Origin of the sequence: Rodentibacter pneumotropicus DSM 21403 (assembly GCF_000379905.1) — a bacterium.
Classification (GTDB): domain Bacteria; phylum Pseudomonadota; class Gammaproteobacteria; order Enterobacterales; family Pasteurellaceae; genus Rodentibacter; species Rodentibacter pneumotropicus.
On sequence record NZ_KB904058.1, the window covers coordinates 1 to 57,671 of the forward strand.

Genomic DNA, 57,671 nt, shown 5'->3' on the forward strand with positions numbered 1-57,671 from the left:
TCAATCGCTCAATAAACTGCTTCGCTATAATAAAACACTACTTAAAGTAATATGACCTAAAGTAATATGAATTTCTAGTTTCAGCACCTATTAAGACTTCAAAATTAAAATATTTTTAATAAGTCAATCAACAAGTGCCCACACAGATTGTCTGATTCGTTGTTAAAGAGCAAAAAANAACGACGCACTGCNAATCTTAAAGGTTCACAACAGTGCGTCGTTGTGTGCCGTGCATTATAGGGATTTTTTTACACCACGCAAGTGATTTTTATAAAAAAATTTAAAAAAATGACCTTTTGATTAAAAGAAAAACGGTTTGAATAAAATTTGGCTCGATTCTGCTACTTAATTGAACATTTCAGAATGCGAGGTAGCTCCACAATAGAATCCAAGAGATAATCAGCCATTGATTCTCCTTCTTCCGTTATCGCTTTTCCTGTACGAACCAATACATTTGTTTTCACTTTCGCACCGATTCCGGCTTTCAGATCATCCACTTTATCGCCAATCATCACTGATTTTTCTGGGTCAATCTTCAATTCTTCTATTGCTTGCAGCAACATACCTGGTTTCGGCTTGCGACAATCGCAGTCATCTTTATATTCTCCGTTACCATCCGGAAGGTGTGGACAATAGTAAATCCCATCCAAATCTACACCTTGCTCTGCCAATGACCAATCCATCCATTCTGTTAATTGTAGAAATTGCGCTTCAGAAAAATAACCGCGTGCAATACCTGATTGGTTTGTCACTAACACCAACAAATACCCCATGGATTTTAATTCACGCAACGCATCAATCGCGCCATCAATAAATTTAAAATTATCGATCTCGTGCACATAGCCATAATCTACATTCAACGTACCATCACGATCTAAAAAAATTGCTTTATTCATTTTCACTCTATAATTGCCCCAATTTTCAAAAATTATCCCTTTAATTCTATCAATTATCAAATATAAGCTATAACCAATCCATCTAAAAAAGATCCTATGATATATTGACACGGCAATCTAGACGTCTAGAATACCGAAATAAATTTGAAAATAGTAAGAGACAAGGGCTTATATGATTAAGCTAAATAATATTACGAAGATTTTTGAGTTAGCGGGAAAAAAGCTGACCGCACTTGATAATGTTTCGCTCAATGTTGAAAAAGGGCAAATTTGCGGTGTTATCGGTGCATCCGGCGCAGGGAAAAGTACGCTTATTCGCTGCGTAAATTTATTAGAGAAACCAAGTAGTGGTTCAGTTGTGATAGATGGCATGGAACTTACCCAACTTTCTGATCGAGAATTAGTTCATGCCCGTCGCCACATTGGTATGATTTTCCAACACTTTAATCTTCTCAGCTCACGCACTGTATTTGAAAATGTTGCCCTCCCATTAGAATTGGAAGGCGCATCAAAAGCAAAAATCCAAGAAAAAATAACCGCACTTTTAACATTGGTCGGTTTAAATGAGAAACGTGACGCCTATCCAAGCAATCTTTCCGGCGGACAAAAACAACGTGTGGCCATTGCCCGTGCTTTAGCAAGCGATCCAAAAGTATTATTATGCGACGAAGCCACGAGCGCATTAGATCCGGCAACCACACAATCTATTCTAAAATTACTAAAAGAAATCAACCGCACTTTGGGCATTACCATTTTACTCATCACCCATGAGATGGAAGTGGTGAAACAGATTTGTGATCAAGTGGCGGTAATCGATAAAGGACAGTTAGTGGAGCAAGGTACTGTCGGAGAAATTTTTTCAAATCCAAAAACCGAGCTGGCACAAGATTTTATTCGCTCTACATTCCATATTAATTTACCGGATGAATATTTGGAGAACCTGACCGATACCCCTAAACACAGTAAGGCATATCCAATTATTAAGTTTGAGTTTACCGGCCGTTCTGTGGATGCGCCATTGCTGTCACAGGCATCAAAAAAATTTGGTGTGGAACTCAGTATTTTAACGTCACAAATTGATTATGCGGGTGGTGTGAAATTTGGCTATACCATCGCAGAAGTGGAAGGTGATGAAGATGCCATTACACAAACCAAAATTTATTTAATGGAAAATAATGTACGCGTGGAGGTACTCGGTTATGTTCAATGATTTCTGGACAACATTTAGCCAACAGCTCACGCCACAAATGTGGGGCGTTGTTGCAACGGCAACTTATGAAACCGTCTATATCAGTTTTGTCTCTACTTTATTGGCTGTTGTTGTAGGTTTACCTGTAGGCGTATGGACATTCTTAACCGGTAAAAATGAAATTTTACAAAATAAACATACGCATTTTATTTTGAATACCATCATTAATATTGGTCGCTCGATTCCTTTCATTATTTTACTTTTGATTTTGTTACCTGTAACACGCTTTATTGTCGGCACTGTACTTGGCACAACCGCAGCCATTATTCCATTAAGTATCTGTGCAATGCCTTTCGTGGCACGCTTAACTGCCAATGCTCTAATGGAAATTCCAAATGGGCTAACCGAAGCGGCACAGGCAATGGGAGCGACGAAATGGCAAATCGTCCGTAAATTTTACTTACCAGAAGCCATGCCAACCCTGATCAATGGGATCACGCTTACTCTCGTGACGTTGGTGGGTTATTCTGCCATGGCGGGAACGCAAGGCGGTGGCGGACTTGGAAGCCTTGCGATCAACTATGGTGTATATCGCAATATGCCTTACATCACTTGGGTTGCTACCATTATCATTGTTCTTTTCGTAATGATTAGCCAAAAACTCGGTGATACACTGGCGAAGAAAGTGGATCATCGTTAGAGCACAACTTACTGCTAACTAAAAGAGGAAACCTTATGAAACTAAAAAATTTATTTGCTATTACAGCCATCGCATCCGCCCTTGTTCTAACAGGATGTAAAGATGATAAAAAAACCGAAACCGCAGCAACTACACCACTTAAAATCAAAGTCGGGGTGATGTCAGGTCCAGAACATCAAGTGGCAGAAATTGCAGCAAAAGTAGCAAAAGAGAAATATGGGTTAGATGTACAATTTATAGAATTTAATGACTATGCGTTGCCAAATACTGCGGTTTCTACCGGTGATTTAGATGTAAACGCAATGCAGCACAAACCTTATTTAGATCAAGACACAAAGGCCAAAAACCTAAATAATTTGGTAATTGTGGGCAATACTTTTGTTTATCCATTAGCCGGATATTCTAAAAAAATTAAGAATCTGAATGAGCTGCAAGAAGGTGCGAAAGTAGTCGTGCCAAACGATCCAAGCAATCGTGGACGTGCATTGATTCTGCTTGAGAAACAAGGCTTAATCAAACTTAAAGATGCCAATAATCTATTATCTACAGTATTAGATATTGTTGAAAATCCAAAAAATCTAAATGTCACCGAAGTGGATACCTCTATTGCTGCTCGCGCACTCGATGATGTTGATTTAGCAGTAGTAAATAACACCTACGCCGGTCAGGTTGGCTTGAATGCGCAAGATAATGGTGTGTTTGTAGAAGATAAAGATTCGCCTTACGTAAACATTATTGTCGCGCGTACCGATAACAAAGACAGTAAAGCCGTGCAAGATTTCGTAAAATCTTATCAAACCGAAGAAGTGTATGAAGAAGCTAAAAAACACTTCAAAGATGGAGTTGTAAAAGGTTGGTAATTTTTAGTATATTTTAAAGAAAACCGCACTTTCTATAAAAGGTGCGGTTTAATCTACCTATCATACCAATATATAAATTAATCAGATTTTTCTCTATTGTCCATCCATTTAAAGAATCTTCGGCCAATCTCACGGGTATTATATAACCTACCACAATTTTTAGGGATATTCATTTCCGGATGTTCATTAATATATAACTCTAAAATACGTTTCGCCTCGACTTTATTATTTTCATCATCAAATACTTGAATTTGTCCACTATCTCTTCTAATAACAGTATAATCCCTGTTATTTACGTTAATTTTTGCTTCTTCTAATAAATTACCGATATCTCCACTTTGAAGTTTACGTGTTATTGAAGAAGAAAATGTATCAAGGCAATATTTTCTAAATGCTTTTAAAGTATGGCGAATATATTCATTGATTGGGTTTATTTCTCCTAAAGCTTCTTCTTTCAAAATCTGCTCTAAAATTGAGGTAATACTTTTTTCTTTATCATTCCAATATAACCAGCTCTTTTGAGGTTCTTTAATATTCAAATTTTTATACTCGTTATCTAATTTAGATGACTGACATTTTGGTGTAAGGAAAATAAAACTAAGTTTGTCCTCTCCAAGCTCACTATTATGTGTAACTGCAGCGTAATAATCTTTTAATTGATTTTCATTTGCTGCTCCTTTCTGGATTTTATTTTCTATAATAACTCGGTGAATACTTTCTTTATTTTCGTTTAAACTTCTGTCGAAGAGATCAATTTGAATGTCAACATATTTTGGTTTTCTGTTTTCTAATACATATTCTTCTTCAAGAGAGACACGATAATCAATGGAAGGATTATCCAAAAAATCATTAAATCTTTCAGCGCTAACTTCTTTCAAAAAACGTTTAACAAAGATACTACCTAATCCATGGTCTTCATTACTATCTAATAAATAACCTAACATTGCCGACATACTCGGTTCATATAATCGAGAATCGCCATTATTTAATACTTTAAAAATATTCATCTCTAAATTTCCTCAAAAATTAAAAATGCTTTAATCACAAAACTAGAGTAAAGTTTAAAAGTTTATATAAAAAACCGCACTTTGCATAACAAAGTGCGGTTAAATTTATCTAAGTTTTTTAATGCAATTATAGCGATGCTTGATCTACTGCAACGCCAGCACCCATTGTGGTAGAAACACTAACTTTCTTAATGAAAATACCTTTTGCAGTGGTTGGTTTTGCTTTTGTTAAAGCTGCCAACAATGCTTGGAGGTTTTCTTTTAATTGTTCTTCAGAGAAGCTTACCTTACCAATTGTGGTGTGAATGATACCGTTTTTATCGTTACGATAACGGATCTGACCGGATTTCGCATTTTTTACAGCTTCAGCAACGTTTGGTGTTACAGTACCTACTTTAGGGTTTGGCATTAAACCACGTGGGCCTAATACTTGACCTAATTGACCTACAACACGCATTGCATCAGGAGAAGCGATAACTACATCAAAGTTCATCTCGCCTTTCTTGATTTGCTCCGCTAAATCTTCCATACCCACTAAGTCAGCGCCCGCCGCTTTTGCAGCATCTGCATTTGCGCCTTGAGTGAATACAGCTACGCGAACTTCACGACCTGTACCGTGTGGTAATACGGTTGCACCACGAACGTTTTGGTCAGATTTACGAGGATCAATACCTAGGTTTACTGCAACATCAACACTTTCAACGAATTTAGCGGTTGCGAATTGTTTTAATAACGCAATTGCTTCGTTGATTTCATATGCTCTAGTAGAATCTACGCCAGCTTTGATTGCTTTCATTTTTTTAGTCAATTTAGCCATCGTATTATTCCTCCACCACTAAGCCCATAGAACGAGCAGTACCAGCGATTGATTTCATTTTGGTCTCAATAGTCGCACCAGTCATATCTGCCGCTTTTGTTTCAGCAATTTGACGGATTTGATCTAAGGTTACTTTACCCACTTTATCTTTGTTCGGCTTACCGGAACCAGATTTGATACCCGCTGCTTTTTTCAATAATACGGCAGCCGGTGGAGTTTTAGTAATAAACGTAAATGAACGGTCAGCATATACAGTGATTACAACTGGAATTGGTAAACCTTTTTCTAAGCTCTCGGTACGAGCATTGAACGCTTTACAGAATTCCATAATGTTTACACCTTGTTGACCTAATGCCGGACCAACCGGTGGTGATGGGTTTGCCATACCTGCTGCAACTTGCAACTTAACGTAGGCTTGGACTTTTTTTGCCATTTTAATTTTCCTCTAATTGGGTCATAGCGCTATAAATAGCTCCCCGATGATTTCGACACCAATCATAAAAGATACGATGCCATACAAAAATATAAGCCGATAAACGGCTTATAAACAGGTTGCGAATTATATAAAAAGGACGATTGCTTTTCAAGCAATTCAAATGAAAACACAAGGAAAATGACCCAAAAAATAACCGCACTTTATTTTTAAAGTGCGGTTATAATTCGTAAATATCTGGATTAGAGTGTCTTTTCCACTTGACCGAATTCTAATTCGACCGGAGTTGCCCGACCAAAGATAGAAACCGATACTTTTAAGCGACCTTTTTCGTAATCGACTTCTTCTACCGTACCATTGAAATCAGCAAACGGTCCTTCCGTAACACGCACTTCTTCACCCGGGTGATATTCGTTACGGTGGCGCGGTTTCTCTGCGCTTTGCTCCAAACGATTTAAAATTGTATCTGCTTCACGTTTAGAAATCGGAGCCGGCTTATCCGGTGTTCCACCAATAAAGCCCATTACTCTCGGTACACTTTTCACTAAATGCCAAGTGTCATCGTTCATTTCCATCTCTACAAGCACATAACCAGGAAAAAATTTACGTTCACTTTTACGACGCTTACCTGCTACGTTTTCAACGACTTCTTCCGTAGGCACTAAAACTTCGCCAAATTGATCTTCCATTTGGTGCTGTTTAATATATTCACGCAAAGTCAATGCCACTCGGCTTTCAAAACCGGAAAACGCTTGTAGCACATACCAACGTTTTTTTGATACTGTTGTTTCTTCCGTCATTTTAGAATCTCAAATCGGTTAAAAAGTTAATAATTGATACGATAATAGAATCTGTCGCCCAGAAAAATAATGAAGCAATAACAGTCACACCCATTACAATCAACGTGGTTTGACGTGCTTCTGAACGAGTTGGCCACACAACTTTACGAGCTTCATTTCTTGATTCTTTAAAGAAATTACGAGCCTTTGTACCTTGATTAGTCATTGCTGCGAAAACAAAAGCTAATACAAGAGTAATCGCCACGCCAATTACACGAACAGGTGTCGAATAATCTTTTTGGAAATAAGCATTGCCAATGGCAGCAACAGAGAAGAAAACTACAACCAATATCCAAAGTAACGTATTTAAGCCTTTTGATTTACCTTCTGCCGGCTCTTCTGTTTTTTTCTTTTTATCAACAATTTCAGTTGCCATAATTGAATCCGTTTAAAAAGGGGAAATAAGAATAAATTTAAGAACGTGCGATTGTAGCATTTTACTCGCCCATTTCCTATTGAAAAATGACTAAGCTAGAAAACAACCAAAAAATCAACCGCACTTTTTATATCAACAAACACTAAGAGCGATAACTCAGCTTAGGTGATTCATTGCCAATAATCGTTGATTCATCCACGATCACTTTTTCCAGATTTTCAATGGATGGCAAATCATACATGGTATCAAGTAGCACAGCCTCAACAATTGAACGCAAACCACGCGCCCCGGTTTTACGCTCAAGGGCTTTCTTAGCCATCGCCTTCAATGCTTCTGAGGTAAATTCTAATTCCACGTTTTCTAAACCAAACAATGCTTGATACTGTTTTGTTAGCGCATTTTTAGGTTGCGTTAAAATTTGAACCAGTGCGTCTTCATCTAACTCACTTAGCGGAGCAATCATCGGTAAACGACCGATAAATTCCGGAATCAAGCCAAATTTCATCAAATCATCCGGTTCCACCTGACGGAATAATTCGGACAGAGATTGATCTTCAGTCTCTTTTTCCACTTTTGCATCAAAACCAATACTTGTCGCAGTTTGAGTACGTTTACCAATAATTTTATCCAAGCCGGCAAATGCACCACCACAAATAAATAATATTTTTGAAGTATCTACTTTTAGCGTTTCTTGCTGAGGATGTTTACGCCCACCTTGTGGAGGCACTGAAGCAACGGTTCCTTCAATCAATTTCAATAACGCCTGTTGCACGCCTTCGCCTGACACATCTCGCGTAATTGACGCACCTTCTGATTTACGGCTAATTTTGTCAATCTCATCAATATAAATGATACCTTGCTCCGCTTTTTCAGTATCATAGCCACAATTTTGCAAAAGTTTTTGCAGTACGTTTTCTACATCTTCACCTACATACCCAGCCTCGGTCAGAGTCGTTGCATCCGCCATCGCAAAAGGTACATTTAGGCGACGGGCCAAAGTTTGCGCAAGCAATGTTTTACCGCTTCCGGTCGGACCAATTAGCAAAATATTACTTTTACCTAATTCAACTTCATTATTTTCATGATTGGTTCGTAAGCTTTTATAGTGATTATATACTGCCACCGAAAGTACTTTTTTCGCATAATCCTGCCCGATCACATAATCATCTAAATGTGCGCGAATTTCATGCGGTGTCGGCAATTTGGTTTCATTTTCAACCGCACTTTCAGGCGCTTTTTCACCATTATCTTGGTGGTTTTCTTCCAACATTGAATGACAAAGTTCGATACATTCGTTACAAATATAGCCCTCTGTTCCGGCAATCAATTTATCGACTTCACTTTTTTCTTTACCACAAAAAGAGCAATGAAGCGCTTTATTCTCAGTTGTCATCTTAAATCCTTAACGCTTAATCAGTACGTTATCCACTAACCCATAGTTTTTTGCCTCTTCAGCAGACATAAAGTTATCACGATCAGTATCTTGCTCAATACGTTCAATGCTTTGCCCTGTGTGGAAAGCTAAACGTTCATTTAAGGTGTGTTTAATTTTCAAAATTTCTTGTGCGTGAATTTGAATATCCGATGCTTGACCACGGAATCCGCCCAACGGTTGGTGAATCATCACTCGCGCATTTGGCAATGCCGCACGTTTACCAGCAGTCCCTCCTGCAAGTAAAAACGCGCCCATAGAGCATGCCTGTCCAATACAGAGGGTTCGTATATCCGGTTTGACAAATTGCATTGTGTCGTAAATTGCCATACCGGCAGTCACCGAGCCTCCCGGCGAATTAATATAAATATTAATGTCTTTCGTCGGATCTTCTGATTCTAAGAAAAGTAACTGTGCAACAATCAAATTTGCCATGCGATCTTCTACTTCACCGCTTAGGAAAATCACACGTTCTTTTAGCAATCGGGAATAAATATCGTAAGAACGTTCACCTCTTGAGGTTTGTTCTACGACCATAGGAATTACGCTCATTTTTGCCCCTAATCATATAAAAAATCGGGCAATATATTACTCGATTTTCAGTTAAAACAAAAATGCGGTCGAAATTCACTATAAATAACGACCGCACTCTTTAATCAAAAATAATTATGCTTGTGGATTCATAATTTCATCAAATGAAGATGCTTTTTCGGTCACTTGTGCTTTTGCAAGAACCGCATCAACCGCTTGTTCTTCTAACACAACATTGCGAATATTATTCATTAACTCTTCATTTTTGCTGTAATATTCAACCACTTCAGCCGGTTGTTCGTAGGCAGAAGCGATATCTGAGATCATGGTTTTAACACGTTCCTCATCTGCTTTCAATTCGTTTGATTTGATCACTTCAGAGAATAATAAACCGACTTGAACACGACGCTTCGCATCCGCTTCAAACAATTCACCTGGTAATTGTGCTGCCTGTTGCGTATTACCTCCAAAACGTTGCGCCGCTTGGTTGCGTAACACATTAATTTCTTCTTCAACAGCAGAAGACGGCACATCAATAGGGTTTTGTTCAATTAAACCGTTAATAACTTGTTGTTTCACACGAGAAACTAGTGCATTTTTCAATTCACGTTCCATATTTTTACGGATTTCTGTACGTAAATCTGCAACTGTTTTGGTATTAGGACCGAATTTAGCCACAAATTCATCGGTTAATTCTGGCAACACCATATTTTCAACTTTTTTCAAAGTAATGGCAAATTTAGCCGGTTTACCTTTTAAGTTTTCCGCATGATATTCTTCTGGGAAAGTCACATCAATATCAAATTGCTCACCGGCTTTATGACCCACGATACCGTCTTCAAAACCAGGAATCATACGACCTTGTCCCATGAATAAAACGAAATCGGAGGCTTTCCCACCCTCAAACTCTTCACCATCAATAGAACCGACAAAATCAATTGTTACGCGATCATCCGCTTTTGCCGCATCTTGGCTTCCCGCCCAAGTTGCTTGTTGTTTACGTAACACATCGACCATTTTATCAATATCTGCGTCAGTAATTTCAACGGTCGGTTTTTCAACTTTGATATTTTCTAAACCTTGTAATTTTACTTCCGGATACACTTCAAAAGTTGCGGTGAAAACTAAATCTTTACCTTGCTCAAAAGTTTCAATAGCGAAAGTCGGGCGACCTGCAATATTGATTTTCTCTGCAATCACTGCATCAAAGAAATGACGTGGCAATAAATCATTTAATACATCTTGACGAATTGATGCACCAAAACGTTGCTCAACAATATGTGTAGGCACTTTACCTTTACGGAATCCATCCACTCGAACATTTTTTGCTGCACGTTTAAATTCTTCACGCGTCGCTTTTTCAAGCGTTTCCGCAGGAACGGTGATAGCCACACGGCGCTCTAAACCTTGGGTTGTTTCAATATTTAATGACATTTGTAACCTCAATTCATTTTTGCACTCGGTCAAACTCACACCGAACACGTTATTAAAAATAATAGTGATAAAAAACTGGCAGATTATATCGAAATAAAAGCTGCCAGTCGATAGAAAGTCGATAAATCAAACAAAATCACACTTATTTTGGCGATTTTATCAACAAAACTTTAGACATAAAAAAAGTGCGGTTGAAAATGACCGCACTTTTAAGTTGTTATAAACTTTTCGGTAAACGAATTTTCTGCCCCGGGAAAATTTTATCCGCGTCTTTAATCACTTCCTTATTGGCTTCAACAATCGCGGTGTATTTTGCGCCGTTTCCGTAAGCTTTTTCTGCAATTTTCCAAAGGGTATCGCCTTTTTGAATGACATAGAAAGTATCATCAGATGCTAAGCTTTCACCGTTACTGATGGTTGCATCACTTGTAACAGAAGTAATGCCTTGAATATTTCCCGCCATTAATACTGCTTTTTCTAGAGCAGCCGCAGTAGAAGCGACACCTTGAATATTTGCTACCCCATTTTCAACGGTGACAGAAAGATTTTCTACCCCCGGATTATCTTCTGCGATGTGTTGTGTCACCGCTTTTGAGGCATCCTCTTCTTTAGAAAAAAGTTTTTTGCCAATATCGCCAACAAAATCAAATAAGCCCATTTTCTATTCCTTTTTTGGTTATGAAACTGACGCATACCATACTGAAAAGTGATAGGAATGTCTAGAAAATATCATGTAAATTCCAGTAAATCTTTTTATAAAAAGCTTTAAAGATGACCGCACTTTGATAGAATGCGGGCATTTTTAATAACAAAACAGGGGCGATTATGCGCTGGCAAGGAAGAAGAGAAAGTTCAAACATTGAAGACAGACGGGGTTCCGGTGGAAATTTTGGTGGAGGAAAAGGCACAGGAATTTTAGGCTTCATTATTTTATTAGTAGGTGCTTATTATGGGGTTGATTTATCCGGATTAGTCGGCACACCTAATTTTTCAGGTCAATCCTCTCAACGATTGGAAACCCAGGAATAACAACAACTCGCCGGTTTATCAAAAGTCGTGTTAGCGGATACAGAAACCGTGTGGAGAAATTATTTCAAACAAATGGGTTATCAATATCAAGAACCCGTCATGGTGCTATACAACGGTGCAACCTCCACTGCTTGCGGCACGGGACAATCGGCAATGGGACCTTTTTACTGCCCGAATGATCGTAAAGTTTACCTCGATCTATCCTTCTATAATGATATGAAAAACAAATTAGGCGCAGCTGGTGATTCTGCCTTCGCTTATGTTATTGCTCACGAGGTGGGACACCATGTACAAAATTTACTCGGCGTTTTAGGGCAAGTCCATCGTGCACAACAAAGCACCGATCGCAAAACCGCCAATCAACTTTCGGTAAAATTAGAGCTACAAGCGGATTGTTTTGCCGGTGTTTGGGCAAATCAAGCAGTGAAAAGCGGTTTGTTTGAACGAGGAGATGAAGAAAAGGCCTTTAATGCGGCGGAAGCCGTGGGGGATGATCGCTTACAAAAACGCGGGCAAGGCTATGTGGTACCCGATAGTTTCACCCATGGCACTTCCGCCCAACGTTTGACGTGGTTCAGAAAAGGATTGCAAACAGGCAATCCAAGCCAATGCGAAACTTTCAACTAAAAAATAAAGGTCTGGCAAATGCCAGACCTTTCCATTTCATAATAAATTAAAGAATAAACCGGCTTAAATCTTCGTTTTCCACCACTTCGCCCAGTGCCTCTGCTACATAGGCATCATCAATATTGACGGTTTGACCACTCATATCGCTTGCATTAAAGGATATTTTATCCATCAAACGTTCCATCACCGTATGTAAACGACGGGCACCGATATTTTCCGTTTTCTCATTGACTCGGAATGCGGCTTCGGCAATTTTTTTCACCGCATCTCGGGTAAATTCAATATTCACCCCTTCAGTCGCCATTAAGGCTTTATATTGCTCGGTTAAAGAAGCATTAGGCTCTGTTAAAATCCGCTCAAAATCAGCCGCACTTAGGGCAGAAAGTTCCACACGAATCGGCAAACGACCCTGTAATTCAGGGATTAAATCTGAAGGACGTGCCACTTGGAACGCACCGGATGCGATAAATAAAATATGATCCGTTTTCACCATACCGTGCTTGGTACTCACCGTTGAGCCTTCCACCAACGGTAGCAAATCACGTTGTACCCCTTCACGGGAAACATCCGCACCACTATACTCGCCTTTTTTGCAAATTTTATCAATCTCATCAATAAATACGATACCGTTTTGCTCTACCGCCTCAATGGCTTTTTGTTTCAATTCTTCCGGATTAATCAATTTTGCGGCTTCATCGTCAATCAAGGTTTTCAACGCATCTTTAATTTTCATTTTGCGCTTTTTGGTTTTTTCACTACCGAGATTTTGAAACATAGATTGTAATTGGTTTGTCATTTCTTCCATACCCGGAGGTGCCATAATTTCCACCCCCATAGAAACACCGGCTGAAACATCAATCTCAATTTCTTTGTCATCTAACTGACCTTCACGTAATTTTTTACGGAATGCCTGACGCGTACTGCTATTGCTATCTTGGTTTTCTACTTCTCCCCACTGATTTTTTGCCGGTGGTAACAACGAATCCAGAATACGTTCTTCTGCCGCATCTTCCGCCTTTGCTCTATTTTTCGCAATTTCTTGCTGGCGAACCAATTTCATTGCACTATCCGTCAAATCACGAATAATGGAATCCACTTCTTTTCCCACATACCCCACTTCGGTAAATTTGGTGGCTTCCACTTTAATGAAAGGCGCATTGGCTAATTTTGCCAAACGTCGGGCAATTTCGGTTTTCCCCACACCGGTAGGCCCAATCATCAGAATATTTTTTGGTGTCACTTCATGGCGTAGCGGCTCTTGAAGTTGCATACGGCGCCAACGGTTACGAAGGGCAATAGCAACCGCTCTTTTGGCATCCGCCTGCCCAATAATATGTTGATCTAATTCAGAAACAATTTCGCGTGGAGTCATTTCAGACATAGTATTTTTCCTTAATTCGGTAATTCTTCAATAGTGAAATTAGTGTTAGTGAACACACAAATATCACCAGCAATTTTTAATGATTTTTCCACAATTTCTCGGGCGGGAAGATCCGTATTTTCCACCAACGCACGGGCAGCAGAGAGGGCATAATTACCACCGGAACCAATAGCTAAAATTTGATCTTCCTCCGGTTGCACCACATCACCAATCCCCGTGATGATCAGACTTTCTTTTTCATCTGCCACAATCAACATCGCTTCTAATTTACGCAACGCACGGTCCGTTCGCCAATCTTTCGCTAATTCCACCGCACTTTTCAACAAATGCCCTTGGTGCATTTCCAATTTACGTTCAAACAATTCAAATAGCGTGAAAGCATCCGCCGTACCGCCGGCGAAACCGGCCAACACTTTTCCATTGTATAAACGGCGCACTTTTCGCGCATTACCTTTCATCACCGTATTACCCAGAGAAACCTGTCCGTCTCCCCCTACCACCACTCGCCCATTACGGCGTACACTGACGATTGTTGTCATTATTCTGTCCTTTTTTTAAAAAAACTTGCCCGCTATATTGCGGCAAGATTAAGAAAATTCAAGGGTAAATGGACAATGAACAAAAAATATGATGAAAAATGACCGCACTTTAACTTAAAAGTGAATTTTCCCCCAAATGTCCACCTGTGGTAAAATTTACAAAAATTTTGAGGCTTATTTATGACAAATTGGATTACCCCTTCCTTTCTCACACTCCTTGGCATATCGCTGTTCATTCTGATTATTCTCTGTTTTTTACTTGCCCGCCGTACGCGCGATGTACAAGAATCACAGCAAGATTTGAATAAAACCAATCATGATTTTAACCAACTTGCCGAACGTTTTGATTTACTCAATCAACAGAAAAATCTTTTGGAGCAACGAACCGTTAAAGCCCAAACGGAAAGTGAGGGGCTGCAAATTCGCTTAAGCGAGCGTGATGAAAAAATTTTCTACCTCACAAAAGAATTGGATGAAGAGCAAGCTCGCAATGAGCAAATCAGTACACAAATCACCGCATTGAAAGAACGTTTTGGCATAGCCTCTGCACAAGCGGAAAGTTTACAAAATCAACTGCAACAAAGCCAAAGCCAGCTCTTGCGCAAAGAACAAGAGCAACAAAATTTAACGGAAAAATTGACCGCACTTTCACAAGAACTGACCGGTTTGAAAACCACCTTGGCAGAGAAAGAAAAACATTTTGCCGAACAACAACAAAATATTGAACAATCTAAACAACAACTTGGGATTGAGTTTCAAAATCTCGCCAACCGTATTTTAGATGAAAAGAGCCGATCTTTTAATCAAACCAACCAAACAGCACTGGAAACCTTGCTCAAGCCTTTCCGTGAACAAATTGAAGGTTTCCAAAAACGGGTGAATGAAATCCACTCGGAATCACTAAAAGGCAATGCCGGTTTAGAAGCAGAAATTAAGAAAGTATTGGAAGTCGGCTTAAATATGTCGCAAGAAGCGAATAATTTAACCTCTGCATTAAAAGGTGAAAAGAAGACGCTTGGTAATTGGGGAGAGATGCAATTAGAACGGGCATTACAGCTTGCCGGTTTAGTTGAAAACGTACATTATAGTGCACAAGCTCATTTTAAAGATGAACAAGGCGGAAGGAATTATCCTGATTTTGTACTAAATTTGCCTGATGAAAAACACCTCATTATTGACAGCAAAATGTCATTGATTGCCTATGAAAGTGCGGTCAATTCTGACGATGATTTTGAGCGTGAGCGTTTACTCCGCGAACATATTAAGGCTTTAAAAAATCATATTGATGAGCTACACAAAAAAGATTACAGCAATTTAATTGGTATGTGCAGCCCAAATTTCGTGCTGATGTTTATCGCTGTCGAACCCGCTTATATTGAGGCGTTAAAACTCGATCCCCATCTCTTTAATTATGGTTATGAAAAAAATGTCGTGATGGTATCACACACTACGCTGATGCCGATTTTACGCACCGTAGCAAACCTATGGCGTATCGAACGGGGTAATGCGGAGGCCAGAGAAATAGCCGAAAAAGCCGGTGAAATTTATAACCAAATTTGCTTGGTAGCAGAACGTTTGAATAAATTAGGCAATACACTCTCAACCGTCAGCAACCAATATAACAGCACAGTGACCGCACTTGTGGGTCAACAAGGGCTAGTCAGCAAAATTGAACGCTTTAAAGATTTATCCGCCAAAGCCAATAAAATGATGCCAAACTTAGAATTATTAAATAATGGCGTGGATTTAAGCCGTTTGTCGATGATTACGCAAGAAGATAAATAGTCCTATATTTTTATTGCGATTTTAAAAAAAACTGCTATTTTTTGTAGCGGTTTTTGCCGGCTCACAGGTAAAACAAAACGACTACAGCCCTTCGTGATACACTTTATTTAGGAAACAAAATGGAACAACAAAAACCTCAGGTCGATCCCTACTCCAAATATAATGCACAATCCAGTATGCTCAGCAAAATTATTTTTACCAGTCGCTGGCTACAACTGCCGATCTATTTAGGCTTGATTGTCGTTCAAGGGATTTATGTCTATAAATTTCTAAAATCTCTCTGGCATTTGATTATTAATGTCAATACCATGGATTCCGAAACGATTATGTTAGCGGTACTTAACCTAATTGATGTAGTTATGATTGCCAATTTATTAGTAATGGTCACGCTTGGCGGTTATGAAATTTTTGTATCAAAGTTAAAAACCCGCAATCATCCGGATCAACCCGAGTGGATGAGCCATGTGAATGCCACCGTATTAAAAGTTAAACTTTCTATGTCAATTATCAGCATTTCATCGATTCATTTGCTTCAAACCTTTGTTAATGCCGCAAGAATCCCTGAAAAAACAATTATGTGGGAACTATTTCTTCACTTCGGTTTTCTTGTATCTGCCATCGCTCTCGCCTATACAGACAAAATCCTATATAGCACCAACCATAAAAACCACTAGAAATAAGGCAGTATTTTTCCTTACAGAAACGCTAACTAAAAGTTGGCGTTTCTTTTAGTTCATAAAAATATTCAAAATAGCCTTGATACTGTATATAAATACAGATACAATGCCTGAAATTTTATTTAACGAGGAAAAATAAATGGCATCACAAGACGAAAAAAAGAAAGGGAAAACAACAGCAAGCGCGCCTGCAACAGCGGAAGAAAAACAAAAAGCTCTTGCAGCTGCGCTAGGGCACATAGAAAAACAATTCGGTAAAGGCTCTATTATGAAATTAGGGGATACACAAGCCCTTGATGTAGAATCCATTTCTACCGGTTCGATAGGACTTGACGCCGCATTAGGAATCGGCGGGTTACCAATGGGACGTATTGTTGAAATCTTTGGTCCTGAATCTTCCGGTAAAACAACTTTAACACTTTCAGTTATCGCTCAAGCTCAAAAAGCAGGTAAAACCTGTGCATTTATTGATGCCGAGCATGCTTTAGATCCGATTTATGCCGCTAAATTGGGGGTTAATGTTAAGGATCTATTAGTCTCCCAACCCGATAATGGTGAACAAGCACTTGAGATCTGTGATGCCTTAGTCCGTTCAGGTGCGGTTGAGCTTATTATTGTTGACTCCGTTGCCGCACTGACACCCAAAGCCGAAATTGAAGGTGATATGGGGGATTCTCATGTGGGATTACAGGCCCGTTTAATGTCCCAAGCATTACGTAAATTAACCGGTCAAATTAAAAATGCCAACTGTTTGGTTATATTTATTAACCAAATCCGAATGAAAATCGGTTCTTATGGTAACCCAGAAACAACAACCGGTGGGAATGCGCTAAAATTTTATGCCTCGGTTCGCTTGGATATTCGTCGTACGGGCTCAGTCAAGGATGGTGAAAATATTATTGGTAATGAAACCAAAGTAAAAGTGGTTAAAAATAAATTGGCGCCTCCATTCCGTCAGGTAGAATTCCAAATTCTTTATGGTGAAGGTATTTCTAAGACAGGTGAATTGATTGAACTAGGAGTTCAGCACAAATTGGTGAATAAATCAGGAGCTTGGTATTCTTATGAGGATGAAAAAATAGGTCAAGGCAAGGCAAATGCAATGAAGTGGCTACTGGACAATCCAGAGAAAGCCATGGTATTAGAAAATAAATTACGAGCCGAGTTAATCGCAAATCCTGATCAAGGATTCACTGAAGATATTGATCAAGCCGATGACAAATTAAATTCAGAGGATGAATTTTAATTCACCCGTTATTTTAGCCTTTTAAAGTGCGGTCAATTTTGCCCGCACTTTTTCTCCAAGGAGTGATGATGTCTTCTATTGCACTAAGTTATGTTATTAATTTACTTGCCCGTCGTGAATACAGCGAGTTTGAACTCCGCAATAAAATGCAAGAAAAAGCCTTTTCCGAACCAGAAATTGATGAAGTTATTACACATTGCCAGCAAAAAAATTGGCAGAATGATAAACGCTTTGCGGAAAACTATTTGCATTATCGTAGTCAGCGAGGCTATGGCGAGAATAGAATCAGACAGGAACTAAAACATTTAAAAGGAGTGCCGTCAGCTATTATTACTGAAGTATTCGCAGAATGTGATATAAATTGGTCCGAGCTTGCTTTTGTGGTTTTACGTAAAAAATTTCCTAATTACATAGAAAAACATTCTCCAAAAATAAAACAGAAAATTTGGAACTATATGCTTTCCCACGGTTTTTCTTCTGAACAATTTTCACACTTTATTGGGAATGAATCGGCATTTTTTGAATAAATTATGCTTATCTTGATATTAGCCATTTCTATGGTTTGATTATAGGGAGCACGACTTTAAAGCAACTTCCCTTCCCTAGCTCACTTTTTATTTCTAATTCCGCATTGTATTTCGCCAAAGCAAATTTGGTAATAGACAGACCAAGCCCCGTTCCTCCGGTTTGGCGAGAACGGGCATTATCAACCCGATAAAAACGTTCCGTTAATCGCGGAATATGCTCTGCCGCAATGCCAACCCCTGTATCAGTCACAGAAAAAATTGCTTTATCTGCCAACGTAGTAAGTTGAACAGTAATCCTGCCTTTTTCCGGCGTATATCGAACCGCATTGAAAGTCATATTACTTAATGCACTATATAATTCCGGCTCTAACCCATAAAAATTAATATTCGGTTCAATGTTTACAATAAAGATATGTTTTTCACGTGAAAAATTTTGAGTTGCCTCAACCACTTGGTGAACCATTTTGGATAAATCAAAATTCTGGAATTCTCCGGCCGTGGACTGTCCCCGTTCTAAACGTGAAAGGGTTAATAAATCGGATAAAAGATTTAGCATTCTCTGCCCTTCTTTTTGCATTAAACCTAAAAATTGCTGACGCTGCTCAATAGGTAAATCAGGCATATCCGATAATGTTTCCACAAAACCGTTAACTACAGTAAGTGGCGTGCGCAATTCATGGGAAACATTAGCAACAAAGGCAATTTGAGCATCGTCTAATTGCTCTTCTTGAGTAATATCTTGTGTTATCAATAATTCGCTATTTTGATAGAAAGGCTGCCGACTGATTTGCAAAATTCGTTTGAAATAATTTCCGTTAGGTAGACTAACTTTCAATTTAAGAGGATCACTTTCCAACTTCTTTTGTAGAAATTGTTGGAATTCAGGTAAACGAATGAGATTTGGTAGAATACCTTGGAGATCATTTTTATAGTTCAGATTAAGATGTTTGCAAGCAAGAGGATTAAACCATTCGATACGGCCTTCGGTTAAAACGATAATTCCAGTGGGAATCGCCTCTATAACTTGATTAAAACGATCTAAGGAAACAGAAAGTTCTTTTTTTCGTTTTATACTGGCTTTACGTAAAGATAAAATTTTATCAAAAATATGTCCCCAGATTCCAAAACCCTGTATAGGATTTTCCTGATTCTCCAGCCAACGAATTAAACGAATTAAATAAAATAGCTGAAGACCTATCCATCCAAGCAATACAATATTAACTAAAATCCACATTATTTCCGTACCGGCAATTAAATATCCCACCCCGGCAGAACAAAATAGAGTGAGGATTAATCTAAATAAGGTCGGAAAAAATAATTTCATTATGCTTCTTCTATATTGAAACGATAACCTGAACCACGAACGGTTTGTAACAAATACTCCAGTTTGCTTGGTTCTAGTGCCTGACGTAAACGACGAATATGCACATCAATGGTTCGCTCTTCCATAAAAATATGATCTCCCCAAACAAAATCAAGCAGTTGTACCCTGCTATATAAGCGGTTCGGATGAGTCATAAAGAAATGAAGTAATTTAAATTCAGTCGCCCCTAAGTTTAACCGAATATTATTGCCAATCACAATTTTATTAACAGGATCTAAACTCAATCCTTTAATATTGATAATTTGATCTGTTTTGTGGGGATGGTGACGACGTAAAAATGCATTGACTCGAGCAACTAATTCTCTTGGTGAAAAAGGCTTGGTAACATAATCGTCGGCACCGAGATTTAAACCTTTCTCCTTGTCCAATTCATCACTACGCGCAGTTAATAAGATAATAGGTAAACTTTCCGTGCGTTTGGTTGAACGCAATTCTTTGGTAAATTCGACACCAGAAACACCAGGCAGCATCCAGTCCAATAAAATAAGATGAGGAAGCTGTTCATTAATTTGCAGCCTTGCTTGTGATACATTTTCCGCCGTACGTACCTCAAAACCGGCTTGTTCCAAGATAAATTTAATTAATGTAATAATAGACTCTTCGTCTTCAACCACTAAAATATTTGCTTTTGGCATAGCCTACTCCCTGGATTTTCTGAAAAGTGCGGTTAAATTTAGAGACGTTTTAACCGAATTTACCCGTAATATAATCCTCGGTCTCTTTACGCTGCGGTTTCGTAAAGATTTGTTTGGTATCGCCGATTTCAATAAGCTCGCCAAGATACATATAAGCGGTCATATCGGAAACCCGTGCAGCCTGTTGCATATTATGGGTCACAATGGCAATAGTATAGTCATTCTTAAGTTCTGTAATTAGCTCTTCAATATAAGCCGTTGATATAGGATCAAGAGCGGAAGTAGGTTCATCAAGTAATAATACTTCCGGCTGACAAGCTATGGCTCTGGCTATACATAAACGTTGTTGTTGCCCGCCTGAAAGGGAATTACCGGATTGTTTCAGCTTATCTTTAACTTCAGTCCATAACGCCGATTTTTTTAATGCCCATTCCACCCGTTCATCCAAATCACTTTTGCTGAGTTTTTCGTATAGTTTTACCCCAAAAGTCACATTATCGTAAATTGACATTGGAAAAGGCGTTGGTTTTTGGAAAACCATTCCCACTTTGGCGCGTAATAAGTTAACATCAACATCCGCATCAAGAATATTTTTATTGTCTAATAATAATTGCCCTTCCGCTCGCATATTGGGATAAAGATCATACATCCGGTTAAATATGCGTAATAATGTGGACTTACCACAACCGGAAGGCCCGATAAAGGCAGTAACTTTTTTTTCTAAAATATCGACATTAATATTTTTTAGTGCGTGGAAATGCCCATAATAAAAATTTAAATTTTGGGTTGAGAGTTTTGTTTTCATCATAATTCCTTAGTGTTTTTTACGACCTAAAATTCTCGCTATGATATTAGTAATTAATACCGTAAATGCGATCAGCAGTGCCCCAGCCCAAGCAAGCGATTGCCAGTCTTTATAAGGACTCATCGCAAATTGATAAATCACATTTGGTAAATTAGCGATAGGTTGATTCATATCAGAACTGAAAAATTGATTATTTAACGCGGTGAATAACAAAGGTGCGGTTTCACCGGAAATTCGAGCAAATGCAAGTAAAACACCGGTTAAAACACCTGTTTTCGCTGCTTTTAGTGTCACCATTGAAACCATTTTCCATTTTGGTGTTCCTAAAGCATAAGCCGCTTCCCGTAAACCATTCGGCACTAATTTCAACATATTTTCAGTAGTTCGTACGACTACCGGAACAACCAATAAAGATAACGCTAAAGCACCGGCCCAACCGGAAAAATGCCCTTGTTTCACAACAATAATGCCATAGATAAATAAACCGATAACAATTGAAGGCGCTGACAGCAAGATATCATTCATAAATCGCGTCATACCGGCTATTTTGCTATGTCTGCCAAATTCCGCTAAATAAACACCGGTCAAAATACCGATTGGTGTTCCAATAAAAAGACCGAATAACGTGATGAGTAAACTCCCCCAGATAGCATTTCGTAAACCACCTCCAGCATCGGGAGGCAGGGTATCAACCCGAAAAAGATGAAGTCCTAATCCGCTTATTCCATGGGTCAATAGAGTATAAAAAATCCAACCAAGCCAAAATAAACCGAATCCCATCATCACCCAAGCCAACATTAAATAGAAGCGGTTAAGCCACTGACGGCGCACATATAACGAATGATTTATTGTATTTTTCATCTAACGTCCCTCTGATTTTACCGCTTTTAATAACATTAATTTTGATAAACACAGTACGGTAAATGTTATAACGAAAAGAATTAATCCGAGATAAAGTAGTGCGGACAAATGCATCGGATCAACGGCTTCTGCAAATTCATTTGCAAGAGCGGAAGTGATCGATACACCGGAGTTATTTAAGCTAGCGCTGATATTAAAGGTATTTCCAATAACAAAGGTAACTGCCATCGTTTCACCTAAAGCACGCCCCAAGCCAAGAATAACGCCGCCTATTACACCCACTTTCGTATAAGGTAATACAATACGGCTAATAACTTCCCAACGGGTACAACCTAAACCATAGGCTGACTCTTTTAACATTGTGGGCGTTACTTCAAATACATCCCTCATCACCGAAGCAATATAAGGAATAATCATAATCGCAAGGATTAAGCCTGCCGCAAATAAGCCGATTCCCATCGGAATACCATCAAATAATATGCCAATTAACGGAATATCGCTAAAGTGTTCAATCATAAACGGCTGCACAGTTTCGGAAAATATAGGGGCAAACACAAACAATCCCCACATCCCGTAAATGATAGAAGGAATACCCGCTAATAATTCTATTGCAATACTTAATGGACGGCGTAGTACCACAGGACAAAGTTCGGTGAGAAAAACCGCAATCCCGAAGCTAACCGGCACAGCAATAATCAGTGCAATAATAGAAGTCACTAATGTACCGTATATAGGTGCGAGTGCACCATATTTGCCTTGTACGGTATCCCATTCGTTTGAACTAAAAAATTCAAAACCAAATTGTTGCATTGCGGGATAAGCACCAATAATCAATGAAAGTAAAATTCCACTGAGTATCGCTAATACGAACAAAGCAAAAAAACGGGTGGTATTAACAAATAAAGCATCAATAAATGCTTGTTGTTTCAGTTTTTGGGAAAGTGTCATCATTTTTCCTTATCCCCTCCCGTTAAAGGGAGGGGATATATTTTTTATTTCAAGTTAACTTTTTTCCATTCATCGCGCACAAGCTGTTTTACATTATCCGGTAAAGGAACATAATCCAATTTTTGTGCTTGCTCATTACCTTTTGTGTACGCCCAGTCAAAGAAATTCAAGACAGTTTCCGCTCTTTGCTTATCCGATACATTCTTAGGTACTAAAATAAAGGTTGCGGCAGCAAGAGGCCAAGCTTGCGCAGAAGGCTGATTAGTTAATACTAAACTGAATCCTTTCGCTTTATTCCAATCAACATTTGCAGCTGCCGCAAAACTTTCTTGAGAAGGTAAAACAAAATTACCCGCCGCATTCTTTAACTGAACGTAGGTCATTTTATTCTGTTTCGCATAGGCATATTCAACATAGCCGATGGAATTCTTCACACGTCCTACATAAATTGATACGCCTTCATTACCTTTTCCTGCCGCACCGCTTGCAGAAGTTGGCCATTTGACCGTATTCGCCGCACCGACTTTATCTTTCCAATCTGAGGAAACTTGGCTTAAATAGTGGGTGAAAATAAAACTTGTACCGGAACCGTCTGCACGAAACACTGTTGTAATCATTTTATCCGGCAAATTTAACGAAGGATTTAATTGCTTAATCTTTTCATCGTTCCAATGGGTAATTTTTCCTAAGTAAATATCGGCTAATAATTCACCGGTTAATTTCAATTCTCCGGCTTTTATTCCTTCCACATTAATTACCGGAACAACACCACCGATAACGGTTGGAAATTGGACAAGATTATTTTTTTCAAGATCATTCTCTTTCATTGGTGAGTCTGACGCACCAAAATCAACGGTGCCTGAGAGAATTTGTTTTACACCACCGGAAGATCCAATAGACTGATAGTTTATTTGATTACCTGTTTCAGCTTTATAATTCATCGCCCATTGCACGTAAATCGGTTGTGGAAAGGAAGCCCCTGCTCCGGTAACCGTTGTTGCTTTCGCTGCTTGACTGAAAGCAAAAATGGACAATAAAGCGAGAGTGACAGTACGTATTTTCATGGTATTCTCCTTAAGTTTGGATGATTAAGTAGTCACGCTGTTAATATAGTAAAGAAATATTTCATAGATATGACAGATAAACATTTATTTACATCAAGTAGAATTAGATTTGCCCGAATTACAAAACAAAGAAAAAATCAACCGCACTTTCTAACTTATTTTAAGTTAGACTCGATCTCTTCTAGTCTCTTATGGCGAATATCAATACCGCGAACTAAATACACAACATGTTCCGCGATATTTTTAGCATGATCGCCAATCCTCTCTACGGCCTTATTCATCATCATCACATCAATCCAAGTGCTGATATTTTGAGGTTGCTCAAAAATATTCGTGGTAAGTAAGCGTAATTGATTGCGATAATCCATATCTAATTTTTCATCCGTTAAACGTAATTCGACTGCCGCATTTTCATCTAATCGGGCAAAAGCATCCAACGCACGGCGGATCATTACAGACGACATTTCTAAAATACGATGAGTGTCGTACAATCCGGAAGCAGAAATTTTGTTATTAATTAATAAGTTATTTGTATAGAAAGCAATTTTTTTTAGTTCATCGCCGATGCGCTCCAGATCAACGATGATTCTAGATGTAGTTAAAACGAAACGTAAATCACCGGCTGCTGGTTGGCGTCGAGCAATAATTGTTTGGCAGTGATCATCAATTAATTCTTCCATTTCATTGATTTTCTTTTCACTTTCAATCACCTCCTTTAATCCTTGCGGATTAGCTTGGCTCAGGCTTTGTAGAATAATTTGAATTTGCTGCTCGACTATCCCGCCCATTTGCATAACTTCTGTGCGAACACCTTCCAATTCTTGATTAAAATGTGAAGAAATATGCTGATTTTTCATTTTGATCCTTAAAAATAAACTAAATGCGTTTGGATTATAAAAGGGAAATATTTCAGGAATATGACAAACTATAAGATGGTGCTAAAAAGCAATCCCCGAACGTTACAAAAAACGAAAATAGGGATTAATATTAAATATTGCAAATGATATTGAATATCAATTAGATTTAAATTAGAATCGCACGCAATTTTATCGCCACAGGAGACAAATATGAATAATAGATCGAATTTATTATTAACAGGGCTAAAGATTAGTGCGGTTGCAACAGCAATGAGTTCCGTTTCTGTCTATGCTTATGAACAAGGTAAAGGTGCAACGGCCGTTATTAATGCTGAAGAAAAAATTGAAAAAATTGATTCGATTACCAGCGATAGTACTGAAGAGCGAATTCAAGGGCGATTTAATCGTTCTGGTAATCCAGTACGGATCATTTGGTATGGAAATCCACAAGATGGAGATGGTCGTGTTGCTCAAACCGGGGCTCACAATCAAGGACACATTGTGGGCAAAGTGATAGCAAAAGGTAAAGATACGACCGAATCGGCAGATAGACGAAGCGCCATTTCAATTGATGGGGTAGCAAATGGTATTGATGCGCTTGGTTGGTCTGCACCAAGTAATGCGAACGATGTTGTGTTTGTATTACAGAAAGTAGAAAACAATGGTGCTATTTCAGCAGAAGCCAACTTGAAAGGCGGGGCGGCAGAAACGAACGGTGATGTTCAATCTTATGGAAGTAGTAACGGTATTTCTGTAGTTGGACTCGCTGATTTTGGTAAGCATAATGCAGAAGTGGGTGCTGATGGCTTTGTAGATGGTTATAGTGGTGCAACCGGAGTATCCCGCCGTAACAGTGTCAGTCGCACCGCAACACGTTCAGTAAGTTCAACGACACAGAGCTCTCCGTTACTAGACAAAGTGGATTTTGAAGGGAAAACAGTTAATGTTAGCCTGCAAAATATTCTAAATAATGGTCAAATAACGGGAAAAATTCATGCTGAAGGCGCTTCCGCTCCCCCTCATACTGCGAACTATAAACCTCAATTTTATTCTGTGACGGGGAGCTCATCCGGTAATGCCGTATCTGTCTCTTCTTATGTCAATACCATTGATAGATACACTTACTCTGAAAACAAACAAAATTTTGCGAAATTGGGAGATATTACTAATAGTGGAAGTTTAGTTGGCGAAGCTAAACTATTAGGTGGACAAAATACGACCCATACTCGTACGACATCAAGTAATAGCGGAAACGGTATCTCTGCACTAGCTAAAACAGGGCGATTTGCGAAAAATCGCACTGAATCAGCAATAGGAAATATTCAGAATAGTGGGCAGATTAAAGGACAATTAACTCAGATTTCTGGTCATAACTCTCATTATCCGGGCGTTCATTTATATTCAAATGCGGATGCTCTCGGCAGTGGAAATGCGCTGTCTGTTACAAGCGAAGCCATTAATGCACAAACTCGTTATCCTGCCAATTCAACTATCGGCAATATTACAAATAGTGGTAGTATGCGTGGCAACGCCTTAGTCAAGGCGGGTAATGGTACCGGTGAGATTATGGCGAATGCAATTGCTACGGGTAATGGTATTTCTGTTTTTGCCAGAGGAAATAGTGGAGAATTTGCAACAATTGGTCGTGTAGATAACCGAGGTATTATTTCCGGACAGATTGAAGTCAGTGGCGGCAAATCAAATGCAAGTAAAGAAGATAAAGCATTTATCCCTGATATTGTGTTGCAAACTTCATCAAATAAGCCCAGCACACCTCGGTTAAGCGAAGATCTTTGCCGTTGGTTAGCAAAAAATACGCCTGGTTGTGAGCCTGAAACCAATACATCAAATACTTCTACTGAAGTCACAAGATCTGATCTGTCTTCTAATTCAATTCAGAGTGTAGTCACCGCCCATTCAAGTGGTAACGGTATTACCGCTTGGACTTATAATGAGTCTAGCGAATATTCTCCACAAAAAGCACAACTAGGAGGGCTTATCAATGCAGGTTCGATCAGTGGTTATGCGAAAGTCTGGCACGGATTTTCTCAAGATGGCTATACTCGGGTGGATTATCGCAATAACGGCGCGGGTGTTGCATTAAATGCAAGTAGTAATGCAAATATTACCAATGCCGGAATAATTTCAGGTAATCATAGTGCTTTATTAGTTAGAGGCAAGGCGAATAGAGCTTATAGCTCAAGCAACCCAACCTATGAAACAGGTTTTAAAGGTAAAGTTGAGAACTATGGTATTTTAGCCGGGCGCTTAATTGCTGGTGGATACGAATTAGATCCGACATCTAACCAATCCTATCGCTATTTTGAGACATTAAATGCAAATAATGTGAAAAATACCGGTTTATACATTACGTTAGATAAAAATGAACAGGTTGAAAAAATCACTGTTGGTAATCATACTCTCAGTCCATTCACTTATAATGGCAAAACTTATCAAGTAGAAAATGCGCCATTGTCATCAAATAAAAAAGATAGCGAAAAGCTAACAACTTCGGAAAGCACTATCAATAATAAAATTATCAATGGTGTAGGGATAGAGAACGGCGCATTGTTTGCTACACATACCACACACCTCACTGACTCTATTATTAATGGCTATAAAACAGCATTAAAAGTAGGAGAAAACGCCCAAGTCCATTTGAATAATACCATTTTAAATGCAAATGGTTTTAAGGTTAACCAATCAGAAAAACTGTTGGCGATTTTAGGGGATGCCGGTTCTAACCAAGTTGTATTAACCAATCAAACTCTTATTAATGGTGATATTGATCTTAAAGCAGGCAATGATGAGCTTACTATTGCGGATAACCAAGTGAGATTTAACGGACAGACTATTGATTTAGGCAATGGCTTGGATAAATTGCATTTCGGTCAATCTAATAGGAAAAATTCTCAACCGATTAAAGTAGATTATGCTATCTACAATGCGGAAGATATGATTGTTAATCAGGATACGAATTTATTAGCGAATGCAAAAATTCGAGGCACAAATACTATTACTCTGAATAATGACTTACACTATCAAGTACTTGATGCTGAAACTCACGCATTGTTTGACCCTGAGCGTAATGAAAAAATAACCCTAAGTGGATTAGGCAAATTCATTGTAGATACCACCAAAGTGGCGAGTGAATATGAAATCAAATTTGGCGGTTTTCAGCTTGAACCTCAAAATATTCAGTTTGATACCAATAATGTGCTACAAAGTGCGGTCGTTAAAAACGGTAAATTACTGATTCAACCTAAAGTGGTAATGACTGCTGAAGAGGCTGAGAAACAAGCACAACAGCAGGCTCAGTTACAGGCTCAATTGCAGGAAGCAGAAAAGCAAAAAGATAAGCTTAAAAAATCACTTGAAAATGCGCAGGCACAACAGGATAAAACTAAGCAGGAATTATCTATAGCAGCAGCGAAAATCAATGAGGTAGAAACAAGCAAAGCAGCGTTAGAAAAGGATTTGCAAAACAACCCTAAGCTTGAGAAACCGGATACAACACTCAATACGCAGACTGAACAGCTAAGTAAACAACTGAGTGAGTTACAACAAAAAATTACTCAGTTAAATCATAAAATAACCGAGTCGAAACAGGAAAATACCCCATTTAGTACGCCATTTGTCGAGGCCTATCAAAGTTATTTAATGAATTGGAAAAACGCAGGTGTTAATGCATTAGAAGCCTCATCACTCACAACTGATAAAACACCACAAGAAGCAGCAAAAGCGGTTAATCTCTATTTAGAGAACACAGTTAAGCATAATATTTATGGTGCTATGGCTTACCAGCTTGCTCAAATAAATCAAGATGAACGTAATGCATTTTTGTCGATGATGAAACCTTTAAAAGCACAGCAATGGTATGTTGCAGCCCAAGGGCTTTATTCTCGCCATCACTATCGAGATACAGCAGATGAGGCAACAACAAAAGGGACAATACTTGGCGTACATTATGGAATGAATGATACTTTGACCTCAGGTATTTATCTTTCAACACATAAGCAAAAAATAATAGGTGGACAAAGCCTATTAAATGGTAAAGGGCTATCTTTTGGTGCCTATTTAACTCAAGCTATGGGTAATTTGCGCTTAACTGCAGGTATTAACCAGATCTCAACTAATATTAAAGGGACTCGTCATATTAGTAATGGATATAGTCACCATCAATTTGATGTCAATACCGACCTAAAAGCAACAAGCCTTTATACTCAAGCCAAATATATTTTCCCATTAAGTGAAAATTGGCAATTTGTACCAAGATTAGATGTCGCTTATCTCCGCTTAACACAAGATGTTATTAACGAAAGAGGTACAGCAGGGTTATATATTGATAAATACCAAACATCTCGTATTGAAAGCCGTATTGGACAAGATATGATTGCCATTTTACCAATGGCAAGCGGTAAAGCCTCATTGAAAGCTTCAGCAGATTACACCCTTATTACGGGAGGAAAAGATTTACAAGGGGGATTCCAAAATGGAGGGAAATTTACTATTCGCTCAGAACCCAATAGCCATATTACCAGTGTTGGAGGGGGAATAGGCTATGAATGGAATAATGGTTTTTCAATTGATACAAATGCACGGAAAACGTTTAGCCGCTCAGGAAATGGTACTATTGCGGAACTAAAATTGGGCTACACCTTTTAAATAAACCTCATTTAATTTAAACTTCAATGAAAAATAAACCCACTATATAAAAAATAGTGGGTTTATTTATGCGATAAGTATAGAAAGATCAAACTCAACCAGACAGCTCCCGTTTAAAATTGTGTGCCTATCAAATTAGGTTTGATCTTCTATAATTTTTAATTAAATCGTCGGTTGAGCATTTTCTACCTGAACAAAAAAGCCACTCCCATTCAGAATTACACTATAATCTGTTTGATATTTTTTACCAAAGGTTTCCACTAACGCATGACAACTCCGAATACCTTGCTGCGGATAATATTGCGTTTCATATGCTTGTTTAATTTGTTTTACCGTCATTTGTGTTCCCGTCACCTTACCTTGTTGCTTAAAAGCATCAGAAAGCACTTTAGCGACCTGGTTATCTTGGCATTTCGGTACGATAACGGCTTTCGTCGTTTGTTTAGGCGGTGTGTTTTTTAAGGTTTGCTCTTGGCTTTCCGCCTTCTCAATTTTCTTTATAGAAACGTTTTGTGAAGCTGTTTTTTTAACTTTCTTCACACCTTTCTGTTTATTCTTAGCCGCCCCTGATTTTATTGCTTTTTTACCGTTCGAAACTTGATTTTTAGTGGTCGTTTTACGCGCTTTGCTTGCCGATTTTTTCTGTATTGTTTTTTTCTTTATCTGTTTTTTCGTATGTGTGTTTTTAGTTTGCTTAACCACCTGCTTCATCGTTGTATTTTTATTTTGTGATGCAACAACGGCATTACTACCAATAAAAAGCAACACGGTAAGTAAAATCTTAAATAATTTTTTCATCAATCTCTCCTTAAACAAAAAGTGCGGCTAAATTAACCGCACCTTGAATCAAATTAAAAAATTAAAGGTAGTAATGCTCTACATAGTTTAATTTATCGTCAAGTTTCAACACCAGCGGCTGACCGGTCGGAATTTCAAAATCCATAATTTCTTCATCGGAAATACCAATAATATGTTTTGCCAACGCACGAAGTGAGTTACCATGCGCCACCACTAAAACACGTTTGCCGGAAAGCATAGCCGGTGCAATTTGATCTTCCCAGAACGGAAGGGCACGTTCTAAAGTCAATTTTAAGTTCTCTGCATTTGGCACAACATCTGACGGAAGATTCGCATAACGACGGTCATTATGTGCGGAGTTTGGATCTTGCGGATCTAAATCCGGCGGAGAAATATCGTAAGAACGACGCCAAATATGCACTTGTTCATCACCATATTGTTCTGCGGTTGCTTTTTTATCTAAGCCTTGTAACGCACCGTAGTGACGTTCGTTTAAACGCCAATTTTTCACTTGAGGAATCCACAATTGGTGTGATTCTTCCAACACAATATTACAAGTTTTAATGGCGCGGGTTAACACGGAAGTAAATGCGATATCAAATTCATAGCCTGCGTCTAACAATTTTTTACCCGCTGCTTTGGCTTCTTCCACACCTCGTTCAGTCAAATTAACATCACGCCAACCGGTGAATAAATTTTTTGCATTCCATTCACTAAAACCGTGACGAATGAATACTAATTCCATAGGGCTCTCCTAATATTTAAGTAAAAAAGAATGCGCACTTTATAGCAAAAAATCCCACTGTTTAAAAGCAAAAAGGCGGGATTTCCTGATCTGACGCAAAAAATTAAACCTAGCCATTTTAGCGCCATCAAAATAATGCTACTATCTGCGCTTTGTGGACAAAATAGCTTTCACTGATTTTTATTTCTAGAGTTTAATCTATGCAATATTGGCAACTGATGACAAAAACACTTTCAAAATCCACCGCACTTTTAGTTGCGTGTGGACTTATAGGATTTTCGTCAGCCAGTTATGGCAACAATCTCAACCAAATCCAACAACAAATTAAGCAACAAGAATCTAAACTTGCCAAACAAAAACGTGAGCAGGCAAAGCTTCAGTCCACTTTAAAAAATCAAGAGAGTAAAATTAATGCGGTAGCGGGGGAATTACGCGAAACCGAATTAAGTTTGAAGGAAATCCGGAAGCAAATTGCAGAAACCGATAAACAAATCAAACAACTGGAAAAACAAGAAAAAGAACAAAAAACAAAACTTGCCAAACAAATGGACGTGATTTATCGCTCGGGGTTAAACCCTTCCGTTCTGGAAAGGATGCTGTCGGAAGACGCCAAAAAAGCCTCTCGAATGAAAGTTTATTATGAACATTTAAATCAAGTTCGTATTGAGATGATAACCAATCTTCAAGCGACACAAGCACAAATTGTTAAACAAAAAGAAACCATTCTAGGTCAGCAACAAAGTCATCGGGATCAACTTTCTACCCAGAAAAAACAACAGCAAGAATTAGAAAAAATTCAGCGTGAACGACAATCGACGCTGAATGAAATTAATAAAAACATCAACAAAGATCAGAATCGATTAGAGAGTTTACGGGCTAACGAAGCTGCATTGAAACAAGAAATTCAACGTGCCGAACAAGCCGCACGCCAACAAGAACAACGTGAGCGAGAAGCACTAGCGCAACGTAAACAAGCAGAGGAAAAACGCACAGCCAAACCTTATAAACCGACCGCGCAAGAACGCCAATTAATTAACAGCACCAATGGGCTAGGGGCAGCAAATCGTCAATATAATAAACCTGTAAACGGCTCGACACTTTACGCTTTTGGTTCAACTCAAGCCGGAGAGGCTCGCTGGAAAGGAATGGTGATTGCCGCTCCAAACGGTACGCCGGTTCGTGCCATTGCTAACGGACGTGTCATTTTAGCCGGACAGCTTACCGGTTATGGCTACATGGTTATCATTAAACACGGGGACAGTGATCTGAGTTTGTATGGTTTTAACCAAGCCGTTTTCGTTAAACCTAACCAGCTTGTTTCAGCAGGACAAACTATTGCACAGGTGGGAAATACCGGTGAAATTTCCCGCCCTGCATTATATTTCGGTATCAGCCGAAAAGGTGTGCCGGTTAACCCGGCAGGGTGGATTAAATAATGAATATACCGTTTAAAAGTGCGGTCAAAAATTTCATCGTTTTTTCAACCGCTCTTTTCTCCACATTTACACTCGCACAAAATAAACTTGCGATCGTCATTGATGATATAGGCTACCACCCCAAGGAAGATGCAGCGATTTTCGCTATGCCTCGTGAAATTTCCGTGGCAATTATCCCCTCCTCCCCTTATGCTCAAGCCCGTAACCAAGAAGCAAAAAAACAAGGTCGTGATATTCTAATTCATATGCCGATGCAACCCATCAGTCAAACGAAAATTGAAGAGGGAGGATTGCATTTAGGAATGTCGGCAGAACAGGTGATAAACCGTGTTCAAAAGGCAAAAAATATCGTCAGCCATGCAATCGGTATGAATAATCATATGGGCAGCGCAGCAACTGCCGACACGCCGTTAATGACTCATTTAATGAATGCTCTTCGCACACAACATTTATTTTTCTTGGATAGCCGAACAATCGGGCGTTCTGTTGCCGGCAAAATCGCTAAAGAACAAGGGGTTCGTTCGTTAGATCGCCATATTTTCTTGGATGACAGCAATGAATTTGTCGATGTGCAACGCCAATTTCAGACCGCTATTCAATATGCAAGAAAACATGGCACAGCAATCGCTATCGGGCATCCCCGTAAAAACACCATTGCGGTATTACAACAAAATTTGCGCCATCTACCCTCAGATATTCAGCTCGTCGGTATGGGAAATTTATGGAGAAACGAGCGCATAGTACCGCCAAAACCTTTTATTTTACTGTTTAGCGATATTCCAGCCCCTACATCAACTGCACCTTACGAACCCATTCCATTACTGCGGGGTGTACCAAAATAAAAAGTGCGGTCAGAAAAATATCTAATTTTCTGACCGCACTTTTCTGATTTCTTGGATAACGTTCTGTTAGCGTCCGTTATACTCAAAATATAATACTGTGGCCGCCACACGGGAGTGTACGTTTAATTTACGCAACAGATTACGAATATGTACTTTTACTGTTTCTTCTGAAATAAATAACTGCCCTGCAATTTGTTTATTTGATAATCCTGTCGCAATTAAACGTAAAACGCCCATTTCACGATCAGTTAATAAATCCATTGGCTCTCTACAGTGCTCACGTTCAATTAATAAATTTTTAATTGAGTTACTTAAAATCACCTCGCCTTTTGCAATACGTTTGATTTCTTCAAGTAGGATTTCCGGTTCCGTATCCTTTAATAGATAGCCGTCTGCTCCCGCATCAATTAAAGCAAAAATATCATTTTTTGCATCTGATACTGTCAAAATAGCAATGCGTGCATCTACCTCTTCTGCACGTAAACCTCTCAGTGTATCCAACCCTGAAAGTCCTTTCATATTAAGATCTAAAATAATTAAATCCGGCGATGTCTGTAACGCAACGGAAATGCCTTCTGCCCCGCTCCCTACATCAGCGATAACTTCAAAGTTTTCTTCTAATTCAATGAGTTGTTTGATACCCCGACGCATTAACGGATGATCGTCGATGAGTAAAACTTTTAATTTTTCTTGCATTTTCCCCCCAACGGTGAACAACAAAATTTATTAACCATTCACCTAAAATCCCCCTATTTTATCGGGATTTTTCACATCTTCCAATCAAGAAACTCAGGAAATGTGATCTCTATCTCATCATTTTATTACGTCTAATGTTCTACCGGTGCATTTTGTTGATATTTAAAAGGTTGAATTTGCACATGTCCCTGATCATTATGTTGAATTTGATAAAACTGTGGATAATTAAAATTACGAGACTCAATATGATATGGGTTTTCATCTCCCGTTCCCAAAGCTTGATAAAGTTGGTTAATCTGTTTTACCTTTTCATCTTTTGAGCCGTCACAGTGACGATAAATTTCTAATTGATTGGTTTCATTCAATAAATATACATTAAAAGTGTTATCTTTATTATCCTCAAAGAAAAATTGTAGGAAACCTTCTCTCGCCAAAAGATCGATTTCAATCGGATATTGACGATCTTTGCTATAAACCTCACTTTTTTCATCGACCGGACGTTGTAAAACATCATCAAAATCCTCCGCACTTTGAGCGTTATTTTCTACCTCTTGCAAACTCAATCCACTTTCTTCAAAGAAAAATTGCCAATTTTTTCCAGCCACACGCAAGCGTGGAATGCGAGACGTTTGGCGACCAAGTTGAATGCTTATACAGCGATTTACTAAAGCGCTCACAAGATTACGCAATGTCCGGCGATAGTGCCGACTATAGCAAAAAACCTGAACAGAAGGGGGATTGTTCGTATTACGATAAATTTTATTTGACAGCACTTTTAAGGCAATCAAAATAGCATTTGGACCTTCAAAGTGCAGTGTGCGGATTTCATTCCATATATTGCGATAAGTAAAATCAATGCTCCCCACAAGATTTTGTTCTAATGGACCAAAACTAAATAAATCACAGGCTGAAAGACTATCTTTAAACTCAGTAATACGAGTAGTGGGATCAGAAGTTAAATTCACGGCAATAACAATATTACGAATTTCACAGGCTGTCACCGAAATATCACCACCTATTGTTGGTGTTTCCCGTGAAAAAGATAGCCTGAGATCTGCCACAAAATTACGTAGGGTTTCAATCTCAATAGAGCGACTAAATAAATGAAGCTGCGTTTCCGCAGTGAGTAATCGGTTAAAATAAGCCCATGCAACCAGTTTATTAAGACTTTTGTTGTACTCAATAATGCGATGTTGAGAAAACATCATTGTATTTGGCGGTCGATTAATAAGATACCAGCCATCTTGGAAATGCTTATTCCCCCTCACTTCTAAAAATGAAATATCCGGCTCAGATAAATTACGAGAAATCTGCGAATTGAGTAAAATCACCTTTCCCGGCAGTTCCTCAAATGTAGTATAAAGTTTCCGTGTAAGCACGTTAATATCTTGTGGTATGACACTTGAGTTAATTTTATGTTTACGGGCAAAAGTCACCAAATTATGATAACTCAACATTAAAAACTTCACTAAGTTGTCATGGCTTTCTTTGGTACGCTTAATCTTCCAAAATGGGCGATAATTCAGCTCGTGAATTTGTTCGGCACTCCACCCCCATTCTTGAGCTAAAATCTGCATATAATTAGTACGCCAGTTATGGGTTTTATATAATGCTAAATCCTCTGTTACTTTGACATAAAAACAGCGTCGTACAAAATCAAGGCGTTTAAATTCAGAAAGTGCGGTCAAATAATCCGTCACTTTAGAAAGAATCGCAATGTAAGGATCAAAATGATGCGCAGGCGTAGTGTTGCCGAAAAAGAGATCCTCTTTAAACTGGCGAGCAATAAGATGAGGATTCGGGTATTCTTTAGAATAAACTTCCAACAACAAAATTTTCAGTACAGATTTATAAGGTGAATCAATTCCTTTGTAAAGTTGCCATAAACCCGCACCAAAATATTCCTTCGCCGAAAACTGTGCTAATCCGCCAAAATCCACCCAATCTTGTGGGTCAAGCAACCCCTCTTGAATACGTGCTTTTACTTCATTTTCATAGTCCGCTTCATTTTCTACCCATAAATGTAACCACAGTAATGGTTTCCCAGCCAAGCGCACAGCGGAACGATAAAATTCATCAAGCAATAACATATATTGAGCAGAACCGCTATTTTCGCTCGTTAAAGGTTCGGAGTAGTATTCATGGCGGAAACGTTGTTGATCAACCAGATAAAAATTAATTTCAACGTCAAACTGCATAGCCCATTCTTTGATTTTTTGGGATTTTTGTTCTAATAAATTCCGTTCACTTTCCGTCAAATCTTCACGACAGCAAATCCATGTATCCATATCAGAGCTGCTACTTTGGCTAATAGAACCAAAACTGCCCATCACATAAATACCTAAAATCGGAGGGTTATCAACGTAAGGCTGATCTTTTATTTGTTCGTAAAGCTCAGGATATTCGGAAGAAAGGAATTGTTGCTGATAATCTGACAACTTAAAATTTGCGATACCACAAGGGGATAGCGCCATATAACCAGATAAACTCGGATGGTTCAATTGAAACAATAAAGGAAACAGAGATAAAACATGTTGAAACCCATCACCGGATCCCGATAGCGCACGTTCCAAACGACGCTTATCAAGAATTTCCACACATTTTTTTGCTCGATTGAGATCGTATTTCAAGCGGCATCCTACCGAATGGAAAAAGTTATTAACACTTTACCATTTTAAGGCGCTTAAAGCAAAGAATCACTACCCAATCTTAGGCGTATTTGCTATATTCCCCGCATTACTATTTTATTGTGGAATTTACCTTATGAAACAACCTTCTATGCCAACAAAATTTAGTAAATTTGCTTGGGAGCTTGCCGCCTTTTGCATGCCTGTTTTGCTTTGGCCTCTCGCCCTGCTCATCTCCTCCCATTTCTCTCAAAATCAGGCCTTAACGGAAGGGCAGATTAATTTGTTCTCTACCCTATTTTGGATCTATCCTTTTATACTCGCCGTTATTGCCCGTTTACTGTATAAGTTACACGCTAAACGCCCTGCATGTGCCGAATGCTTACTCGCGATAAGTGCGGTCGTTTTTTATGGTGTTTTAGTGTATATTTGTTTGGTAAGTCGTTAAAAAATCCGCCAAAACCGACCGCACTTTATTAAGCATTAGCACATTAAAACACTAATAAAATCTTCCCAATATGCGTGCCTTTGTCAATTTCTCTATGTGCCTGCTGTACTTCTCTGAAATCATAGCACCTATGTAAGATTGGTTTGGCAATCTCACTATTGGAGAGTTTTTCCCATACATTATCCAATAAAGATTGTGCAATCGCCGATTTTTCTTCCGTTGTTCTACCGCGCATGGTAGAACCGGTAAGAGTGGCACGTTTCACCGCAATTTTGAGTAAATCAACCTGTTCTACAATATTTCCACCCATAAAACCGATAAGGAAAATACGCCCGTCTTTATTGAGAATTTCAAGATTTTGCTCAAAATAACCAGCCCCCACTAAATCCAATACGCCATCAACCCCCTTTTGATGCTGACGAATCGTTTCCACAAAATTTTCAGTTTTATAATTGATTGCAACTGCCCCAAGTTGTTCCACAACTTTACATTTTTCTGCATTTCCCACCGTCGCAAAAGTTTTTATCCCAAGGCTTTTTGCGATTGCCAGTGCGGCAATCCCGATACCGCTGGACCCACCATGCACAAGCAGGCTTTCCCCTTGTTTCATCTGGTGTTGCATAAAGAGATTCGCCCACACAGTGAAAAACGTTTCCGGTAACATTGCAGCTTCTTGTAGAGTATAACCTTTCGGAATCGGCAAAGTTTGTCCTGCTTTGACCACACAATATTCGGCATACGCACCACCATCCGTTAAAGCACAAACAAAATCACCGATATTGAAATTTTTTACATTTTCTCCTAATGCCACCACTTCGCCTGAAAGTTCCAACCCCATAATCGGTGTTACCCCTTTCGGCATCGGATATAAACCCTGACGTTGCAGAATATCCGGGCGGTTTACACCTGCGAAAGCGACCTTAATAAGTAATTCATCGGATTTAGGTGTTGGTACAACCGCCGTCTCAATAAATAGTACATCAGGATCGCCTGCTTCACGCATATTAATTTGTTTCATTTTATACATAGAATTTAACCTATTTGTTACGCTTAATCAGAAAGGCAATTTTAGATACAGAAATGCCGCTGAAATCAACGGCATTGAGGGGAATAGACTATTTTAAACCAACAGATTTTAACAATTCTTCCGCGGCTAAAATCCCTAGTTTATTACCGGCAAGCGGGCTGTCTCCGGTAAGCAAATTACGATCTTTATGAACTTGACCGCTAATCCCTTGATTCATCACTTTCATGCCTAATTGCTCTAATCGGGCAGCCAGTAACCAAGGTAATTTACCCGGCATATAACCAATATCAATGTTCGCACCTTCATCCAGCGCATCAGGGAATACGCAAAGCTCATAACCTTTGAATGGGAAGTCCGCATCATTTTTATCAATTGCAGCTGCCGCTAATGCAGCCGGTCCATGACACAGAGTAATAATGAATTTATTATTCGCCATCGCCCAATCTAATATGCGTTTTACTTCACTGCTTTCCGGAATTTTATTGAATGCGCCGTGACCACCGGGGATTAACACCGCTGCATAAGGTGAATTTTCAGCGGTGACTTCCTCAATGATATCCGATAATTTTGCCGGTTTATCTAATTTCGGTAAGTATTCATTGTAAATTTCAGCTACGGCTTGATCTTCTGCCGGCATTGCCCACATTTCAAATTTTGCGTGATTACCAGAAAGGGTCGCCACGTCAATTTCAAAACCGGCTTTATGAATATGAAGCATCGGTAATAATGTTTCTACCGGATGATTACCCGTTGAAAACCATTTACCGTTTTGCATTTGTAAATAGCGTTCATCCGTTGCGATCATCAGTACCTTTTTCTCGCCTTTATAGCTTGTTTCGAATTTCACGCCGTCAAAATCGGTTTTTGGGCTGGTATATTGTGATAATGAATATTCTGATGGGAAATAAGCGTTGTGTTCTGCAAAATCACGTACAGGTTGTTTGCTTAATTCAGTCATGTAAAGCTCCTATTTTACTACTCTTTGTTTATACGGTTGTATAGAATCGACGCATATTATAACGAAAGCTAAATACAAAGCTCTTGCCTAAAATGATATTTTTATTGCCTTTTCTGATAAACTTTAAATTTAGAACTCTACTCTTACATTGATTTCAATTAAAATTTTCAGAAAATTTAGTTCATTATTTATTGTAGAAAATGACAATTTCAAAAACACCTGAGAAATTGACCGCACTTTACGAGCAACTGGTTACAAAAGTTTTGCCTTATACGCCGAAAGAAGGACGCATTCACACTAAAATAGAAGGCTTGAGTTTTTATCGCCATGACAATCCAAATTATTCATTACCTTGCGTGCAACCGCTTGGTATTGTCGTTGCACTTCAAGGGCGGAAGGAAATTTCTCTGGGGAACAAGCATATTTGTTATGAAGTAGGACAGATTTTGTTTATTGGTGCGAATATTTCGGGCTTTTCTTATATGCCGGAATGCTCACTCAACAAACCTTTTTTAGGTTTAGCGTTAGAATTTGATTTTAACCAACTTTCTCATTTAGCGTGTACATTGGAATTGAGCAATAAAAATACGCAGCAACAAAATACGCCCAATCGTATTTTCAACCTATTTGATGCCAATGAGAAACTGCTTGAAAGCCTTTCCCGACTTGTGGATACACTACAAGAGGAAACTCTTATCCAACCTCTTGCAGAACTGATTAAGCATGAAATTGCTTTACGGATTTTTCATGCTCATCCAGAATTGGTGGCATTACTTAAAGATGGCACTGCAACACATAAAATTATTGAAACAATGGTATGGATGAAGCTGCATCCTCAATCAAAAAATACGCTTTCAAGCCTTGCTAAACGGGCACTGATGAGTGAATCAGCATTTCGCCAACATTTCCGCACCATTGTCGGCATTAGCCCTATGAAATTCCAAAAACAGTTACGCTTACAACAAGCCCGTGTGTTAATTTTGCAAGAAAAACGACCAATTGCTGAAGCAGCAAGCTTAGTCGGCTACGAAAGTCCTTCACAATTTTCGCGTGAATATAAACGATTTTTTGGGGTGACTGCAAAAGAAGATCGGCTCGAATAAAAAGTGCGGTTAAAATTTGTCTTAAATTTCAGCCGCACTTTAACTAAATGCCTAGCCTTCCTCATACCAAATACGATTAACATAAAAGGTTATACGTCCGGAAGGCGTTTCCACCGTTACCTCATCATCAATGCTTTTACCAATCAAAGCTCGTGCCACAGGGGAATCAATAGAAATCCAATTTTTTGCCGGATCAAACTCGTCACAACCCACGAGACGATATTGTTTCACCTCACCATCGTCATCTTCCAGCTCCACCCAAGCGTCAAAAAACACTTTGCCTTCCTGTTTAGAGTTGTAATCCACAATTTGTAAAACTTCTAAACGCTTTGTGAGAAAACGCACACGGCGATCTATTTCTCTTAATCGGCGTTTTCCGTAAATATATTCCGCATTTTCACTGCGATCGCCTAAGGCTGCCGCGTCAGAGACTGCTTGGGTGACTTTGGGGCGTTCTTCTTTCCACAAAAATTTGAGTTCTTTGTCCAAAGTGTTCCACCCTTGGCGTGTGATGTAATTTGATTTTGCCATTTATTTTATAAAGGTCGGAAAATTTATTGAATTATATTTGAGCCAAGGTATCAAAACCAGTATTCTATGCCCGATTTTCACTAACTTTATTTTCAACAAAGATGTATTCCGATGTTAAATCAACAAATCAGTCAAATTATCGCAACAGAACTTAATGTAGCCCCCAATCAGATTCTTGCCGCCATTCAACTGGTGGATGACGGTAACACGATTCCATTTATCGCACGTTATCGTAAAGAAGTGACAGGCGGTTTAGATGATACTCAACTCCGCCATTTTGAAACCCGCTTAGGCTATTTACGTGAGCTTGAAGAGCGTCGTCAAAGTATTTTGAAATCCATCGAGGAACAAGGCAAGCTCACCGATGAATTACGGACGCAAATTGAAGCAACCCAAAGTAAAACCGAGCTTGAAGATCTCTATTTGCCTTATAAACCCAAACGCCGCACGAAAGGACAAATTGCCACTGAAGCAGGGCTTGAGCCACTCGCAGAGTTACTTTGGAACGAGCCAAAAAATGATCCGGAAACGACCGCACTTTCTTTTGTTGATGCCGAAAAAGGCATAACGGACACAAAAGCTGCGTTAGATGGGGCACGCTATATTTTAATGGAACGTTTTGCCGAAGATGCACAATTATTGGCAAAAGTGCGTCAATATTTGCAGCAAAATGCACAAATTGAAGCGAAAGTGGTAGAAGGCAAAGAACAAGAAGGGACAAAATTCCAAGATTATTTTGATCACCAAGAATTACTAAAAAATGTGCCTTCTCACCGCGCATTAGCGATGTTCCGAGGGCGTAATGAAGGCGTTTTACAGCTGACTTTAAATGCGGATTCCGATGCAGAAGAAGGAGCACGCCACAGTTATTGTGAAGAAATTATCCGAGAACACTTGGGCGTTCGTTTAAACGGTCTGCCGGCGGATAAATGGCGTGAACAAGTCATTGCTTGGACGTGGAAAATTAAAGTCTCCCTGCATTTAGAGACGGAATTAATGAGTGCCTTGCGTGAAAAAGCGGAGGAAGAAGCCATTGATGTTTTCGCCCGAAATCTGACCGCACTTTTAATGGCGGCACCAGCCGGATCAAAAAATACTATGGGGCTTGACCCGGGGTTACGCACCGGCGTGAAAGTTGCCGTGGTGGATAACACAGGGAAATTATTGGATACGGCTACTATTTATCCTCACACCGGTCGTGAGAGCGAAGCACAAATAACTTTATTTGGCTTAATTCGCCAGCATAACGTGGAGCTTATCGCTATTGGTAATGGCACGGCCTCTCGTGAAACGGAACGTTTTGCGAAAGAGGTGATTAAAGAAATCAAGGAAAATAAACCGCAGACTGTGGTGGTGAGCGAAGCGGGCGCTTCGGTTTATTCCGCCTCCGAATTTGCCGCCAATGAATTTCCAAATTTAGACGTGTCTTTGCGGGGAGCGGTATCCATTGCGCGCCGATTACAAGATCCTTTGGCGGAACTGGTGAAAATCGAGCCCAAAGCGATTGGCGTGGGGCAATATCAACACGATGTCAACCAATCCCAATTGGCCCGTAAATTAGATGCGGTGGTGGAAGATTGCGTAAACGCGGTGGGCGTTGATTTGAATACGGCTTCCGCACCATTACTTGCCCGAGTCGCCGGAATGACAAAAACCTTAGCACAAAATATTGTGGCTTATCGTGATGAAAACGGTCGTTTTGATAGCCGTGAACAGCTGAAAAAAGTGCCTCGTTTAGGACCGAAAGCCTTTGAGCAATGTGCCGGTTTTATGCGAATTGCAGGCGGCAAAAATCCACTGGATGCGTCAGGGGTTCATCCAGAAGCTTATTCACTTGTGGAAAAAATTTTACAAGCGACCCAACAGTCTATTCAAGAATTAATGGGAAGTCATACGGTGCGTCAGCTTAACGCCGCACAGTTTACCGATGAGCGTTTTGGATTACCGACGGTACAAGATATTTTCAAAGAATTAGAAAAACCGGGGCGTGACCCTCGTGGTGAATTTAAAACCGCAACTTTTATTGAAGGCGTGGAAGAAATCACAGATTTAAAAGTCGGTATGATTTTAGAAGGCACGATTACGAATGTCACCAACTTCGGCGCATTCGTTGATATTGGTGTACACCAAGACGGGCTGGTACATATTTCATCACTCAGTGATAAATTTGTAGAAGATCCGCACCAAGTGGTGAAAACCGGTGATATTGTGAAGGTCAAAGTGTTAGAGGTGGATATTCCGCGTAAACGTATTGCACTGACCATGCGATTAGATGAAAGTGCGGTAAAAAATACCGACAAATCTGACCGCACTTTATCGGCTAAACCAAAGGCGAATATCTCACGTCAAGATAATAGTTCTCGTGCCCAAAGTAATAGCGCCATGGGAAATGCCTTTGCGGATGCGTTGAAGAACTGGAAAAGATAATTGAATTGATATTTTATAGGAGGGGAATGTAAACATTCCCCTTATTTTTTTAATTTTGCTTACTAAACCAACTATAAATGGGTAGAAATTAACGTTAATTTTCAAAAATGAGATCAAGTTAACATTTTTTATTATTTACTTTCTTTAAAATAGGCACAGCTAAATTTTAATCTTTTATACAGAGGTGACTTATGACAGACTTAAACAAAGTAATTAAAGCGCTTGAAAATCTTGGAATTTATGACGTGAAAGACGTAGTCTATAATCCAAGCTACGAGCAATTATTTGAAGAAGAAACCAAATCCGAATTAGAGGGATTTGAAAAAGGTACACTCACCAATACCGGTGCGGTAGCAGTAGATACCGGTATCTTTACCGGTCGTTCCCCGAAAGATAAATATATTGTTTTAGATGAAAAAACCAAAGATACCGTTTGGTGGACATCTGATACCGCCAAAAACGACAATAAACCGATGAATCAAGCCACTTGGCAAAGTCTGAAAGAGTTGGTAACCAATCAATTATCCCGCAAACGTTTATTTGTCATTGATGGTTTCTGCGGAGCAAGCGAAAAAGATCGTATTGCCGTTCGTATTGTTACTGAAGTAGCATGGCAGGCGCACTTTGTGAAAAATATGTTCATTCGTCCAACAGAAGAGCAACTAAAAGACTTTGAGCCTGACTTTGTCGTGATGAACGGTTCAAAAGTGACAAATCCAAACTGGAAAGAACAAGGTTTAAATTCTGAGAATTTTGTCGCGTTCAACTTAACTGAAGGAATTCAATTAATCGGCGGTACTTGGTACGGTGGTGAAATGAAAAAAGGTATGTTCTCCATGATGAACTACTTCCTACCGTTAAAAGGCGTAGGTGCAATGCACTGTTCCGCAAATGTTGGTAAAGATGGTGATGTCGCTATTTTCTTCGGATTATCAGGTACCGGCAAAACCACGCTTTCTACCGATCCGAAACGTGAATTAATCGGTGACGATGAACACGGCTGGGATGATGTAGGCGTCTTCAACTTTGAAGGAGGCTGTTATGCCAAAACTATTCATCTTTCTGAAGAAAATGAGCCGGATATTTATCGAGCAATCCGTCGTGATGCATTATTAGAAAATGTCGTTGTACGTGCAGATGGATCCATTGATTTTGATGATGCTTCAAAAACCGAGAATACACGTGTATCTTACCCGATTTATCATATTGATAATATTGTCAAACCGGTTTCCCGTGCAGGTCACGCAACCAAAGTTATTTTCTTAACGGCTGATGCTTTTGGTGTTTTACCTCCGGTTTCCAAATTGACACCGGAACAAACCAAATATTATTTCTTATCCGGTTTCACGGCAAAATTAGCGGGTACAGAACGAGGCATTACCGAGCCTACACCAACCTTCTCCGCCTGTTTTGGTGCGGCATTCCTAACGCTTCACCCGACACAATATGCTGAAGTTTTAGTAAAACGGATGGAAGCGGCTGGTGCAGAAGCTTATTTAGTCAATACGGGTTGGAACGGTACGGGTAAACGTATCTCTATCAAAGATACCCGTGGCATTATTGATGCAATCTTAGACGGTTCAATCGAAAAAGCGGAAATGGGTAAATTACCAATCTTTAACTTAACGATTCCAAAAGCATTACCGGGTGTCGATTCTGCGATTTTAGATCCGCGTGATACCTATACAGATAAAGCTCAATGGGAAGCAAAAGCCAAAGACTTAGCAGGTCGTTTTGTGAAAAACTTCGAAAAATATGCAACCAATGCTGAAGGTAAAGCATTAATCTCAGCCGGTCCTGAAGCATAATTAAAAAATATCTAAATAATCAACCGCACTTTTAGGTGCGGTTTTTTCTTTTCGTTAGAATATTCTGACTAAAATTACAGAATACTTATTCTCGAATAAATTAATCCTACGTTTTAGGTTTGGGCAACTACCACAAACTACCGCTGTTTTTCAGCAATAAAAAAAGTGCGGTCAAAAATCTTGACCGCACTCTTAGTTCATTTAACTTATAAAACTATTTATTTAATTTCGCTTTATAAGTCGGATTCATTAAATTCTCTACAGAGAGAATATCATCAAGCTGCTCCGCAGTAAGTAATCCTTTTTCTAATACGACCTCGCGCACACTTTTGCCGGTTTCTGCGCAGATTTTACCCACTAAATCACCATTGTGATGACCGATAAATGGGTTTAAATAAGTCACAATGCCGATTGAACTAAAGACATAGTTTTCACAAATTTCTTTGTTTACCGTGATGCCATCAATACATTTATCACGTAAATTTATACAGGCATTGGTTAAGATGTCGATAGATTCAAACATAGCTTGACCGATTACCGGCTCCATCACGTTTAATTGTAATTGACCGGCTTCTGATGCGAAAGTCACGGTAGTATCGTTACCAATCACTTTAAAGCAAACTTGGTTTACCACTTCAGGCACAACAGGGTTCACTTTTGCTGGCATAATAGAAGAACCGGCTTGCAACTCAGGAAGATTGATTTCTTTTAAACCTGCACGCGGACCGGAAGAAAGCAAACGTAAGTCATTACATACTTTAGAAAGTTTCACTGCGGTACGTTTTAGTGAACTATGAACCATAACATAAGCACCGCAGTCAGAGGTGGCTTCAATTAAATTTTCAGCTAACACGCATGGTAAACCGGTTACTTCGGCAAGATATTTCACGGCAAGTTGAGCATAACCTTGCGGCGTATTTAAACCGGTACCGATTGCCGTTGCACCAAGGTTTACTTCAAGTAACAATTCAGCAGTGCGTTTTAAATTGCGAACTTCTTCTTCAAGCAATACCGCAAAGGCTTTAAATTCTTGTCCCACTGTCATTGGTACGGCATCTTGTAACTGAGTACGCCCCATTTTCAGTATGTTATTAAATTCTTTCGCTTTATTTTCAAACCCTTCTTGTAAATATTGGATTTTATCAATGAGCTTTAAGATACTGTTATATACGGCAATACGGAAACCAGTAGGGTAAGCGTCGTTAGTCGATTGGCTGGCGTTGACATGATCCATTGGATCTAAAAATTGATATTCCCCTTTTTGATGTCCTAATTTTTCCAAAGCAAGATTCGCAACCACTTCATTAGTGTTCATATTTACAGAAGTACCTGCGCCCCCTTGATACACATCCGATGGGAACTGGTCTAAACATTTACCGGTCGTTAAAATCTCATCGCAGGCAGAAACAATCGCTTTTGCAATGTCCGCAGGAATTGCCCCTAATTCACCATTCGCTAAAGCGGTCGCTTTTTTTACCATCACCATACCACGCACAAATTCCGGTACATCAGAAATGGTTACATTAGAAATATTGAAATTTTCAACCGCTCTTAATGTATGAATGCCCCAATAAGCATCTGCCGGCACTTCACGTTCACCCAATAAATCGACTTCTTTTCTAAATTGCGTCATGTTGATCCCCCTATCTTGAGTTGGTTAATTTGCGGTTATTATAGAAATTTTCACAAGAAAAAAATTGATTGAGATCACATTTCTGATATGAGATTTCAAGATATATTTTCATCATTCAAATTAGTTTTTTTAGGGCTAAAATTTTTTAAATTTCCTCTTGAAAGCAAAATTTTCATTCCCATATAGAGTGGGAATTTCACATTTTTTAAGAGAAGGAAATTAATCATGAATATTCGTCCATTACACGATCGTTTGATTATCAAACGTGAAGAAGTTGAAACCTTATCAGCAGGCGGTATCGTATTAACCGGTTCTGCAGCGACAAAATCAACCCGAGCAAAAGTATTAGCGGTAGGGAAAGGTCGTATTTTGGAAAACGGTACAGTTCAGCCTTTGGATGTTAAAGTTGGCGATACGGTGATTTTCAATGATGGTTATGGTGTGAAAAGCGAAAAAATCGATGGTGAAGAAGTGTTAATCATTTCTGAAAGCGATGTTTTGGCAATTGTAGAATAAGATTGAATAGATTTTACTCAATCCAAAAACAAATATAAAAGCGGTGGGCTGAAGCCTACGATTCTGGAAGAAAAGGAAAAATAAAATGGCAGCAAAAGACGTAAAATTTGGTAATGATGCACGCGTAAAAATGTTGAAAGGCGTGAACGTATTAGCGGACGCAGTAAAAGTAACTCTTGGTCCGAAAGGTCGTAATGTAATTTTAGATAAATCATTCGGTGCACCAACCATCACTAAAGATGGGGTATCTGTCGCGCGTGAGATTGAATTAGAAGATAAATTTGAAAACATGGGTGCACAAATGGTGAAAGAGGTTGCCTCTAAAGCCAATGATGCAGCAGGTGATGGTACAACGACTGCAACCGTTCTTGCACAAGCCATTGTGAGCGAAGGATTAAAAGCGGTAGCGGCAGGAATGAACCCAATGGATTTAAAGCGCGGGATTGATAAAGCCGTAAGTGCGGTCGTTTCTGAGCTTAAAAATCTTTCTAAACCTTGCGAAACTTCAAAAGAAATTGAACAAGTAGGGACTATTTCTGCAAACTCTGACAGCGTTGTGGGCCAATTAATTGCGCAGGCGATGGAGAAAGTGGGTAAAGAGGGTGTCATTACTGTGGAAGATGGTACAGGTCTTGAAGATGAACTAGCGGTTGTAGAAGGAATGCAGTTCGACCGTGGCTATCTCTCTCCATACTTCATCAATAAACCGGAAGCCGCAACCGTTGAATTGGACAACCCATACATTCTATTAGTCGATAAAAAAATCTCTAATATTCGTGAATTGTTACCGGTATTAGAAGCCGTGGCGAAAGCCGGTAAACCATTGTTAATTATTGCAGAAGATGTGGAAGGCGAAGCGCTTGCTACTTTAGTGGTAAACACGATGCGCGGTATTGTGAAAGTGGCAGCAGTTAAAGCACCTGGCTTTGGTGATCGTCGTAAAGCAATGTTACAAGATATTGCAATCTTAACTGCAGGTACTGTGATTTCTGAAGAAATTGGTATGGAGCTTGAGAAAGCGACATTAGAAGATCTTGGTCAGGCAAAACGTATCGTAATCAACAAAGATAATACTACTATTATTGATGGTATCGGTGACCAAGCGCAAATTAATGGTCGTGTGGCACAGATTCGTCAGCAAATTGAAGAATCAACCTCTGATTACGACAAAGAAAAACTTCAAGAGCGTGTGGCGAAATTAGCCGGTGGTGTTGCGGTAATTAAAGTTGGTGCAGCAACCGAAGTTGAAATGAAAGAGAAAAAAGACCGCGTTGACGATGCTTTACACGCAACCCGTGCAGCAGTTGAAGAAGGTATCGTAGCCGGAGGTGGTGTGGCGTTAGTGCGTGCTGCCTCTAAAGTGGCAGCAAACCTACAAGGTGATAATGAAGAACAAAATGTGGGGATCAAACTCGCATTGCGTGCGATGGAAGCCCCTTTACGTCAAATCGTCACCAATGCCGGTGAAGAAGCCTCTGTTGTGGCAAGTGCAGTAAAAGCAGGCGAAGGCAACTTCGGTTATAACGCAAGCACCGAACAATACGGCGATATGTTGGAAATGGGTATCTTAGATCCAACAAAAGTTACCCGTTCTGCATTGCAATTTGCCGCATCGGTAGCAGGCTTAATGATTACCACAGAATGTATGGTAACCGAACTACCAAAAGAGGAAAAAGCAGATCTTGGTGCCGGAATGGGCGGCATGGGTGGTATGGGCGGAATGATGTAACCCCCATCATGAAATAAAAAAGTGCGGTCGTTTTTCCATACGGAAAGCGATCGCTTTTTTATTTACAAAGGTTTACACTGAAAAGAATTTTTATCACGGGAATCAATAATGACAACATCTGAAAGCGAACTTAATCAACAACTCAAATCTGCCGGTATCGGTATTAATGCAACAGAACTTCACGGTTTCTTAAGCGGCTTGATTTGTGGTGGTATCAAAGATCAAAGTTGGCAACCACTCCTCTACCAATTTACTCACGATAATCACGCTTATCCGACCGCACTTTTAGAACGGGTCAATGAGCTTTATCAAACCATTTCCAAAGCATTAGCAGATGTTGAAAGTTTTTCTTTTGAATTAGGATTAACTGAAAACGAAAACATATTCGCCCGAGCAGACAGTTTATCTGAATGGGCAAATCATTTTTTACTAGGTTTGGGATTAGCTCAACCTTATTTAGATAAAGAAAAAGGTGAAATCGGCGAAGCCGTTGAGGATTTACATGATATTTGCCAATTAGGATATGATGAAGACGACGATGAAGAAGAAATGAGCGAAGCACTTGAAGAAATTATTGAATATGTGCGAACCATCGCAACATTGTTTTACACTCAATTTAATCAAGCCTCCAACACGAGAAAACCAATACTACACTAATTAAAAAACACACATAAAAGGAGAGAAAAATGGATCTTGCGTATATGGCTGAATTGCCTCAACAAGAATTTGCGGAACGCCGGAAACAGGTTTTGGAAAAAATGCAGCCTAATTCTGCTTTGTTACTGTTTTCCGAAATTGAAAAACGCCGTAACAACGATTGTACTTTTCCTTTTCGCCAAGACAGCTATTTTTGGTATTTAACCGGTTTTAATGAACCGAATGCCGCCTTGCTATTGGTGAAAACTGCACAATCCGAAAAAACAATCCTCTTTCTTCGACCACGAGATCCTTTACTTGAAACTTGGAATGGACGTCGTTTAGGCATAGAACGGGCCCCTGAAAAACTCAATATAAATGAGGCATATTCTATCGATGATTTTAATGCCGTTTTTCCTAAAATTACCGAAAATCTAACCGCACTTTACTATGCACCGGAGCTTCATTTATGGGGGGATAAATTACTTTCGGAAAGTGCGGTTAATTTTACGGAAATTTTAGATTGGTGCCCTATCATTAGTGAAATGCGCTTGATTAAATCCCCCAATGAAATTCGCTTAATGCAGCAAGCTGGGCAAATTACCGCCCTGGCTCATATCAAAGCAATGCAAGAAACCCGCCCTAATCGCTTCGAGTATGAAATTGAAAGTGAAATTTTGCATGAATTTAATCGTCATGGTGCACGTTTTGCTTCTTATAATTCCATTGCTGCCGGAGGCAATAATGCCTGTATTTTACACTACACAGAAAACGATCAACCTTTGAAAAATGGCGACTTAGTCTTGATTGATGCCGGCTGTGAATTTGCGATGTATGCGGGAGACGTTACACGTACATTTCCTGTAAACGGAAAATTTACCCAAGCTCAGCGCGATATTTATGAACTCGTCCTAAAAGCACAAAAACGGGCTATTGAATTATTGATCCCGGGTAATTCAATAAAAAAAGCGAATGATGAAGTCATTCGTATAAAAGTACAGGGTTTGGTTGAGTTAGGTATTTTACGTGGTAATGTAGAGGACCTCATTGAACAGAAAGCCTATCGCCAATTTTATATGCACGGATTAGGTCATTGGCTCGGGCTGGATGTACACGATGTAGGTGAATATGGCGAAGAACGCAACCGCACTTTAGAAGTTGGCATGGTCATTACGGTAGAGCCCGGTCTGTATATATCCGAAGATGCCGATGTACCGGAACAATATAAAGGCATTGGGGTACGCATTGAAGATAATTTATTAATGACGGAATACGGCAATAAAATCTTGACAGCAGCGGTACCGAAAGAGATCGAAGAGATTGAAAAACTGATGGGAAAAAATTGATAATTTCCCAAAATGTGATCCAGAGCAAGTTTCTTTGAGCGGTAAAATGCTACTATCCTACTGAACAAATAAGTCCATTAGATAAGGAGTCGATTATGTATAAACATGTTTTAGTCGCAGTGGATCTTTCAGATGAAAGTGAATTCTTGGTTAAAAAAGCAGCGGGCATTGCCAAACACCATGATGCGAAACTTTCAATTATCCACGTAGATGTAAACTTTTCGGATCTTTATACCGGATTGATTGATGTCAATATGTATTCCATGCAGGATCGAATTTCAAGTGAAACCCAAAAAGCATTATTGGAACTCGCAGAGGAAGCCGACTATCCTATTTTGGAAAAATTGAGCGGTAGTGGTGATCTGGGACAAGTGCTTACCGATGCGATAGAACAATATGATGTTGATTTGTTGGTTACAGGCCATCACCAAGACTTTTGGAGTAAATTAATGTCTTCAACGCGTCAAGTAATGAATACAATTAAAATTGATATGCTAGTTGTTCCACTTCTTGATGATTGAGATTGATCAACACTTATTTATTTCTAAATTAAAAAATAAATAAATTTTAACCGCACTTCTTAAATTGTTTAATGAAGTGCGGTTTTATTTTGAGAGTTTACAGATAATTTTATTTAATGATATTTTTTTCGTAATAAAAACAATGGATTGCTTAAATAACAAACAACATTAGATAATTACAAGCAAAAAGCCTTTTTATAAACTTAAAAAATATGCAAGAATAATACGCTTTATTTTTTACTTTAAATTACTTTTACAACGGGTTTATGATGAAAACGACAGCTGAAATTAGACAATCGTTCCTTAATTTCTTTCATAGTAAAGGACATCAAGTGGTCGCAAGTAGCTCGCTTGTACCTGAAAACGATCCAACTCTACTTTTTACTAATGCGGGGATGAATCAATTTAAAGATGTATTCTTAGGCTTAGACAAACGCCCTTATTCACGTGCAACAACCGCACAACGTTGTGTGCGTGCCGGCGGTAAACATAATGATTTGGAAAATGTAGGTTATACTGCTCGCCACCATACTTTTTTTGAAATGTTGGGGAACTTTAGCTTTGGTGATTACTTTAAACATGATGCGATTCGCTTTGCATGGGAGTTTTTAACCTCTCCGCAATGGCTTGACTTACCAAAGGAAAAATTGTGGGTCACCGTTTATGAAACGGATAATGAGGCTTACGATATTTGGAATAAAGAAGTTGGTGTGCCAACAGAGCGCATTATTCGAATCGGCGATAACAAAGGCGCACCTTATGCCTCAGACAATTTTTGGGCAATGGGGGATACCGGTCCTTGCGGTCCTTGTACCGAAATCTTCTATGATCATGGAGATCATATTTGGGGAGGACCTCCGGGATCACCGGAAGAAGACGGAGATCGTTATATAGAAATTTGGAACGTTGTATTCATGCAATACAATCGTTTAGCAGACGGAACAATGGAAAAATTACCACGCCCATCGGTGGACACCGGTATGGGTTTAGAACGCATTGCCGCAGTACTGCAACATGTAAATTCAAACTACGATATTGACATTTTTAAAACATTAATCTCAAAAGCTGCGGAAATTGTTGGAACAACCGATCTAACCAATAAGTCATTACGTGTGATTGCTGATCACATTCGTTCTTGTGCCTACTTAATTGCTGATGGAGTGATCCCATCAAATGAAGGACGCGGTTACGTATTGCGCCGTATTATTCGTCGTGCTGTTCGTCATGGACATTTACTCGGTGCAAAAGAAACATTTTTCTACAAACTGGTGCCAACTTTAATTGCTGTAATGGCAGAAGCCGGTCAAGATGTCAAAGAGAAACAGGCAAATGTTGAAAAATTACTGCGTCTGGAAGAAGAGCAATTTGCTCGTACGTTAGAGCGTGGTTTGACCCTTTTGGATGAAGCTCTTTCTGAAGTGAAAGACGGGATGCTTTCCGGTGAAGTCGCCTTCAAACTTTATGACACCTATGGTTTCCCATTGGATTTAACCGCAGATGTATGTCGTGAACGTAATATTACCATTGATGAAGCCGCGTTTGAGCGGGAGATGGCTGCACAACGTACTCGTGCTCAAGCGGCAAGCCAATTCGGTATAGATTATAATAATGTCATTCGTGTTGAGGGTGAAACAAAATTTGAAGGCTATACTGAATCAGAATCTATAGCAAAAATAACCGCACTTTTCTACGAAGGCAAATCAGTAGAACAAATTTCAGCAGGTCAAAGTGCTGTAGTTGTATTAGAAAATACACCATTCTATGCGGAATCAGGTGGTCAAATTGGTGACAGTGGTTATTTAACAATGGAAGATGTTACCTTTAATGTCAAAGACACCCAAAAATACGGTCAAATATTTGGGCATATTGGTGAGTTAGAACAGGGAACACTCTCTGTTGGTCAAATAGTGAATGCGGTTGTTGATGTTGAACGTCGCCATCAAACGTCTCTTAATCATTCTGCAACGCACTTATTACATGCTGCATTACGCCAATTATTGGGTACCCATGTTGTACAAAAGGGTTCTTTAGTTTCAGAAAAAGCATTACGCTTTGATTTCTCACACCCTGAAGCAATCACCAAAGAGCAGTTAGCCGATATAGAACGTCTTGTAAACCAAAAAATACGAGCAAACTTCCCAATTCAAACAGAAATTATGGAAATTGAAACTGCAAAAGCAAAAGGTGCAATGGCACTATTTGGTGAAAAGTATGCAGATCAAGTTCGTGTATTAAGCATGGGAGATTTCTCCATTGAACTATGCGGTGGTATTCATGCCAAACGAACAGGTGATATAGGGTTATTTAAAATTACGGTAGAAACAGCCGTTGCCGCAGGGATTCGCCGAATTGAAGCAGTAACAGGTGAAAATGCGGTGAATTGGATATTAAAACAACAACGTATTTTGAACCAAAGCGCAGAATTACTAAAATCCGATGTAAATGCCCTTGTAGATAAAATCCAGCAATATCAGGATAAAACAAAAAAACTAGAAAAAGAACTCCAAGGCTTAAAAGAGAAAGCGGCAGTGCAAGCCGGTTCTGATTTAGCCAAAAGTGCGGTCAAAATTAACGGTGTTTCAGTCATCCTTCATCAATTAGATGGTATCGAAACAAAATCACTACGAGTGATGGTCGATGACTTAAAAAATCAACTAGGTTCAGGTGTTATCGTATTTGCATCAATTTTAGATGAAAAAGTTAATCTTGTTGTTGGTGTCACCAATGATTTAACCTCTAAAATAAAAGCCGGTGATCTCGTGAATTTAATGGCTCAACAGGTTGGCGGTAAAGGCGGTGGCCGCCCGGATATGGCTATGGCCGGAGGCTCCCAACCAGAAAATGTGACACAGGCCTTAACTATTGCACAGAACTGGCTAAACGAAAAGCTGTAGTACAGCCTTGGTTGGAGGGATGCCAACTTTTCCTTGATAGATAGGGATATCTAATAAATGCAAACTAAGGGGATAAAGGATGTTAATCTTAACTCGTAAAGTTGGCGAAAGTGTACTTATTGGAGATGATATTTCTATCACAGTATTAAGTGTACGTGGAAACCAAATAAAGCTCGGTGTACAAGCACCTAAAGAAATATCTGTTCACCGAGAAGAGATTTACCAACAAATTAAAAAAAAGCAAGATGAATCTTCTAATGATTTATCATAATTATTATGGACTTTAATATGAAAGTGATTATTCCAGTTGCCGGTTTAGGCACTCGTATGTTACCCGCTACAAAAGCAATTCCAAAAGAAATGCTTACATTAGTAGATAAGCCACTAATTCAATACGTAGTAAATGAATGTATTGCTGCAGGTATTAAAGAGATTGTACTCGTTACCCATTCATCAAAAAATGCTATAGAGAACCACTTTGATACATCTTTTGAGCTTGAAACAATGTTGGAGAAACGTGTAAAACGCCAACTTTTAGAGGAAGTACGTTCTATTTGCCCTAAAGATGTTACTCTTATACATGTACGCCAAGGTAATGCAAAAGGTTTGGGGCATGCTGTATTATGTGGACGCTCCGTTGTCGGTGAGGAGCCTTTTGCGGTTGTTCTACCGGATGTGCTACTTGCTGATTTTAGTGCAAACCAGAAAAAAGAAAATTTATCCGCTATGATTAAACGTTTTAATGAAACCCTATCTAGTCAAATCATGGTGGCTCCCGTTGCACAAGAAGAAGTGAATAATTATGGTATTGTTGACTGTGGCAATGTGGAACTAAAGGATGGGGAAAGTGCTAAAATTGAAAATATTGTTGAAAAACCTTCAGTTGAAAATGCACCGTCTAACCTTGCTGTAGTTGGTCGCTACGTATTTTCTTCCGCAATTTGGGATTTATTAGAAAAAACCCCTATTGGTGTAGGTGATGAAATTCAATTAACCGATGCAATTGATATGCTGATCGAAAAAGAAACTGTTGAAGCATTCCATATGACAGGTAACTCTTTTGATTGTGGCGATAAAATCGGTTACATGCAAGCTTTTGTTGAATACGGTATTCGACATGAAAAACTGGGTAAAGATTTTAAGGTATTTATTAAAAATCTTGCAAAAAGCTTATAAAAATCACAAGAAAAGAGCGGTTAATTTCACCGCTTTTTTATCATCTTAAGAGTATGAATAGATTTTTCTAATACAGAATAATGATTTCTCAAGCTAATTGAACAGCTCTAATAACACTATTATTTTGCCAATTTCAAATCAAGTATTTTTTAATTAGTTACCAAAACTTACATTATAAATTTTGTAGAAATTATTTTGCTTTCTTAAAATAAATTATGTTCATCAAAATATAATTGATCTTACTTATAAATTTCAAACAATAAAAAAAGCCCGCACTTTGCGAGCTTTTTATTTTTACCCAAAAATTTATTCCGCTGTTGTTTCTACAACTTGCGGGCGTTCAACTAACTCAATATAAGCCATTGGAGCATTATCACCTGCACGGAAACCACATTTTAAAATACGGGTGTAACCACCTGCACGTTGGGCGAAACGTGGACCTAATTCATTAAATAGCTTCGCAACAGTATCAATGTTACGCGTACGAGCGAATGCTAAACGACGGTTTGCAACGCTATCTTCTTTTGCTAATGTGATTAACGGCTCAACTACACGACGTAATTCTTTAGCTTTAGGTAAAGTTGTCTTAATAATTTCGTGACTAACTAAAGCACTGGCTAAATTACGGAACATCGCTTGGCGATGGCTACTATTACGGTTCAGTTGACGACCACTCTTACGATGGCGCATGATATTATCCTTCTCAGAAAAACCTTAATCTATGCCAAATTAGTCTTCAGCAATACTTGCTGGCGGCCAATTCTCAAGGCGCATACCAAGTGACAAACCACGTGAAGCAAGCACATCCTTAATTTCAGTAAGCGATTTCTTACCAAGATTAGGCGTCTTTAATAACTCAACTTCTGTACGTTGTACTAAGTCACCGATATAGTGAATTGTTTCTGCTTTCAAACAGTTAGCAGAACGAACTGTCAACTCTAAATCATCTACAGGACGTAATAAAATCGGGTCAAATTCCGGTTTTTCTTCCTTGACCTCAGGTTGACGAACATCACGTAAATCAACGAATGCATCAAGTTGCTCTGCTAAGATTGTTGCAGCACGACGAATTGCTTCCTCAGGATCTAACGTACCATTTGTTTCTAAATTAATTACTAATTTATCCAAGTCCGTACGTTGTTCAACACGAGCAGCCTCAACATTATAAGAAATGCTTTCAACAGGACTATAACAAGCATCAACTAGTAAACGACCAATTGGACGTTCATCTGTCTGAACTCGAGTTGAAGCTGGAACATATCCTCTGCCACGCTGAACACGAATACGCATACTAATTGAGGCGTTTTCGTCAGTTAAATGACAAATCACATGGTCTTGATTTACAATTTCAACATCTCCGTCATGGGAGATATCGGCTGCAACAACAGGGCCAATTCCAGATTTATTTAGTGTCAGAATAACATCATCTTTATTCTGTACTTTGACCGCTAGACCTTTAAGGTTTAAAAGTACTTCAAGAATATCTTCTTGAACTCCTTCCTTACTACTATACTCATGCAATACTCCTTCGATCTCTACTTCAGTTACAGCACAACCCGGCATTGAAGACAGAAGAATACGACGTAATGCATTACCTAGAGTATGACCAAAGCCACGCTCTAACGGTTCAAGGATCACCTTAGCATGTGTTGAGCTAACCTGCTCAATATCTACTAAACGTGGTTTTAAAAATTCTGTAACAGAACCCTGCATTTTATCCTCTCTTTACTTTTAAGCTTAACTATTATTTCGAGTAAAGCTCAACGATCAGATGTTCATTAATATCTGCTGATAAATCAGAACGTTCAGGAATACGTTTAAAAACACCTTCCATTTTAGTTGCATCAACTTCTAACCAAGTTGGTTTCTCTCTTTGTTCTGCTAATTCTAATGATGCTTTAATCCGAGCTTGTTTTTTAGACTTTTCTCTAACAGCCACAACATCATTAACTGCAACTTGGAAAGACGGGATATTCACAACACGACCATTTACTACAATCGCTTTATGACTTACTAACTGACGAGCCTCCGCTCGAGTTGCAGCAAATCCCATGCGATAAACAACGTTATCTAATCTACCTTCCAATAACACTAATAAGTTTTCACCAGTGTTACCTTTTAAACGGTTCGCCTCTTTATAGTAGTTGCGGAACTGACGTTCCAAAATACCATAGATACGACGAACTTTTTGTTTTTCACGTAATTGACTGCCATAGTCAGATAAACGTGG

The 57,671-nt window shown here is 39.1% G+C and carries 52 protein-coding genes and 1 pseudogene (1 of these 53 running past the window's edge); 23 read left to right on the forward strand and 30 right to left on the reverse strand.

All coding sequences use genetic code 11. The annotated features are described in order from the left end of the window. Window positions 1-341: 341 nt before the first annotated feature. Window positions 342-896 carry a D-glycero-beta-D-manno-heptose 1,7-bisphosphate 7-phosphatase gene (gene gmhB, locus A3GE_RS0108630; protein ID WP_018356864.1) on the reverse strand — a complete coding sequence of 185 codons (555 nt, stop codon included), beginning with the start codon at window positions 894-896 and terminating at the stop codon, window positions 342-344. A gap of 172 nt (window positions 897-1,068) precedes the next feature. On the opposite strand from gmhB, the gene metN reads away from it, so the two are divergent. Genes metN through A3GE_RS0108645 form a run of 3 tightly spaced genes read left to right on the forward strand, consistent with a single transcriptional unit; the run spans window position 1,069 to window position 3,645 of the window. Then, window positions 1,069-2,106 (forward strand): methionine ABC transporter ATP-binding protein MetN, encoded by a 1,038-nt coding sequence (gene metN, locus A3GE_RS0108635; protein ID WP_018356865.1) that lies wholly within the window; start codon window positions 1,069-1,071, stop codon window positions 2,104-2,106. Continuing rightward, the gene (locus A3GE_RS0108640; protein WP_018356866.1) at window positions 2,096-2,785 is read left to right on the forward strand and encodes a methionine ABC transporter permease; all 690 of its coding nucleotides are present in this window, start codon (window positions 2,096-2,098) and stop codon (window positions 2,783-2,785) included. Before metN ends, A3GE_RS0108640 begins: the two co-directional genes overlap by 11 nt. Before the next feature lie 35 nt (window positions 2,786-2,820). Beyond that, complete coding sequence (locus A3GE_RS0108645) at window positions 2,821-3,645, forward strand: MetQ/NlpA family lipoprotein (RefSeq protein WP_018356867.1); 825 nt, start codon at window positions 2,821-2,823, stop codon at window positions 3,643-3,645. Window positions 3,646-3,722: 77 nt separating this feature from the next. On the opposite strand, the gene A3GE_RS0108650 is transcribed toward A3GE_RS0108645, so the two are convergent. The 9 genes from A3GE_RS0108650 to lysM form a co-directional block, all read right to left on the reverse strand. After that, window positions 3,723-4,652: a PD-(D/E)XK nuclease family protein gene (locus A3GE_RS0108650; RefSeq protein ID WP_018356868.1), complete on the reverse strand. Its 930-nt coding sequence runs from the start codon at window positions 4,650-4,652 to the stop codon at window positions 3,723-3,725. A 127-nt stretch (window positions 4,653-4,779) separates the two neighbouring features. Next, entirely contained in the window at window positions 4,780-5,469 is a 690-nt protein-coding gene (gene rplA / locus A3GE_RS0108655; protein WP_018356869.1) for a 50S ribosomal protein L1, read from the reverse strand. Between the two features lie 4 nt (window positions 5,470-5,473). Next, entirely contained in the window at window positions 5,474-5,902 is a 429-nt protein-coding gene (gene rplK / locus A3GE_RS0108660; RefSeq protein WP_007241834.1) for a 50S ribosomal protein L11, read from the reverse strand. Window positions 5,903-6,144: 242 nt separating this feature from the next. Then, window positions 6,145-6,702 (reverse strand): transcription termination/antitermination protein NusG, encoded by a 558-nt coding sequence (nusG, locus tag A3GE_RS0108665; protein ID WP_018356870.1) that lies wholly within the window; start codon window positions 6,700-6,702, stop codon window positions 6,145-6,147. 1 nt (window position 6,703) lies between these two features. Next, the gene (gene secE / locus A3GE_RS0108670; RefSeq protein ID WP_018356871.1) at window positions 6,704-7,117 is read right to left on the reverse strand and encodes a preprotein translocase subunit SecE; all 414 of its coding nucleotides are present in this window, start codon (window positions 7,115-7,117) and stop codon (window positions 6,704-6,706) included. A gap of 142 nt (window positions 7,118-7,259) precedes the next feature. After that, entirely contained in the window at window positions 7,260-8,510 is a 1,251-nt protein-coding gene (gene clpX / locus A3GE_RS0108675) for an ATP-dependent protease ATP-binding subunit ClpX (RefSeq protein ID WP_018356872.1), read from the reverse strand. A gap of 9 nt (window positions 8,511-8,519) precedes the next feature. Beyond that, on the reverse strand, window positions 8,520-9,101 hold the full coding sequence (clpP, locus tag A3GE_RS0108680) for an ATP-dependent Clp endopeptidase proteolytic subunit ClpP (protein ID WP_018356873.1): 582 nt from the start codon (window positions 9,099-9,101) through the stop codon (window positions 8,520-8,522). A 114-nt stretch (window positions 9,102-9,215) separates the two neighbouring features. Beyond that, complete coding sequence (tig, locus tag A3GE_RS0108685) at window positions 9,216-10,514, reverse strand: trigger factor (protein WP_018356874.1); 1,299 nt, start codon at window positions 10,512-10,514, stop codon at window positions 9,216-9,218. A 217-nt stretch (window positions 10,515-10,731) separates the two neighbouring features. Beyond that, window positions 10,732-11,172 carry a peptidoglycan-binding protein LysM gene (gene lysM, locus A3GE_RS0108690; RefSeq protein ID WP_018356875.1) on the reverse strand — a complete coding sequence of 147 codons (441 nt, stop codon included), beginning with the start codon at window positions 11,170-11,172 and terminating at the stop codon, window positions 10,732-10,734. A 167-nt stretch (window positions 11,173-11,339) separates the two neighbouring features. Here lysM and ypfJ point away from each other — a divergent pair. Next, window positions 11,340-12,170: pseudogene (ypfJ, locus tag A3GE_RS11500) on the forward strand (KPN_02809 family neutral zinc metallopeptidase). A 46-nt stretch (window positions 12,171-12,216) separates the two neighbouring features. Here ypfJ and hslU read toward each other — a convergent pair. Together hslU and hslV are read right to left on the reverse strand one after the other, a co-directional pair. Beyond that, window positions 12,217-13,551, reverse strand: coding sequence for an ATP-dependent protease ATPase subunit HslU (hslU, locus tag A3GE_RS0108700; RefSeq protein ID WP_018356878.1), 1,335 nt, complete (start codon window positions 13,549-13,551; stop codon window positions 12,217-12,219). A gap of 11 nt (window positions 13,552-13,562) precedes the next feature. Further along, window positions 13,563-14,090, reverse strand: coding sequence for an ATP-dependent protease subunit HslV (hslV, locus tag A3GE_RS0108705; RefSeq protein ID WP_018356879.1), 528 nt, complete (start codon window positions 14,088-14,090; stop codon window positions 13,563-13,565). Between the two features lie 180 nt (window positions 14,091-14,270). On the opposite strand from hslV, the gene A3GE_RS0108710 reads away from it, so the two are divergent. The 4 genes from A3GE_RS0108710 (at window position 14,271) to recX (ending at window position 18,325) form a co-directional block, all read left to right on the forward strand. After that, a complete protein-coding gene (locus A3GE_RS0108710; RefSeq protein ID WP_018356880.1) occupies window positions 14,271-15,875 on the forward strand; it encodes a DNA recombination protein RmuC in 1,605 nt (534 codons plus the stop codon). A gap of 119 nt (window positions 15,876-15,994) precedes the next feature. Further along, window positions 15,995-16,549, forward strand: coding sequence for a TIGR00645 family protein (locus A3GE_RS0108715; RefSeq protein ID WP_018356881.1), 555 nt, complete (start codon window positions 15,995-15,997; stop codon window positions 16,547-16,549). Between the two features lie 142 nt (window positions 16,550-16,691). Continuing rightward, window positions 16,692-17,798: a recombinase RecA gene (recA, locus tag A3GE_RS0108720; RefSeq protein ID WP_018356882.1), complete on the forward strand. Its 1,107-nt coding sequence runs from the start codon at window positions 16,692-16,694 to the stop codon at window positions 17,796-17,798. Window positions 17,799-17,866: 68 nt separating this feature from the next. Beyond that, window positions 17,867-18,325 (forward strand): recombination regulator RecX, encoded by a 459-nt coding sequence (gene recX / locus A3GE_RS0108725; RefSeq protein ID WP_018356883.1) that lies wholly within the window; start codon window positions 17,867-17,869, stop codon window positions 18,323-18,325. Between the two features lie 28 nt (window positions 18,326-18,353). Here recX and phoR read toward each other — a convergent pair whose 3' ends face one another. The 7 genes from phoR to phoU form a co-directional block, all read right to left on the reverse strand. Beyond that, entirely contained in the window at window positions 18,354-19,649 is a 1,296-nt protein-coding gene (gene phoR / locus A3GE_RS0108730; RefSeq protein ID WP_018356884.1) for a phosphate regulon sensor histidine kinase PhoR, read from the reverse strand. Beyond that, a complete protein-coding gene (gene phoB, locus A3GE_RS0108735) occupies window positions 19,649-20,344 on the reverse strand; it encodes a phosphate regulon transcriptional regulator PhoB (RefSeq protein WP_018356885.1) in 696 nt (231 codons plus the stop codon). Before phoB ends, phoR begins: the two co-directional genes overlap by 1 nt. Window positions 20,345-20,393: 49 nt before the next feature. Further along, window positions 20,394-21,152: a phosphate ABC transporter ATP-binding protein PstB gene (gene pstB, locus A3GE_RS0108740; protein WP_026215453.1), complete on the reverse strand. Its 759-nt coding sequence runs from the start codon at window positions 21,150-21,152 to the stop codon at window positions 20,394-20,396. Between the two features lie 6 nt (window positions 21,153-21,158). Then, window positions 21,159-22,010, reverse strand: a complete 852-nt coding sequence (pstA, locus tag A3GE_RS0108745) for a phosphate ABC transporter permease PstA (RefSeq protein ID WP_018356887.1) — start codon at window positions 22,008-22,010, stop codon at window positions 21,159-21,161. Then, window positions 22,011-22,958 carry a phosphate ABC transporter permease subunit PstC gene (pstC, locus tag A3GE_RS0108750; protein ID WP_018356888.1) on the reverse strand — a complete coding sequence of 316 codons (948 nt, stop codon included), beginning with the start codon at window positions 22,956-22,958 and terminating at the stop codon, window positions 22,011-22,013. It lies immediately after the preceding gene. Between the two features lie 44 nt (window positions 22,959-23,002). Then, a complete protein-coding gene (pstS, locus tag A3GE_RS0108755; protein WP_018356889.1) occupies window positions 23,003-24,022 on the reverse strand; it encodes a phosphate ABC transporter substrate-binding protein PstS in 1,020 nt (339 codons plus the stop codon). A gap of 155 nt (window positions 24,023-24,177) precedes the next feature. After that, window positions 24,178-24,879: a phosphate signaling complex protein PhoU gene (gene phoU, locus A3GE_RS0108760; protein ID WP_018356890.1), complete on the reverse strand. Its 702-nt coding sequence runs from the start codon at window positions 24,877-24,879 to the stop codon at window positions 24,178-24,180. Between the two features lie 210 nt (window positions 24,880-25,089). On the opposite strand from phoU, the gene A3GE_RS0108765 reads away from it, so the two are divergent. Further along, on the forward strand, window positions 25,090-29,544 hold the full coding sequence (locus tag A3GE_RS0108765; RefSeq protein ID WP_018356891.1) for an autotransporter outer membrane beta-barrel domain-containing protein: 4,455 nt from the start codon (window positions 25,090-25,092) through the stop codon (window positions 29,542-29,544). Window positions 29,545-29,706: 162 nt separating this feature from the next. Here the strand turns inward: A3GE_RS0108765 and A3GE_RS12370 are convergent, their stop codons facing one another. Both A3GE_RS12370 and A3GE_RS0108775 read right to left on the reverse strand, forming a co-directional pair. After that, window positions 29,707-30,342 carry a hypothetical protein gene (locus A3GE_RS12370; protein ID WP_018356892.1) on the reverse strand — a complete coding sequence of 212 codons (636 nt, stop codon included), beginning with the start codon at window positions 30,340-30,342 and terminating at the stop codon, window positions 29,707-29,709. Between the two features lie 61 nt (window positions 30,343-30,403). Further along, on the reverse strand, window positions 30,404-31,087 hold the full coding sequence (locus A3GE_RS0108775) for a 2,3-diphosphoglycerate-dependent phosphoglycerate mutase (protein ID WP_018356893.1): 684 nt from the start codon (window positions 31,085-31,087) through the stop codon (window positions 30,404-30,406). Window positions 31,088-31,287: 200 nt separating this feature from the next. On the opposite strand from A3GE_RS0108775, the gene envC reads away from it, so the two are divergent. Next, a complete protein-coding gene (gene envC / locus A3GE_RS0108780; RefSeq protein WP_018356894.1) occupies window positions 31,288-32,523 on the forward strand; it encodes a murein hydrolase activator EnvC in 1,236 nt (411 codons plus the stop codon). Continuing rightward, window positions 32,523-33,365 carry a divergent polysaccharide deacetylase family protein gene (locus tag A3GE_RS0108785; protein WP_018356895.1) on the forward strand — a complete coding sequence of 281 codons (843 nt, stop codon included), beginning with the start codon at window positions 32,523-32,525 and terminating at the stop codon, window positions 33,363-33,365. The genes envC and A3GE_RS0108785 overlap by 1 nt, the downstream gene beginning before the upstream one ends. Before the next feature lie 66 nt (window positions 33,366-33,431). Here A3GE_RS0108785 and A3GE_RS0108790 read toward each other — a convergent pair whose 3' ends face one another. Both A3GE_RS0108790 and A3GE_RS0108795 read right to left on the reverse strand, forming a co-directional pair. Then, window positions 33,432-34,061, reverse strand: coding sequence for a response regulator (locus A3GE_RS0108790; protein WP_018356896.1), 630 nt, complete (start codon window positions 34,059-34,061; stop codon window positions 33,432-33,434). Window positions 34,062-34,192: 131 nt separating this feature from the next. Then, complete coding sequence (locus A3GE_RS0108795; RefSeq protein WP_018356897.1) at window positions 34,193-36,691, reverse strand: class I adenylate cyclase; 2,499 nt, start codon at window positions 36,689-36,691, stop codon at window positions 34,193-34,195. Between the two features lie 133 nt (window positions 36,692-36,824). On the opposite strand from A3GE_RS0108795, the gene A3GE_RS0108800 reads away from it, so the two are divergent. Next, on the forward strand, window positions 36,825-37,136 hold the full coding sequence (locus A3GE_RS0108800; protein WP_018356898.1) for a DUF5389 family protein: 312 nt from the start codon (window positions 36,825-36,827) through the stop codon (window positions 37,134-37,136). A 43-nt stretch (window positions 37,137-37,179) separates the two neighbouring features. Here A3GE_RS0108800 and A3GE_RS0108805 read toward each other — a convergent pair whose 3' ends face one another. Both A3GE_RS0108805 and hchA read right to left on the reverse strand, forming a co-directional pair. Continuing rightward, the gene (locus A3GE_RS0108805; RefSeq protein ID WP_018356899.1) at window positions 37,180-38,163 is read right to left on the reverse strand and encodes an NAD(P)H-quinone oxidoreductase; all 984 of its coding nucleotides are present in this window, start codon (window positions 38,161-38,163) and stop codon (window positions 37,180-37,182) included. 88 nt (window positions 38,164-38,251) lie between these two features. Next, window positions 38,252-39,121 carry a glyoxalase III HchA gene (gene hchA / locus A3GE_RS0108810; RefSeq protein WP_018356900.1) on the reverse strand — a complete coding sequence of 290 codons (870 nt, stop codon included), beginning with the start codon at window positions 39,119-39,121 and terminating at the stop codon, window positions 38,252-38,254. A gap of 200 nt (window positions 39,122-39,321) precedes the next feature. Between hchA and A3GE_RS0108815 the strand changes: the two genes are divergently transcribed. Further along, window positions 39,322-40,224 (forward strand): AraC family transcriptional regulator, encoded by a 903-nt coding sequence (locus tag A3GE_RS0108815; protein ID WP_018356901.1) that lies wholly within the window; start codon window positions 39,322-39,324, stop codon window positions 40,222-40,224. Between the two features lie 51 nt (window positions 40,225-40,275). Here the strand turns inward: A3GE_RS0108815 and greB are convergent, their stop codons facing one another. Continuing rightward, window positions 40,276-40,755 (reverse strand): transcription elongation factor GreB, encoded by a 480-nt coding sequence (gene greB / locus A3GE_RS0108820; protein WP_018356902.1) that lies wholly within the window; start codon window positions 40,753-40,755, stop codon window positions 40,276-40,278. A gap of 111 nt (window positions 40,756-40,866) precedes the next feature. Here greB and A3GE_RS0108825 point away from each other — a divergent pair, with 111 nt between their 5' ends. Beyond that, window positions 40,867-43,182, forward strand: a complete 2,316-nt coding sequence (locus A3GE_RS0108825) for a Tex family protein (protein WP_018356903.1) — start codon at window positions 40,867-40,869, stop codon at window positions 43,180-43,182. A gap of 191 nt (window positions 43,183-43,373) precedes the next feature. After that, entirely contained in the window at window positions 43,374-44,990 is a 1,617-nt protein-coding gene (gene pckA / locus A3GE_RS0108830; RefSeq protein ID WP_018356904.1) for a phosphoenolpyruvate carboxykinase (ATP), read from the forward strand. A gap of 214 nt (window positions 44,991-45,204) precedes the next feature. On the opposite strand, the gene aspA is transcribed toward pckA, so the two are convergent. Beyond that, a complete protein-coding gene (aspA, locus tag A3GE_RS0108835) occupies window positions 45,205-46,623 on the reverse strand; it encodes an aspartate ammonia-lyase (protein WP_018356905.1) in 1,419 nt (472 codons plus the stop codon). A gap of 225 nt (window positions 46,624-46,848) precedes the next feature. Between aspA and A3GE_RS0108845 the strand changes: the two genes are divergently transcribed. From A3GE_RS0108845 to galU, 8 genes are all read left to right on the forward strand, one after another. Further along, window positions 46,849-47,139 carry a co-chaperone GroES gene (locus A3GE_RS0108845; RefSeq protein WP_018356907.1) on the forward strand — a complete coding sequence of 97 codons (291 nt, stop codon included), beginning with the start codon at window positions 46,849-46,851 and terminating at the stop codon, window positions 47,137-47,139. An 85-nt stretch (window positions 47,140-47,224) separates the two neighbouring features. Beyond that, window positions 47,225-48,868 carry a chaperonin GroEL gene (gene groL, locus A3GE_RS0108850; RefSeq protein WP_018356908.1) on the forward strand — a complete coding sequence of 548 codons (1,644 nt, stop codon included), beginning with the start codon at window positions 47,225-47,227 and terminating at the stop codon, window positions 48,866-48,868. A gap of 108 nt (window positions 48,869-48,976) precedes the next feature. After that, window positions 48,977-49,525 (forward strand): YecA/YgfB family protein, encoded by a 549-nt coding sequence (locus A3GE_RS0108855; RefSeq protein ID WP_018356909.1) that lies wholly within the window; start codon window positions 48,977-48,979, stop codon window positions 49,523-49,525. A 29-nt stretch (window positions 49,526-49,554) separates the two neighbouring features. Continuing rightward, complete coding sequence (gene pepP, locus A3GE_RS0108860) at window positions 49,555-50,850, forward strand: Xaa-Pro aminopeptidase (protein WP_018356910.1); 1,296 nt, start codon at window positions 49,555-49,557, stop codon at window positions 50,848-50,850. A 95-nt stretch (window positions 50,851-50,945) separates the two neighbouring features. Then, the gene (gene uspA / locus A3GE_RS0108865) at window positions 50,946-51,371 is read left to right on the forward strand and encodes a universal stress protein UspA (protein ID WP_018356911.1); all 426 of its coding nucleotides are present in this window, start codon (window positions 50,946-50,948) and stop codon (window positions 51,369-51,371) included. 269 nt (window positions 51,372-51,640) lie between these two features. Next, window positions 51,641-54,265 (forward strand): alanine--tRNA ligase, encoded by a 2,625-nt coding sequence (gene alaS / locus A3GE_RS0108870; protein ID WP_018356912.1) that lies wholly within the window; start codon window positions 51,641-51,643, stop codon window positions 54,263-54,265. Window positions 54,266-54,344: 79 nt separating this feature from the next. Continuing rightward, window positions 54,345-54,536, forward strand: a complete 192-nt coding sequence (gene csrA / locus A3GE_RS0108875; protein WP_018356913.1) for a carbon storage regulator CsrA — start codon at window positions 54,345-54,347, stop codon at window positions 54,534-54,536. A 17-nt stretch (window positions 54,537-54,553) separates the two neighbouring features. Then, window positions 54,554-55,441, forward strand: a complete 888-nt coding sequence (gene galU, locus A3GE_RS0108880; RefSeq protein WP_018356914.1) for a UTP--glucose-1-phosphate uridylyltransferase GalU — start codon at window positions 54,554-54,556, stop codon at window positions 55,439-55,441. Between the two features lie 306 nt (window positions 55,442-55,747). On the opposite strand, the gene rplQ is transcribed toward galU, so the two are convergent. The 3 genes in view from rplQ to rpsD are tightly spaced (at most 39 nt apart) and all read right to left on the reverse strand, a layout consistent with a single transcriptional unit that may run on beyond the window. Beyond that, entirely contained in the window at window positions 55,748-56,131 is a 384-nt protein-coding gene (gene rplQ / locus A3GE_RS0108885; protein WP_018356915.1) for a 50S ribosomal protein L17, read from the reverse strand. 39 nt (window positions 56,132-56,170) lie between these two features. After that, window positions 56,171-57,154, reverse strand: coding sequence for a DNA-directed RNA polymerase subunit alpha (locus A3GE_RS0108890; RefSeq protein ID WP_018356916.1), 984 nt, complete (start codon window positions 57,152-57,154; stop codon window positions 56,171-56,173). A 31-nt stretch (window positions 57,155-57,185) separates the two neighbouring features. Next, window positions 57,186-57,671, reverse strand: partial view of a 30S ribosomal protein S4 gene (gene rpsD / locus A3GE_RS0108895; RefSeq protein WP_018356917.1) — the 3' portion only. It continues 135 nt past the right edge of the window; 486 of the gene's 621 nt are visible here — the last part of the coding sequence; the start codon falls outside the window, past its right edge; the stop codon is at window positions 57,186-57,188.

What these genes read in the sequence shown, in the direction of transcription:
- gmhB (WP_018356864.1), bottom strand. Translation starts at nt 896, where the DNA reads ATGAATAAAGCAATTTTTTTAGATCGTGATGGTACGTTGAATGTAGAT.
- metN (WP_018356865.1), top strand. Translation starts at nt 1,069, where the DNA reads ATGATTAAGCTAAATAATATTACGAAGATTTTTGAGTTAGCGGGAAAA.
- A3GE_RS0108640 (WP_018356866.1), top strand. Translation starts at nt 2,096, where the DNA reads ATGTTCAATGATTTCTGGACAACATTTAGCCAACAGCTCACGCCACAA.
- A3GE_RS0108645 (WP_018356867.1), top strand. Translation starts at nt 2,821, where the DNA reads ATGAAACTAAAAAATTTATTTGCTATTACAGCCATCGCATCCGCCCTT.
- A3GE_RS0108650 (WP_018356868.1), bottom strand. Translation starts at nt 4,652, where the DNA reads ATGAATATTTTTAAAGTATTAAATAATGGCGATTCTCGATTATATGAA.
- rplA (WP_018356869.1), bottom strand. Translation starts at nt 5,469, where the DNA reads ATGGCTAAATTGACTAAAAAAATGAAAGCAATCAAAGCTGGCGTAGAT.
- rplK (WP_007241834.1), bottom strand. Translation starts at nt 5,902, where the DNA reads ATGGCAAAAAAAGTCCAAGCCTACGTTAAGTTGCAAGTTGCAGCAGGT.
- nusG (WP_018356870.1), bottom strand. Translation starts at nt 6,702, where the DNA reads ATGACGGAAGAAACAACAGTATCAAAAAAACGTTGGTATGTGCTACAA.
- secE (WP_018356871.1), bottom strand. Translation starts at nt 7,117, where the DNA reads ATGGCAACTGAAATTGTTGATAAAAAGAAAAAAACAGAAGAGCCGGCA.
- clpX (WP_018356872.1), bottom strand. Translation starts at nt 8,510, where the DNA reads ATGACAACTGAGAATAAAGCGCTTCATTGCTCTTTTTGTGGTAAAGAA.
- clpP (WP_018356873.1), bottom strand. Translation starts at nt 9,101, where the DNA reads ATGAGCGTAATTCCTATGGTCGTAGAACAAACCTCAAGAGGTGAACGT.
- tig (WP_018356874.1), bottom strand. Translation starts at nt 10,514, where the DNA reads ATGTCATTAAATATTGAAACAACCCAAGGTTTAGAGCGCCGTGTGGCT.
- lysM (WP_018356875.1), bottom strand. Translation starts at nt 11,172, where the DNA reads ATGGGCTTATTTGATTTTGTTGGCGATATTGGCAAAAAACTTTTTTCT.
- hslU (WP_018356878.1), bottom strand. Translation starts at nt 13,551, where the DNA reads ATGTCTGAAATGACTCCACGCGAAATTGTTTCTGAATTAGATCAACAT.
- hslV (WP_018356879.1), bottom strand. Translation starts at nt 14,090, where the DNA reads ATGACAACAATCGTCAGTGTACGCCGTAATGGGCGAGTGGTGGTAGGG.
- A3GE_RS0108710 (WP_018356880.1), top strand. Translation starts at nt 14,271, where the DNA reads ATGACAAATTGGATTACCCCTTCCTTTCTCACACTCCTTGGCATATCG.
- A3GE_RS0108715 (WP_018356881.1), top strand. Translation starts at nt 15,995, where the DNA reads ATGGAACAACAAAAACCTCAGGTCGATCCCTACTCCAAATATAATGCA.
- recA (WP_018356882.1), top strand. Translation starts at nt 16,692, where the DNA reads ATGGCATCACAAGACGAAAAAAAGAAAGGGAAAACAACAGCAAGCGCG.
- recX (WP_018356883.1), top strand. Translation starts at nt 17,867, where the DNA reads ATGTCTTCTATTGCACTAAGTTATGTTATTAATTTACTTGCCCGTCGT.
- phoR (WP_018356884.1), bottom strand. Translation starts at nt 19,649, where the DNA reads ATGAAATTATTTTTTCCGACCTTATTTAGATTAATCCTCACTCTATTT.
- phoB (WP_018356885.1), bottom strand. Translation starts at nt 20,344, where the DNA reads ATGCCAAAAGCAAATATTTTAGTGGTTGAAGACGAAGAGTCTATTATT.
- pstB (WP_026215453.1), bottom strand. Translation starts at nt 21,152, where the DNA reads ATGATGAAAACAAAACTCTCAACCCAAAATTTAAATTTTTATTATGGG.
- pstA (WP_018356887.1), bottom strand. Translation starts at nt 22,010, where the DNA reads ATGAAAAATACAATAAATCATTCGTTATATGTGCGCCGTCAGTGGCTT.
- pstC (WP_018356888.1), bottom strand. Translation starts at nt 22,958, where the DNA reads ATGACACTTTCCCAAAAACTGAAACAACAAGCATTTATTGATGCTTTA.
- pstS (WP_018356889.1), bottom strand. Translation starts at nt 24,022, where the DNA reads ATGAAAATACGTACTGTCACTCTCGCTTTATTGTCCATTTTTGCTTTC.
- phoU (WP_018356890.1), bottom strand. Translation starts at nt 24,879, where the DNA reads ATGAAAAATCAGCATATTTCTTCACATTTTAATCAAGAATTGGAAGGT.
- A3GE_RS0108765 (WP_018356891.1), top strand. Translation starts at nt 25,090, where the DNA reads ATGAATAATAGATCGAATTTATTATTAACAGGGCTAAAGATTAGTGCG.
- A3GE_RS12370 (WP_018356892.1), bottom strand. Translation starts at nt 30,342, where the DNA reads ATGAAAAAATTATTTAAGATTTTACTTACCGTGTTGCTTTTTATTGGT.
- A3GE_RS0108775 (WP_018356893.1), bottom strand. Translation starts at nt 31,087, where the DNA reads ATGGAATTAGTATTCATTCGTCACGGTTTTAGTGAATGGAATGCAAAA.
- envC (WP_018356894.1), top strand. Translation starts at nt 31,288, where the DNA reads ATGCAATATTGGCAACTGATGACAAAAACACTTTCAAAATCCACCGCA.
- A3GE_RS0108785 (WP_018356895.1), top strand. Translation starts at nt 32,523, where the DNA reads ATGAATATACCGTTTAAAAGTGCGGTCAAAAATTTCATCGTTTTTTCA.
- A3GE_RS0108790 (WP_018356896.1), bottom strand. Translation starts at nt 34,061, where the DNA reads ATGCAAGAAAAATTAAAAGTTTTACTCATCGACGATCATCCGTTAATG.
- A3GE_RS0108800 (WP_018356898.1), top strand. Translation starts at nt 36,825, where the DNA reads ATGAAACAACCTTCTATGCCAACAAAATTTAGTAAATTTGCTTGGGAG.
- A3GE_RS0108805 (WP_018356899.1), bottom strand. Translation starts at nt 38,163, where the DNA reads ATGTATAAAATGAAACAAATTAATATGCGTGAAGCAGGCGATCCTGAT.
- hchA (WP_018356900.1), bottom strand. Translation starts at nt 39,121, where the DNA reads ATGACTGAATTAAGCAAACAACCTGTACGTGATTTTGCAGAACACAAC.
- A3GE_RS0108815 (WP_018356901.1), top strand. Translation starts at nt 39,322, where the DNA reads ATGACAATTTCAAAAACACCTGAGAAATTGACCGCACTTTACGAGCAA.
- greB (WP_018356902.1), bottom strand. Translation starts at nt 40,755, where the DNA reads ATGGCAAAATCAAATTACATCACACGCCAAGGGTGGAACACTTTGGAC.
- A3GE_RS0108825 (WP_018356903.1), top strand. Translation starts at nt 40,867, where the DNA reads ATGTTAAATCAACAAATCAGTCAAATTATCGCAACAGAACTTAATGTA.
- pckA (WP_018356904.1), top strand. Translation starts at nt 43,374, where the DNA reads ATGACAGACTTAAACAAAGTAATTAAAGCGCTTGAAAATCTTGGAATT.
- aspA (WP_018356905.1), bottom strand. Translation starts at nt 46,623, where the DNA reads ATGACGCAATTTAGAAAAGAAGTCGATTTATTGGGTGAACGTGAAGTG.
- A3GE_RS0108845 (WP_018356907.1), top strand. Translation starts at nt 46,849, where the DNA reads ATGAATATTCGTCCATTACACGATCGTTTGATTATCAAACGTGAAGAA.
- groL (WP_018356908.1), top strand. Translation starts at nt 47,225, where the DNA reads ATGGCAGCAAAAGACGTAAAATTTGGTAATGATGCACGCGTAAAAATG.
- A3GE_RS0108855 (WP_018356909.1), top strand. Translation starts at nt 48,977, where the DNA reads ATGACAACATCTGAAAGCGAACTTAATCAACAACTCAAATCTGCCGGT.
- pepP (WP_018356910.1), top strand. Translation starts at nt 49,555, where the DNA reads ATGGATCTTGCGTATATGGCTGAATTGCCTCAACAAGAATTTGCGGAA.
- uspA (WP_018356911.1), top strand. Translation starts at nt 50,946, where the DNA reads ATGTATAAACATGTTTTAGTCGCAGTGGATCTTTCAGATGAAAGTGAA.
- alaS (WP_018356912.1), top strand. Translation starts at nt 51,641, where the DNA reads ATGAAAACGACAGCTGAAATTAGACAATCGTTCCTTAATTTCTTTCAT.
- csrA (WP_018356913.1), top strand. Translation starts at nt 54,345, where the DNA reads ATGTTAATCTTAACTCGTAAAGTTGGCGAAAGTGTACTTATTGGAGAT.
- galU (WP_018356914.1), top strand. Translation starts at nt 54,554, where the DNA reads ATGAAAGTGATTATTCCAGTTGCCGGTTTAGGCACTCGTATGTTACCC.
- rplQ (WP_018356915.1), bottom strand. Translation starts at nt 56,131, where the DNA reads ATGCGCCATCGTAAGAGTGGTCGTCAACTGAACCGTAATAGTAGCCAT.
- A3GE_RS0108890 (WP_018356916.1), bottom strand. Translation starts at nt 57,154, where the DNA reads ATGCAGGGTTCTGTTACAGAATTTTTAAAACCACGTTTAGTAGATATT.